This is a genomic window from Bradyrhizobium sp. AZCC 1721 (genome assembly GCF_036924715.1).
In the GTDB taxonomy this organism is placed as follows: Bacteria; Pseudomonadota; Alphaproteobacteria; order Rhizobiales; family Xanthobacteraceae; genus Bradyrhizobium.
The window spans coordinates 906,830-962,621 of sequence record NZ_JAZHSB010000001.1; the positions used below are offsets into that span (position 1 = coordinate 906,830).

Consider the following 55,792-nt stretch of genomic DNA (forward strand, 5'->3'; position numbering starts at 1 on the left):
CACGCGCGAGGCGGTCGCTGGCGTAGGTTCTCGCGTCGCCGCGGAACATGTTGCGGGGAAACTGGTCGAGCACGATGACGAGCGCCAGCGCGCCGTCATCGCTCGTTTCCCACGACGATAGCTCGCCGGCCGCCGCTCTCTGCCAAAGGCTGAGAAAGCGCCGGCACACCTCCGCATCGAAAGCGTCGTCGCGCGTGTACCAGCGATCAGGGCCGGCGTCGCGCCAGAAGGCCAGAATGTCGGCTGGCGCGACGTTAGTCTCCGTCATGTCGAGAGGTCCGCCTGCGCCTTACGCCGCGGCCTTCTTCTCGTCGCGCAGTTCGCGGCGCAGGATCTTGCCGACATTGGTCTTGGGCAAATCGGTCCTGAACTCGATCTGCTTGGGGACCTTGTAGGCGGTGAGCTGCGTGGCGCAGTACTTGATGACGTCATCGGCCGTGAGGTTTGGGTCTTTCTTGACGATGAAGGCCTTGACCGCCTCGCCCGACTTCGAATCCGCCACACCGATCACGGCGCATTCGAGCACGCCTGGATGCCCCGCGATCACTTCCTCGATCTCGTTCGGATAGACGTTGAAGCCCGAGACCAGGATCATGTCCTTCTTGCGGTCGACAATCTTGGTGTAGCCGCGTTCGTCCATGACGCCGATGTCGCCGGTGCGGAAGAAGCCGTCCGCGGTCATCACGTTCGCGGTCTCTTCCGGCCGATTCCAGTAGCCGGCCATCACCTGCGGTCCCTTGGCGCAGATCTCGCCGGGCTCGCCGAGCGGCACTTCCTTGCCGTCGTCGTCGCGGATCGAGATGTAGGTCGAGGGCACGGGAATGCCGATCGAGCCGGAGAACTGATCGGCGTCGGCGGGGTTGCAGGTCAGCGTCGGCGAGGTCTCGGACAGGCCATAGCCTTCCGACAGCGCGCAGCCGGTGACCTTGAGCCATTTCTCGGCGACTGCCTTTTGCGTCGCCATGCCGCCGCCGAACGAGGTCTTCAGCTTGGAGAAGTCGACCTTGTCGAACCCGGGCGCGTTGAGCAGGGCGTTGTAGAGCGTGTTGACCGCCGGGAAGCTGTTGACCTGGTACTTCATCAATTCCTTGATGAAGCCCGGTATATCGCGCGGATTCGGAATCAACAGGTTGACGCCGCCGGCCCGCACCGCCAGCAGGAAGCACGCGGTCAGCGCGAAGATATGATAGAGCGGCAGCGCGCAGACGACGAAGAGCTGGTCGACATGCGGCGACTTCTTCAGCGCCGGCTGCAACCAGGCGTCGTTCTGCAGCACGTTGGCGAGGATGTTCTTGTGCTGCAGCGTCGCGCCCTTGGAGACGCCGGTGGTGCCGCCGGTATATTGCAGGAAAGCGACGTCATCACGCGTCAGTTGTGGCTTGCTGAGCTTCATGCTGCGGCCGGCAGAGAGCGCATCGTTGAACGAGACGGAGCCTGGAAGCGACCACGCCGGCACCATCTTCTTCACCTTGCGCACGACGAGATTGACGATCACGCCCTTGAAGCCGAGCAGGTCGCCCATGCTGCCGACGATCACGTGCTTCACGGATGTCTTCGCGATCACCTGCTGCACCGTGGTGGCGAAATTCTCCAGCACGATGATCGCTTCGGCGCCGGAATCCTTGAGCTGATGCTCGAGCTCGCGCGGCGTGTAGAGCGGATTGACATTGACCACGGCATATCCCGCGCGCAGCACGGCGGCGGTCGAAACCGGATATTGCAGCACGTTCGGCATCATCAGCGCGACGCGGGCGCCCTTTTGCAGGCCCTTGCTCTGCAGATAGGCGCCGAGCGCCTGGGACATCTCGTCGAGGTCGCGGTAGCTGATCGACTTGTCCATGCAGATGAACGCCTTGCGATCGGCGAACTTCTTGAAGCTTTCTTCCAACAGCTCGACCAGCGATGAGTACTGGGTGACGTCGATATCGGCTGGCACGCCGGCCGGATATTGCTTGAGCCAGATCCGCTCCATGGTATCTCCCCTCTGCTTGTTTCCCTGTTTCTCGGCCGGGCATGCCTTGTTTTTGGCAGTATTGTGAATGCCGCCGCCGATGGCAAGCGGCTGCGCGCTATCGACGCATTTCGGCGATCTGGAATCGTTCGGCCGAACGGCAGGAAAGCTGCCTAATTACGTGGCTCCGCGGCCCGTTAACCAGCCGGCTTGTTTTCGCCTTTGGGTTTAGCGGCGGCGTTTGGCTTGGCCGGCTTCGGCGCGGGCTTGTCTCCGACGGCTGCGGGCTTGGCGGCTGCGGGTTGGACGGCTGGCTTTCTTTCAGCCGAAGCAGCCGGCTTTTTCTCAGCCGAGGCGGCCGGCTTGGCGGCAGCATCCGGTTTGGCGTTTGCGTGCCTGACGGCAGCAGGCTTGGCTGCCGGCTTTGCGTTGGCTTCAGCCTTGGGCGCTGCCGCGCCGTCGGGCTTCTTCGCGGCAATCTTCGACTTCTTGCCGCGCTTTGCGGACGCCTGCTTTTCAGCCTCCGCCGCAACGGCGGCGATCAATGCGGGGCCGGTCTTGGTTGGACCGGTATAGACCGGAACAGGCTCGGACGGCTCCGCCGCAGCCGCCAGCAGATCCGCAGGTTTGACCGGGTGGTTCTGCAGCCCCGCCGTGAAGAAGTTCACCGCGGTCTCGCCAGTCGAAGTGTTGCCGTTGCTGGCGACGATGTCCGGGTCCTCATCGGTAGCCGGCCGCTTGCGCTTGCCGTTGCACATCTCGTCGCGCAGGTTCGGCGGCGTCGCATCGACCGGAACCAGTTTGTCGACGGTGCCAAGCGCGGGCGTCAGCCAGCTCAGTCCGTTGCCGAAGCCGCGCTCCAGCAATTGCGCCGCGCGCACTGCGCGCGCCTGGCCTGAGGATGCGCCGAGCACGACAGCAATCAGCCGCTTGCCGTTGCGCGTCGCAGACGCAACCAGATTGTAGCCGGAAGCGCAGATGAAGCCGGTCTTGAAACCGTCGGCGCCGGGATAGCGCCCGATCAGCTTGTTGAAATTCTGCGTCACCCTGCGGCCGTAGCGGATCGAGGGGATCTGCATGAAGTATTCGTACTCGGGCAGGTCGCGAATGACGGCGCGTGCCAGCATCGCGAGATCGCGCGCCGACGTGATCTGTCCGTCCGCGGGCAGGCCGTTGGGATTGACATAGCTCGTCTGCGTCATGCCGAGCCGCAAGGCGGTCTGGTTCATCATCGCCGAGAAACCGTCGACCGAGCCGCCGACGCCTTCGGCGAGCACCACGGCCATGTCGTTGGCCGACTTCACCATCATCATCTTGAGCGCGTTATCGACGGTGACCTGGGTGCCCGGAGGAAAGCCCATCTTGGACGGCGACTGCGAGGCGGCGACCGGCGACACCGTCAAGAGCGTGTCGAGCGACAGTCGTCCTTCCTTGACCGCCTTCAGCGTGACGTAAGCCGTCATGATCTTGGTCACCGAGGCGGGATACCAGGGCATGGTGGCATTGTCGGCCTGCAGCACCTTGCCGGTATCGGCTTCGACCACCAACAGCGCTTCGGCGTGCACGGCGCGCGGCGTTATGACGGCAAGCGCCGTCGCCAGCAAAATCAGGTTCAATGAGGAAGCGCGAAGCAACGGGCGAAGAAGATGCACTTTTCCGTTCCGGTCCTTTGAGACCCGCCTTCGAAAAGGAGAGGTCCTTAAATCAAATGTTCGGGTTTCAAGCGTGTCCGGCGCCGTCGCATTGCGGCAGGTCGCAAACCTATACCGGCTTGGCGATTCAGAACAGAGGCCCGGCGACTTAATCGTGGAGGAAGTTGGCGCAATTTCGGCGATAGTTGAACCGTAACAGATGCTTGCCGGCCTATTTAACCTCGATGCCGGCCCGGGCATTCTCCTGCACCATGAACTGGGCCTTGGCGAGTTCCGCGAAGCGACCGCCCATGGCCACCAGTTCATCGAAAGTTCCACTTTCGATCACCCGCCCGTTGTCGAACATCAGAATGCGGGTCGCGTTGCGAATGGTCGAAAGCCGGTGCGCGATCACAAAGGTGGTGCGGCCCTTCATCACCTCGTCGAGCGCCGCGTTGACCTTGGCCTCGGTGACGGCGTCGAGCGCGCTGGTCGCCTCGTCGAGGATCAGGATCGGCGGGTCTTTCAGCAGCGCACGGGCGATCGACAGGCGCTGCCGCTCGCCGCCGGATAGCATCCGGCCGCGCTCGCCGGCATGGGTCTCGAATTTCTTCTCGCTGCGCTCGATGAATTCCAGCGCCTGGGCGCGGCTTGCGGCGACGCGCATTTCCTCATCGGTCGCGTCCGGCTTGCCGACGCGCAGATTGTCCGCGATCGAGCGGTTGAACAGCAGCGCCTCCTGGAACACCACGCCGATGTTCCGCCGCAGCGCCGTCAGCCTCAACGCGCGAATGTCCATGCCGTCGATCTTGATGATGCCGGACTGCGGATCGAAGGCGCGGTGCAACAGCGCAATCGCCGTCGACTTGCCGGCGCCGGTCGGGCCGACCAGGGCGATGGTCTGCCCGGGCAGAGCGGTAAACGAAACGTCTTCGACCGCGGGCCGTTTGCCGTCATAGGAAAACGATACGTCGTGGAATTCGACGAGCCCGGAAAGCCGGCCGGTATCGACCGCTCCGGGCCGGTCGCGCACCGCGGGTACGGCGTCCAGTACGTCGAAGAATTCCTGCAGCCTTGGGGCCTCCATGAACACGCTGTTGATAAAGCTCACCACCTGTTCCAGCTTCTGGATCAGCATGGTCGCGAAGCTCACGAACATCACGATCTCGCCGACCGTCGTCTGCCCCTGCGCGTGCAGGTAGATGCCGACGGTAAAGATCGCGAGCACGGTGATGGTGGTGGAAGCGCGGGTGATGACGGTGACCAGCGCCCACCAGCCGAGCACCGGCATCTGCGCGGCGAGCAGCTTGTCGGCGACGAAACGCAGGCCCTGAACTTCGGCATCGATCCGTACGAAGCTCTGCACCAGCGCGACGTTGCCAAGTGCATCAGACGCGCGCGCCGAGAGATCGCTGTACTGCGCCTCGACGTCGCTCTGCATGCCGTAGGTCTTGCGGACGACAAACGTGGTCAGCGCCGTGAACACCACGCACAGGACGAACAACAGGATCGCCAGCCGCCAGTTGATGTAAAGCGCGAGCGGCAGCAGCACGACCAGCGAGAGAATCGCCGCAAAATGCTCGCGGAAGAAGGCAAGCCAGAGCCGCCACAGCGCGTCGGTGCCGTTCAGCATCACCTTCATCAGCCGCCCGGAATGGGTGCCGGTGTGGAAGGTGAGCGGCAACTGCATGATGTGCTCGAAGTAATCGGTCAGCACCACCTGGCGCTGGCGGTGTGCCAGCTTGTCGGCGTGGAGCGCGACGAGCGCGCTGCACGCGATGGTGAACAGGCCGAATACAACCCAGGCGGCCAGCAGCGGCCAGGCCGAGTTCGAGGCCAGCATTCCGCTCTGCGGCTTGCCCGAGAGCACGTCGACGATCTTGCCGAACAGCACCGGCTCGGCGAATTGCGCCCCGGCCAGCAGGAGATTGGCGACGGCGAGAATCCAGCCCAGCCGCGCCTCCTTGCCAAGCAGCTCGAGGACACGGGTGTAAAGGCGCAGCATGGACATCAGGTGAGGACTCGCAAGGCGATTCAATCGCCCATTGTAAACAGGGATCGCTCGGGACGACTAGTGAGGCAGGCGCATTCGTCAGGAGTGAGGTAGGCGACTTCGGCAGGCAGTTGAGCAAGCGGCACCCCTCTCCCTAACCCTCCCCCGCAAGGGGGGAGGGAACCCATCCGCCGGTGCTTCCCTTACGTGTTTGCAACTTCAGCACAGCAACGCGAAGTGAGGTGAGCACGCTGATCAGGCTCCCTCCCCCCTTGCGGGGGAGGGCTGGGGAGAGGGGTAAGCCGCGGGCACTGGCGGAAGAAGAAGCCCCCACTCAATTAATCAGCCGGCTGTTGAGCGGGGGCAGGAACTGGTCGTCGAAAATGTCGGAGGCCTGCGGCCGTTTCTGAAACTTGAAGTCGTCCGCGACCTGATCGATCGAGCGTTCGAAGCGGGCCGGATCGATGGCGCCGATGCCGTTGCGTTTCACTTCGCTGGTCAGGACGTAGTCGCGCAGGATGCTTTGCAGCCGCTCGAGTTCGAGGTCCTTCGAGCCGCCGTCCATGCGATTGGCGACCTCGGTTGCGGCGCGTTCGGGGTCTTTGACCGTGAGATGCAACCCGCCGATGACGGCCCGCACGAATCCTTTCACCGCCTCGGGCTTGGCGGCCGCCAGCGCCGGATTGGCGATAATAGCGAAACCGTAGGCTTCACAGCCATAGTCGGCGAATTTCAGCACCGCCAAATCGTCGGCAGGCACGCCGCGATCCCTGAGATTGATCGCCGACAGATAGGAGAAGCCGGTCACGGCATCGATCTGGCCGGCCGACAGCATCGGCTCGCGCACCGCGGCACTGATGCTGCTCTGCTTCACGCTCTTGATCTTGATGCTGTTCTGGTGCGCTACCGCCGGCCACAGCCGGCCCGACAGGTCGCCTTCGGCGACGCCGAGAGTCCTGCCCTCAATGTCGGTCAGCGCGCGGATGCCGCGGCTCTTGCGGGCGATGATGGCATAGGGCGCCTTGTTGAACAGCACGAACACGGCCTTGATCCGCGGGCCACCTTGCTTGTCCTTGTCGCGAAACCGCATCAATGCGTTGACGTCGACGACGGCAAAATCGCTGGTGCCGGCCGCGACGCGCGCAATCGCGTCCGGCGATCCGCTGGCGATGTTGATCGTGACCGCAAGCGCCTCAGCGCTGAACAGGCCGCCGGCAGCCGCCATCACGAACGGCGCTGCCGCGGCATCGATCGGACGATCCAGCGAAAACTGGATTGCGAGCGGAGGCCGAGGTTCGTCGGCGGCGAGGGCGCTATTCGCTGAGAAGCCCGCAATGGCGCACAGCCCGGCAAGGAAAGCCAAGAGAACGCCCAGGCGAGAGCGGATGGCGTTGGTCCTGATCGCACGCATCGAGATGACATCAGCAAGAGGTGGGACAAGTTGCCGCGCCGGTGATGTCGGTTTCGTGACATCGCCAACGGCAGACTTGGCCTTTAGGCGAGCTATTGTGCAGCATCTAACCTGAATGGTCGATGACTGCCACGATTTTGCCAGGGATCGTTCAGCCGCCGTTCGGATTCGGGAACCTAGTATCCGTTCGGTGGTTAGCTATCGAAGGCCTGTCAGGCCAGCTCCCACGGAGGATGTCGAGATGTTTGCGCAAAAGGGTGTGTTTTCATCGATCGGCCGCGCCGGCGCGGTGGCAACGGTTGTGGCCGTTGCACTGACGGCAGTCGCGCCGACGACCACGGCATTCGCGGGCTCCGCACCGTCGAGCAAGGGCGTGACGGCCTCGACCGGGACCAGCGACGCGACCGATATCAGCGCCCGCCGCAGGTACTATCGCGGTGGCGGTGGCGCGGCGGCAGCGGCGGCCTTTGCCGGCATCGTCGGTACGGGACTTGCGATTGCGGCCACCCAGAACCGCCGCGATTACTACTATGATCGCGGCTATGGCTATTATGGTGGCGGCCCGGTCTATTACGGTAGCCCGTATTATTACCGGCCTCGCGCCTACTATTACGGCGGCGGCCCCTACTATGGCGGCTGGTAAACGCGACCGCTAAAATGTCATCCGTTCAATATGAATCCACCGGCCACCCCGGCCGGTGGATTTTTTTATGGTTGCAGAGGTGGCCGTTAACACGCCGGCCATGGCTTTGCATTAGGCTCGAAGAATGAGTGATTCGCTCGAACGGCTTTATCAGGCTGTCCTCGCGGCCAGGGATCTCGATCCGGCAACGTCGCGCACGGCCCGGCTGTTTCAGCGCGGCCCCTCCAAGATGGCCAAGAAGCTCGCCGAGGAAGCCATCGAAGTCGTGATCGATGCCGTCAGCGGCAAGGCCGACGCGGTGGTCCGCGAGAGTGCCGACCTGCTCTATAACCTGACCGTGCTGTGGGCATCGGCCGGCGTGAAGCCGGAGGACGTCTGGCGCGAAATGGAGCGGCGCGAGGACCTGCTGGGCATTGCCGAAAAGCTGCCAAAGCCCGTCAAGTCGCCGAAAACGGCGCCAACCAAGCCGCTGCCCAAGGCAGCGGCAGGCCCCGCAGTCCGGCGGCGAATTGTCGCGCTGGAAGGCCGTTCTGTACGCAAGCGGTAGTAAATCCCCTCAAAATCCGTCGTTTTCCGGCATGGACAAATCCGCTCCATGATGGTTCATGCGCCCATGCTCAAACGGACCTACGATTGGTGTATCAACGCCGCCGACAAGCCCTATGCGCTTTGGATCATGGCGGCGGTGTCTTTCGCGGAAAGCTCGTTCTTCCCGATCCCGCCCGACATCATGCTGCTGCCGATGTCGCTGGCGCAGCCGAAGAAGGCGTGGTGGTTTGCGACCGTCTGTACCATCGCATCCGTTGCCGGCGGCGTGGTCGGTTACGCCATCGGTGCGTTGCTCTATGACTCGGTCGGGCACTGGCTGATCACGGTCTACGGTCTCAGCGACAAGGTCGAAACCTTCCGCGCCTCCTATGCCGAATGGGGCGCGGTGATCATCCTGCTGAAGGGGCTGACGCCGATCCCCTACAAGCTCGTCACGATCACCTCGGGGTTTGCCGGCTACAACATCTGGCTGTTCATCCTGTGCTCGATCGTGGCGCGCGGCGGACGGTTCTTCGTGGTCGCGGTCCTGCTCAACCGCTATGGCGACGCGATCCGGGCCGAGCTGGAAAAGCGCCTCGGCACCTGGGTGGCCATCGGTGCCATCGTCCTGGTGTTCGGCTTTTACGCCGCGTTCAAGCTGGTCTAGGCTTTGCCGGCATCCCGGCTTCAAGCTACGTTTCGTCCCATGCCCGATCGAATCGGCCGTTTGATCAAGCTATTCGGGATGCAACGCGCGACCGTTGGGCTCGTTGCATCCGTGCTTGCGATCGCTCCCGATGCCGGCTGGTCGCAAGGCGCGCCGCAGCCCTCGCTCGGCCTGCAGTCGCCGGCCCAGCAGCCGGTGCCGGCTCAGCCTGAGCGGCAGCAGAGTGAGCCGCAGCAAGCGCCGCGCCAGGAAAATCCCGGCCTGATCAACGAAATCGGAAAGCTGTTCGAGAAATCCAAATCGCTGCTGCCGCCGCTGAAGAGCCCAAGCGAGACCATCGACGATCTCAACGCCGGCGCCAAGGGTGCCGGCGACAGCCTGTCGAACATCGCCAGGCCATCAGTCATGGTGAGTGGGCGTGCGGCGTGTCTGGTGGCGGCCAACGGTGCGCCGGACTGCAAGGCCGGCGCCGACCGGCTGTGCCAGAGCAAGGGCTACAAGGAAGGCAAGAGCCTCGATACTGACGCGGCCGAAAAATGCTCGCCGAAAGTGTTCCTGCCCGGCTACAAGCGGCAGTCTGGCGACTGCAAGACGGAAAATTACGTGACGAGGGCGCTCTGCCAGTAGAGGTCGTTCCGTCATCTCGCAGCGCCAAAACGCAATACTTGACACTGGAAAGATTGCCTTGTTGGTTGGTATGATGCCTGGCATCTCTAGAGCCAAATCGCTTGCCTGAATAACCAGAGGATCGCTTCGAATGTCCATGCCCGCGCTGTTCAAGGGCCGCCTGTCGATACCCGTGATCGGGTCGCCGCTGTTCATCATTTCCGTGCCCGATCTCGTGATCGCCCAGTGCAAGGCCGGCGTGGTCGGATCGTTTCCGGCGCTGAATGCGCGGCCGGCTTCGCTGCTCGACGAATGGCTGGCGCGGATCACCGAAGAGCTCGCAGCCTACGACAAGGCGCATCCGGAGCGGCCGTCGGCGCCGTTTGCGGTGAACCAGATCGTTCACAAATCCAACAACCGGCTCGATCACGATCTTGCGGCCTGCGAGAAGTACAAGGTGCCGATGCTGATCACCTCGCTCGGCGCGCGCGAGGATCTCAACCAGGCGGCGCACAATTGGGGCGGCATCGTCTTCCACGACGTGATCAACCAGAAATTCGCGCACAAGGCGATCGAGAAGGGCGCCGACGGCCTGATCCTGGTGGCGGCCGGCGCCGGCGGCCATGCCGGCACGATCTCGCCGCTCGCCTTCGTCGAGGAAACGCGCGCCTGGTTCGACGGACCGATCGCGCTGTCGGGCGCGATCGCCAACGGCCGCGCCATCCGTGCGGCGCGCATCCTCGGTGCCGACTTCGCCTATATCGGCTCCGCCTTCATCGCGACCCAGGAAGCCAACGCGGTCGAAGCCTACAAGGAGATGATCACGTCGTCGTCGGCGGAAGACATCGTCTATTCGAACCTGTTCACCGGCGTGCACGGCAATTACCTCAAGCCGTCGATCGTCAAGGCCGGGCTCAATCCCGACGACCTGCCGACCTCCGATCCCTCGAAGATGAGTTTTGGCACCGACGCCTCCGGCGAGCGCGCCAAGCCGAAGGCATGGAAGGAGATCTGGGGCAGCGGCCAAGGTATTGGCGGCATCGGCAAGGTGGTGCCGGCCGCCGAGTTGATCGCGCGGTTCAAGAAGGAATATGACGAGGCGGTCGACCCCGCATTGTAAGGCGTCTTGCGGAGCGCGCCCCGTGATGGATGCGACGGAGGATCGGTGATGGCCGGACAGGATCTGAGCGCCCATGTTGCGCTGGTAACGGGCGCGTCCCGCGGCATTGGCGCGGCGATTGCGCGAATGCTTGCGGAAGCTGGCGCCGCGGTTGCGGTCAATTACCGCGAGCGCGCCGCCGACGCCGACGCGGTTGTCGCTGACATCAAGGCTGCCGGCGGCCGCGCCATCGCGGTCGCCGCCGACGTCTCGCAGGCCGCATCCGTTGCCGGCCTGGTCGAACAGGTCGCCGCCGCACTCGGCCCGATCGACATTCTCGTCAACAATGCCGGCTTAGCTATCGTGCGCGGCGTCGACGATCTCACCGAGGACGATTTCGACCGGACCATTACCGTAAACCTGAAATCGGCGTTCCTGTGCACGCAGGCCGTGCTGCCGGCGATGCGGGCGCGCAAATGGGGCCGCATCGTCAACATCTCGTCGGGCGCGGCGCGCGGCGCCGGCGCGATCGGCGTGCACTACAACGCCTCCAAGGCCGGCATGGAAGGACTGACGCGCGGTTACGCGGCGCGGCTCGTCAAGGAAGGCATCACCGTCAACGCGGTGGCGCCGTCGCTGATCGAGACCGACATGATGGGCGGCCGGACGGATCTGGCGCGCAACATCCCGCTCGGCCGCATGGGCCGGGCCGAGGAAGTCGCGCAAGCCGTCGCGATGGTGCTCGGCAACAGCTACATGACCGGGCAGACCATCGTCCTCAATGGCGGCATGGCGTTCATTTGATGCGCCGCCTTGCTCGCCGTCTCCCGCGAATGGCGCGCGGTGCTCTGCCTGCCGCCGGCTCGACTCGCTCTGCCGAAGCAGGCAAGAAGCTCGTCCCTTGATCGACAGGACTTCTCATTCAATGGACGGCATTTTTCGCGTTCACGGCAACGACGTCGTCACCAGCCCCCTCGCGGCAGGCCCATGGGACCCGAGCATGCAGCACGGTTCGCCGCCGGCGGCGCTGGTGGTGTGGGCGGCGGAGCGGATTCCGACGCCGGTCCCGATGCGGGTTGCGCGCGTGACCGTGGACCTGATGCGTCCCGTGCCGGTGGCGCCGCTGACCATCGAGAGCGAAGTCTTGCGCGAGGGGCGCAAGATCCAGCTCTGCGCGGTCAGGCTACTGGCTAACGGCGTCGTCGTGGTCGGCGCGACCGTGCTGAAGATCAAGGTGCAGGCCCAGGAATTGCCGCTAGAGGCCGAGATCCTGCCGGTCGAGCTGCCGGGGCCGGATCGATCGCGCGTCGAGCCCGCGGATTTTTCCTCCAGCCCGTTCGTATCAGGCATGTCGCTGCGCGCCGCGCGCGGCCGCTTCGGCGAGCCCGGTCCCGGTGCGATCTGGTACCGCGTCGACCGGCCGATCGTGGAAGGCGCAGCCGTTTCGCAGGCAATGCGGGCGATGGCCGCGGCGGATTTCTGCAACGGCACCTCGGCCGTGCTGGATTTCCGCGCGTGGACCTTTCTCAATGCCGACCTGACCGTGAATTTTGCCCGTGAGCCGGTCGGCGACTGGATCCTGCTCGATGCCGAGTCCTGGATCGGTCCCGATGGCGCGGGGCTGGCAATGGCGCGGCTCGCCGACGAGCGCGGCTATTTCGGCCGCGCTATCCAGAGCCTTGTCATCGAGAAGCGCTGACTGCGCGGGGTCGGTACGTAAAGGGACCGCAATCACCGAGATTGCGGCCCCTTCAATCATTCGAGATCGATCGGCTGGTAACGCCCGCTTTCGTCGAGTGCCGTGCCCCACACCTTGTTCGAGGCTTGGTGCTCGGAGCGGCCGAAGCTGAGCTGGGTCCCGAGACCGAGGTCGAGATTGCGCATCGTCTCCAAGGTGTCGATCAACTTCTCGGTATCGAGCTGCGGGCCGGTCCGCTTGATGCCCGCGATCAGCACGTTGGCGGCGACATAGCCCTCGAACGAAACGTAGTCGGGCGCTTCGCCTGGGAAATACTTGGCGAGCGCATTCTTGTATTCGAGCACGGCGGACGAATAGCCCGACACCGCCGGCACCACCTGCGTCACGATCACGCCGTTGGTGTAACGCGGTCCCAAGAGTTTCAGTTCTTCGGCGAGCGCCGTGGAGCCGACGAACGAGACGTTGGAGTAGATCAACCCGGGATAGAGGTCGCGCGTCTTCTCGATGAACCGCGCCGCGGCCCGGTAGGTGGCGACCATGACGACGGCCTTGATCGGCGGTTTCGCGAGCTTCAACTGGTTGATCGCGTCGTCGACGTCGACGGTGTTTCGCGCATAATTGAGCCGGAGGATGGCGCCGTCGTTCACGCCCATGGAGCGAAACGCCTTGGCGACCCCGGCAAATCCGGCGTCGCCGTACGAATCCTGCTGCGCAAACACCGCGATCTGCCGAGGCTGCAGCCGGCGTATCTTGACGAGGTAGCGGACGACTGCGTCGGTTTCCTGAACATAGCTGGCGCGGTAGTTGAACACGTAGCGATCCGGCGGATCGTTGCGCAGGATGTTGGCGCCGGTGAAGGCCCCGAAGAACAGCATCCGGCGCTCGAGCGCATAGGGAATCGCCACCGCCGCGGTTGGCGTGCCGACATTGCCGACGATGCCGAACACCTGGTCCTTTTCATAGAGCTGCTTCATCGCGTCCGCGGTGCGTGAAGGCTCGTAGCCGTCGTCGGCGGCGTGCAGTTTGAGCATCCGCCCGTCGACGCCGCCGGCATCGTTGATCCGGTTGAAGGCGGTCTCGATTCCGAGCTTCATCTGGCGTCCCAGCTCACGCGCGGAGCCGGAGAAGGGCGCGGCGATGCCGAAGCGGATTTCCTTTTCGCCGATGCCGCGTGGCAGCGGCCCGGTCGGGACTGGGGCCGTCGGCGCGGTCGCCGCGTTCGCGGCCGTTGCCGCAGCAGCAGGGGACGGACCGATGACGCTGGAAAGACTAGGGCCCGAGATCGAGCGTTCGAGATCGGCAAGTTGACGATCGGCCCGGATGCAATCGATTTTGCCCGAGCTAACGGCGGCGCGGCCGTCGGCCACGCTGCGATCGAATGTCAGGGTGAGATCAGAACGCTCGGCCTCGTTCGACGAGGCTTCCCGGATCACCTGTGAAAACTTGTCGACGATGGTCTGGATGCGGGGACGCGCAATGTCGCGGCAGGCCTGGGCCGAGCCGATCACGGGGCCGACGCGGCCGGCAAGGTCGCGCACGATCGCAATGTCGCCGGCAGCCTGGGCGCTGCCTGCGATTCCGAAGAGCACGGCCCCAACCAGCAAGGCGATGCGGTGCGAGGTCATGGCAAACTCCTTGAGAGTCGGTTCTCAGGCATTGTCATTCTTCCATCTGGATCATGGGTTGGCGCGTTGCGGCGACGCCGGATCCGGCTTCTCGCGCCACTGCATGAATTGCTTGAGCAACTGCGACTGCTCGGGCGCAGGCGAGGCGCTCGGTGGCGTGGAGGCGAGAACGGCCTGGAATTCGCTGATTGCAGGCTTTGGCGAAGCCTCTCCGGATTGGAACAGGGCAGCCTTGATCGACTGCACGATTCCGGAGGACGCCGACGGCTCACCGTCGCTCTGCCGCGACCCCGGCACGACGACGACGAAGAACAGCGCCACGAGAGCGGAGGCGCCGATGGCGGCACCAAAGCGCGCTGCGACGCTCCACAACGCCTTCTTCGATTCCAGTTGGGGTTCGCGCATGATCTCGGGATCGAGGGGATGGCGCAGCGCATCGGATACGGCGCTCTCGAGCTGGGAGTCGAACGACGCCGGAGAGAACGGTGTCGATGCGGGGCTGGCGTCGCGCATGGAAGCCGACCGCTCACGTAGCGAGCGCGGCGCGTAGTACAGGGGATCGCGGGGATTGATGTGGTCCTGCTCACTCACACTACTCATACGCTTACTCCTCATGTCGCTTGGCGGATTGACCGGCGGACTGCTCGGCGGCGGAACGGTAGGTGACGTACCGATCAGGAGTTCCAGGTCGCGGAAGAGGCGCGCGGGATCGTCGACGTCCGCTTTCTGTCCGCTGTCGAGCTTGCTCGGAAGATTTGAATCAAGATGTGAGGCGCCGTCCCTGCGTCCGGCGACACCTGCCTGCGAGATCGAATCTCGCGACCACACAACGCTCACGGCTTCCACTGCCTCGTCCCCTGCCGGCAAATGTTCCGTCTGTCCGACGGATTGAGCTGCCAGACCGCAGAGATCCGCCAGCACACATAAGTTTGTTGGAGCCGAGCGAGGACTAATTTAGGTCGGAAACGTGACGAAAGTAAGTTGAGCTCGCGTTAACTACAACTCACGTGACCTCTGTTTTCAAAGGGTTTGGCATGCGTTCCGCACGATAAGCAGCATGAATCGGCCACAAATGCGCCGGATTCGCCGCTCGTTGCGCTGTTTTCTGCGCGTAGCGCGGGTTTTCACATTAATTACTCGTTAACCAAGTTCGTCGATTGTTAACCATTCAATAAGAAAGGCGAGTCGAACATCATGGACGTCCGAGCGGATCCCACGCGTCAACTGGTCCGGCTGCGCGGCCGGTCCTATGTCGCGTTCGTATTCAGCCCTGTCGTGCCGATCGTGGAATGGCTCGCCGAGATCGACGCCACGCTGGCGCGCTCGCCCGGATACTTCGTCGGCAAGCCGATCGTGCTCGATCTCTCAGCCGTCGACCTCTCAAGCTCCGCCATCGCCCATCTCGTCGGCAGTCTCAACGAGCGCAACATCCGCGTCCTCGGCATCGAGGGTGTGGAGGAAGATCGTCTCGCGGCGAACATGCCGCCCTTGCTGACCGGCGGCCGTGCCTGCGTGATCACGCGAAACGAGCCGACGCAGAAGTCGGAGCCCGAGCCGAAGAAGCCGACCTCGCTGCTGCTGGAGAACCCGGTACGTTCGGGCCAGTCCATCGTCTTCATGGAAGGCGATGTCACGGTTTTGGGCTCGGTCGGGTCGGGCGCGGAGATCGTCGCCGGCGGATCGATTCACATCTACGGCACGCTGCGCGGCCGTGCGATGGCTGGCGTCAACGGCAATTCGGCCGCACGGATCTATTGCCAGAGAATCGAGGCCGAGCTGCTGGCGATCGATGGCTACTACCAGACCGCAGAAGAAATCGACGTCGCGCTCCGCAACCGCCCGGCGCAAGCCTGGCTGGAGGGCGACACCATGAAAATTACCCCGCTGAATTAACCGGCTAAGGAGATCAAGTATGGCCAAGGTCCTGGTCGTTACCTCGGGCAAGGGAGGCGTTGGAAAAACCACCTCGACGGCCGCGCTCGGTGCGGCGCTTGCGCAAGGCGGGCAAAGCGTCGTGGTGGTCGATTTCGATGTCGGCCTGCGCAACCTCGATCTGGTGATGGGCGCCGAACGCCGCGTGGTGTTCGACCTCATCAACGTGGTGCAGGGTGTCGCCAAGCTGCCGCAGGCCCTGATCCGCGACAAGCGGCTGGAAAATCTCTGGCTGCTGCCGGCCTCACAGACCCGCGACAAGGATGCGCTGACCGACGAGGGCGTCGGCCGCGTTATCGCCGAGCTCAGGAGCCGGTTCGACTGGATTCTGTGCGACAGCCCGGCCGGCATCGAGCGCGGCGCGACGCTCGCCATGCGCTATGCCGACGAAGCCGTCATCGTCACCAATCCCGAAGTGTCCTCGGTGCGCGACTCCGACCGCATCATCGGCATGCTCGATTCGAAGACGGTGAGGGCGGAGCGCGGCGAGCGGGTGGAAAAGCATGTGCTGATCACCCGCTACGATCCGGCGCGTGCGGCGCGCGGCGAGATGCTCAACATTGACGACATCCTGGAAATCCTCGCGACGCCTCTCCTCGGCATCATTCCCGAGAGCCAGGATGTCCTGAAGGCGTCCAACGTCGGCACGCCGGTGACGCTCAACAATGCCGAGAGCGCGCCGGCCCGCGCCTATATCGATGCCGCACGCCGCCTGATGGGCGAGGAAGTCGCCATGACCGTGCCGGCCGAGCGCAAGGGCTTCATGAACCGCTTGCTGGGACGGAGAGCTGCATGAGCATGAATCTGCTGCGGCTGTTTAGCGGCCGCAATGCATCCGCCCCCGTTGCGCGGGAGCGGCTGCAGATCTTGCTAGCGCATGAGCGCGGGCTACTCGGTCAGTCCGACTTGCTGGCCACGCTGCGGGAGGAAATCCTCGCGGTGGTGTCGAAGCACGTGGTGCTCGATCCCGACAAGGTGATGGTTAAGCTGGAGCGCGGCAAGACGGTGTCGACACTCGAAGTCGATATCGAAGTGCCCAATAATTTCGACAAGAAGGCTCCTACCGAAAAGCGCATGGCCGGCTGAAAGGCGCGCTGCCGACCGAGCTAATTAATCGCTACCCCACCATCCGCTCGCGGCCGGTCCAGAAGCCTGCCTTCAGCACCTTCTTGTCGACCTTGCCGACGCCGGTCATCGGCAACTCGCTAACGAACTTGATATGCTTGGGCGCGTGCGCCGAGCCTTTCTTCGCCTTCACGAGGTTGATCAGCTCGTCCGGATTCGGTCGCGCGCCTTCGCGGGCGACGATCACGGCGGTGACGGCCTCGCCCCATTTGTCGTCGGGCACGCCGACCACGGCGACCATGGCGACGTCGGCATGTTGCGACAAGACATCCTCGACCTCGCGCGGAAAGATGTTGAAGCCGCCGGAGACGATCATGTCCTTCTTGCGGTCGAGGATGAACATGTAGCCGCGTTCGTCCGATCGCGCGATGTCGCCGGTGTGCAGCCAGCCGTTCTTCAGCGTCTCCGCAGTCGCGTCGGGCCGTTTCCAGTATTCGGCCATCACATGCGTGCCGCGCACGCAGATCTCGCCGGCCTCGCCGGTTGCGACTTCCTGGTCGTCATTGTCGAGGATCTTCACTTGGCAAGCGGCAATCGGGAATCCGCAGGACAGGAACAGCTCCGGCGTCCTGGGATCGTGGTCGGCCTTGCGCAGCACGGATACCGGATAACATTCGGTCTGGCCGTAGAGCTGCGAGAACACCGGCCCGATTCGCTCGATGCCCTCGACCAGCCGGCTCGGCGACATCGCAGATGCGCCGTACAGCAAGAGTTCGAGCGAGGAGAGGTCGGTCTTGTCGAGGGAGGGATGATCCAGCATGACGTAGATCATCGTCGGCACGAACAGGGTGAAATTGATCTTCTCGCGCTCGATGGTCTTGAACACGGCTTCGGGATCAAAGCCTTTCAGCATATGCACGGTGCCGCCGCGCATCAGCGTCGGCAGCACTTTTGTCCCCGCGACATGGCTGATCGGCGCAACCGTCAGGTAGCGCGGGGTATCAGGAATTTCAAAGTCAGCGAGGATCGCGCTGGCAAACCCGCCATATTCGCGGTGATAGCGGAGCGCGCCCTTGGATTTGCCCGTGGTGCCGCCGGTGTAATTGAGCGTGGCGATGTCGTCGGGTCCGGCAAAGCTGCGCGCCGTGGCGCTGCCGGCGGCTTCAATCGCCTGCAGGAGATCGTCGCCGTAACTGGCGGGACCGAGCGTGAGCACAGTCTTCAGACCGGTCGCTTTGGCCGCGAGTTCGCCGCCGCGGTCGCGGAAGGTAACCGCGTCGACCACCAGCATCTGCGCCTCGGAATCCTCGAGCTGAAACAGTTGGTCGTCCAGCGAACCCAGTGGATGCAGCCAGGTAATCGCCAACCGCGAGAGCTGCGCGGCGACACCGGCGCACCAGGTGTCGGCGCGGTTGGCGGTGAGAAACGCGACGCGGCTGCCGGGTTGGAAGCCGAACTGCATGAAGACGCTCTGCATGCGCCCGATCATGTCGGTCGCGCCGCGATAGGTGAGCGATCCGCCCGGCCAGGCGAACGCCGTGCGCTCCGGGTAGCGCGCCAGCGCCAGCAACGTCTGCTCGCATGCCGCCGGAAACGCGTAGAGCGGATTGCCCATCTTCTTCCTCCCGCTGTTTTGTAATTGGCCTTCGTCCGTGCCAATGTCGGGTAACGCTAGCACAACAAGAAGCCTGCTCAAGCCGGGAAGAACGCCTTGCCACCTGTCGACTTGCTCTCGCGCTTTCGCGACCGCCTCAGCCTGCCGCTGATTGCGGCGCCGATGTTTCTCGTCTCCGGCGTCGAGTTGGTGGTAGCCGCCTGCCGCAACGGCGTGATCGGTTCGTTTCCGACCGTAAATTGCCGCAGCCCCGAACAACTCGATCAATGGCTGACGGACATCGATGACCGGCTGAAGGAGCACTCGGATGCAAGCGGCAAGCCCGCAGCGCCTGTATGCGCCAATCTGATCGTGCATCGCTCCAATGCGCGGCTGGAGCAGGATCTGCAGGTGCTGCTGCATCATCGGCCGGAAATGGTTATCACCTCCGTCGGCTCGCCGGCGCCGGTATTGAAGCCGTTGCGCGATGCCGGCGCGCTGGTGTTTGCCGACGTCGCATCCATCCGCCATGCCGAGCGCGCGGCGGCTGCCGGTGCCGATGGGCTGGTGCTGCTAACGGCAGGCGCGGGCGGTCAGACCGGCTGGCTCAATCCCTTCGTGTTCGTGCGCGCGGTGCGCGCCTTCTTCGACGGACCCCTGGTGCTGGCGGGCGGCATCGCGGATGGTCACGCCCTGCGCGCGGCCGAGGCGCTCGGCTGCAATCTCGCCTATATGGGCACCAAATTCATCGCCACGCGGGAGAGCATGGCGGACGCGCGCTACAAGGAGATGCTGGTCGCCAGCAGCGCCGACGACATCCTGCTGACCAAGGCATTCACGGGCCTCCAGACCAACATGCTGCGCCCCTCGATCGAGGCCGCCGGTCTCGATCCGGACGATCTTCCCGAGCGGGGCGCGATCGATATCGCCAAGGATATCGACATCGGCGCGCGCGAGAACCGCCCGAAACGCTGGAAGGATATTTGGAGTGCGGGACATGCCGTTTCGGGCGTGACGGAGGTTCTTTCGGTCGACGAGATGGTTGCGCGCACAGCGGCGGAATATCGGGACGCTGCCACGCGCCTGCGACTTAGCTAGGCTAGAGCACAAAGGGTTCCCGGCGATCCAGCCACTGCATTTTTGTGATGCAGCAATGCCAGGCGCGCCCAACGGCAAATGCCAAGAGAAAGCCGCCGCGCTGGCAAACTTCCGACACAGGATGACGGCGAAAACAGGCAATCCGACATGACGCACGCGCGAAGGCGAGACCGATTCCAGGTTTCGCCGCCGGGCGCATTTTATTCAGCGAGGCCTTCGTGTCGCACAAGCTCTTCCCCGCGATCCTGCTCATCTGCGCGCTGTTTAACTTCCCGGTTTTCGCGCAGCCCGGTGCTGCGCCTGCCGCCCCTACCGATAAAGCTGACGTCCTGACGCCCGATCAGGCGAAGCGGGCGCTCGAGACGCTTTCCGATGACAAGAAGCGCGCGCAAGTCATCGAGACGCTACGTGCGATCGCCAGTGCCTCGCCGCCACCGCAAGGCGCGGCTCCCGCGCCCGAACAGCAATCCGCGATGCCGCTCACCGCCGACAGCCTCGGCGCACAGCTCCTGCTGACGGTATCCGAGCGGGTCGGCGAGATCTCGCGCGAGGTCGCCGATGTGGCGCGGATGCTGACGGACTTTCGGGCGTTCTATTACTGGTTCGTGCGGACCGCCAACGATCCGTCCGCCTATCACCAGTTGTTCGACATCGCGTGGAAACTGGCGCTGGTGTTTCTTTGCGCCCTCGCTGCCGAGTGGCTGGTTTTCCGCCTGATCAAGCGCCCGGTGGCGCTGTTGGAGGCGCGCCTGCCGCAAGCGGCGCGCGCGCCGGTGGCGACTTTGGCGGTGGCCGATCCGCCATCCTCCGTGGCTGACGTCACGGCCGCGCCCGAGCTGCATCGGCGCCGCCTCAGTCTGGCGCGCACCTGGCAGTCGTTGGTCAGGTTGCCCTTCGTGCTGGGACGGCTCGCGCTCGAATTGCTCCCGGTGCTTGTCTTTATTGGTACCGCCACGACGTTGCTGGGAACCGGGATCGGCGATCTCGCAACCGCCCGGCTCGTGATCCTCGCGGTCGTGAACGCCTATGCGCTGACTCGCGGGCTGATCTGCGTGGTACGGGCTCTGGCCGGACCTTTCGGCCTGTTTCGCGTTCGCGCCGAGACCGCAGCCTATATCGAGATATGGGCGCGGCGCATCGTCACCGTCGGTGTCTCGGGCATTGCCTTCGCCAATGTGGCGTTGCTGCTGGGCTTGCATCGCGGTGGCTACATGGCGTTGCTGCGCCTGGTGATGCTGGTCGTCCATCTCTTCATCGTCGTCATTATCCTGCAGTGCCGCCGCCAGGTTGCGGATGCTATTCGCGCGCCGGCCGGCCGCGACGGCACAGCCGCCAGGGTGCGCAACCGCGTCGCCGGCCTGTGGCACTATCTTGCGATCGCGCTCGACCTCGCCTTATGGGCAGTGTGGGCGCTCAACATCCGCAACGGCTACGCGCTGCTCCTGCAATATTTCGTCGGCACCGTCGCGGTTGCGCTGATCGTGCGTCTTTCCACCATGCTGGTGCTGAGCTTGATCGATCGTGGCTTCCGCATCAGCCCAGAACTCCTGCGCCGCTTTCCGGGCTTGGAGAACCGCGCCAACCGCTATCTGCCGCTGTTGCGCAACGTCATCTCGGCCGCGATCGCCTTCATCGGCCTTGTCGCGCTGCTGGAAGTCTGGGGCATCGACGCCATCGTCTGGTTCTACGGCGGCCAGATCGGCAGCCGGCTCGTGTCGGCGGTGGTTACCGTCGGCATTGCAGCACTGGCTGCTGCGGCGATCTGGGAAATCAGCAACGCGTTGCTGGACCGCAAGGTTACCGCACTGTCGCGCGACGGTCACTACGCCCGCGCGGCGCGGCTGCGCACGTTTCAGCCGATGCTGCGAACGGCACTGTTGTGCCTTATCGTCGTCGTCGTTGGCCTCACGGCGCTCAGCGAGATCGGCGTCAATGTCGCGCCGCTGCTCGCCGGCGCCGGTATCGTCGGTATCGCCATCGGCTTCGGCTCGCAGAAACTGGTGCAGGACCTCATTACCGGGCTGTTTCTCCTGATCGAGAACACGGTGCAAGTCGGCGACACCGTCACGCTGTCTGGCCTGTCAGGGGTCGTGGAGAATGTCTCGATCCGCACCCTTCGCCTGCGCGCCGGCGACGGCTCCGTGCACATCGTGCCGTTCAGTGCGGTGACGACGATCACCAATTCAAGCCGCGGCGCCGGCAACGCCGCCGTGAGCGTCAACGTGGCCTACAAGGAAGACACCGACCGCGCCGGCCAGATCCTGAAGGACATCGTCGCCGAAATGCGGCGCGAGCCCGAATTCCAGCACCTGATCCGCGGCGATCTCGAACTGTGGGGGGTCGACAAGGTAGACGGCTCGATGGCTTCGATCGTCGGCCAGATCCGCTGCAGCGATGCCGGCCGCTGGCCGGTGCAGCGGGAATTCAACCGCCGCATGAAGCGGCGATTCCAGGAGTGCGGCGTGGAAATCGCGCCCGCCAGCCAAACCATTCTGATGCAGGTTCCGGCGCCCGCCGGTGCCGCCGCGAATGCGAAGCCCAGGCGGGCGGCGGGCTAGTTCGTCACGCAACGCTATCCGCGTGCCTCAACGCAGGATTCGACCAAGGATGCGCGCCGCCTGATCGATCTCTTTTTCATTCCATGCCGCAAAGCCGAGAAACAGGCCCTGCTCATTGGTCTTGTGATACAGCATGCTCGATAACGGCCGGCTGGCGACGCCGGCGTCGAGCAGGCGCGCCGACAATCGCCGGTCGTTTGCCGGTCCGCTGCACCTTGCCAGCAATTGCATGCCGCCGGCCGGGGCTTCGATCGCGAGACGGTCACCGGCTTCAGCGGCAAGCGCCTGCAGCATGCGGTCGCGCCGGCCCTTGTAGAGGCGCGCCATCCTTCTGATGTGGCCGAGATAGGCGCCGGATGCGATGAACTCGGCCAGCGCGTCCTGCATGGTGATCGACGTCAGCATTCCCATGTGGCGCTGCGCCAGTTCGAAGTGACCGATCAGCGCTTCGGGGACGACGAGGTAACCGAAGCGAATGTCCGCATACGTCGCTTTCGAAAAGGTGCCGAGATAGAACACGCGCGGCGACGTTGCGAGCCCCTGCAGGGCGGCCACCGGGCGGGCCTCGTAGTGAAATTCGCCGTCGTAGTCGTCCTCGATGATGCAGGCGCCCGTGGCTTCCGCGAAACGCAGCAGTTCGAGACGGCGGCCGATCGGCATCAGCCGCCCGGTCGGATATTGATGCGACGGCGTGACGAAGATCAGCCGCGGCGCCTCCTTGCGGGATGAGACGGCCATGCCTTGCGCGTCGAGCGGTATGGTGGAAACGATGGCGCCGGCGGCATGCAATGCGACGTTGGCGCCGCCATAGCCCGGGCTTTCGATCCAGGCGTGATCGCCGCGCTCGAGCAGCGCATCTGCGACCAGCGTCAGGCCGGATTGCGCCGTCGGCACGATTAATATCTGGTCGGCCTTGGCTTTGATTCCGCGATGAACCACGAGATGCCCGAGCAGCGCTTCCTGTAGCGGTCGATGGTTGATGGGCCGGTCACGGCGTAGCGGTGCGTTTCGCGCCGCGCGCCGCAGGTAGCGGCTCCACACATCGTGCGGAAACTCGCGCTCGTCCGCCAGCCCGGGCTGAAACGGCCGCGGCCGTCCCTCATGAACAGGCGGCCAGTCCGCCCGCTGCAGGCCGCGCGCCCAGGACGACAGGCCTATCCGCTCGCTTCCGGCCCGGCTGCTTCGCGGCGACATTTTGCGACGATCGAGCGATAGGCCTTCGGCGACCACCGGACGGCGTCCGGCGGAGAGCGAGAGATAGCCTTCCGCGGCCAATTGCTCGATCGCAAACGAGACGGTGTTGCGTGAGAGGGCGAGCGATTCCGCCAGTTGCCGGCTCGAGGGCAGGCGCTGGCCGGGCGCGAGGCGTCCTTCCGTGATGAGGTGCCGCAACTGGTCGGTGAGCTGGCGCGTCAAGGTCGCGCCGCTGTCGCGCGCCAGATGCAGCATTCCGGGAATCAGGTCGTCCACAACTGGCTCCAGTAAATCGTAAAAACTGGTTCTTTCGTTAGAGCCAGTTAAAGGGCTAGGCAATGCCGAGCGGCTCGTGACGGGGCGTGTTCGAGATGGCCAGTGGACTTTCAACCCGCAGCGCGGCGGCGCTGCTTGCCGGTGTCGTGTTCGCGTGGGGGACCAACTGGCCGGTGACGAAGATGATCGTGCACGACGTGTCCCCGCTATGGGCGACGGCGCTGCGCTGCATGATCGCCGCCGGGACGCTGGCGCCGATGTTGTGGGCGCAGGGGACGTTCATCGTGCCGAAGCGCGGCGACCTGCCGGTCGTGTTCTGCACCTCGATCCTGCACCTGGTGGCGTTTTCCGCGCTGGTGGCGGCCGGGCTGCAATTCGTGCCGGCCGGCAGGGCGATCGTGCTTGGCTATACGACGCCGCTATGGGTCGCGATCGGAGCAGCCATGTTTCTGTCGGAGCATATCACGCGCCGGCGCGCGATCGGTATCGGCTGCGGCCTGGCCGGCCTCGCGGTCATCTTCAATCCGCAGACGCTGAACTGGGCTGACCGCAACGCGCTGTTCGGCAGCGGCCTGATTCTGATTGCCGCGTTCTGCTGGGCCGGCAACATCGTCTATGTCAGGGCCCACAAATGGATCTCGACACCCTTTCAACTCGTGTTCTGGCAGGTGCTGCTGGCGGCGGCGCTGCTGTCGCTCATCGCGTGGCTCGTGGAAGGCCCGCCGCATATCGCGTGGACATGGCGTCTTTCCGCGTTGATGCTCCATAGCGGAATTGTCTGCACGGCATTCGCCAACTGGGCGATGACCATGGTGAACCGCAGCCTGCCGGCGGTCACCACATCGCTGTGTCTGCTGGCGACGCCGCTGCTCGGCATCGTCAGCGCGACCGTGATGCTAAACGAGCCGCTGGAGCCGTCGCTGTTTCTTGCGATGGTGCTGATCATCGGCGGCATCGCGCTTGGCACCATCGCCGGCGGGTCACTCCGGGCGAATGCGACCTAATTCGCCACGAAATACCAATTCTCGTCGTAGCGCTCGAGCCGGCTCGGCGGCTTGTCGGCGAATTCGAAGAAGTTTTTGGGATCGCCGCCCGGCGGCACGTGCAGGAAGCCGGTGAAATGGTGCTTCAGGCCGCGTGAGGTCAAAAACAGCACATAGGTGCCTTCTTCCGTCTCGTCGACGACGATGTCGTTGCCGACGGAAACATTTGGCTCGCGGTCGCCGAGCGCCACTAGGTTCTTGTTGTAGGAGACGTTGGGGTTCAGCTCGCCGGCTTCGACCCGCGCCACGATCCGTTCGCGGTCGGCCCGGTGCCAGCGGAAATTCTGCTGGAGGGCGACCTGGTGCAGCGGGGCGTAGGCGAGAATGGCAAGCGTGAGCGCGGAGATCAGGAAGGGAAGGGCGAACTTCGCGCCACCGGTTCGGATCCTGGGGAGCAGCGAAGCCGACCACACGAGGCAGCCGAAGAACACCAGCGCGACCAGCGGCACGACGGCCAGCAGGACGAAGCCGGAGGGCCAGTCCGCCATCGACAGTTCGAACGTCGCGATCGACAGCGTGAAGGCTGAAATCGCGATCGCCGCCACCAGCGCGGCGCGAACCGATGGCCCGGTAGCGACCGACGTCATCTGGGATGTCGCTTCAGCCATGCCGGGCTGTTCCGCTGCGCCGTTTACTCGGCTCCCGGCGGTTGCCATTCCGAAGGCTTAACGCGCCGTTAACCATATCGGCCCCAACAATAGCCCCAGACGATGGTCCGCCGCCACGGTCGGACGGCAAATCGAAAGGGGTATGGAATGGATTTCGATCGGTATTTCGCCAAAACCCCGGCAACGCTCGAGGAGATCCGGCGCCGGGTGATGTTTGCGCTCGATCGGCATCCGCTGTGCCGCGGTATCGAATTCGACGTCGTCAGCATGCCGCGCAACCGCAAGAGCAACTGGACCGTCACCCTGCAACAGGTCGCCCCCGACGCCCTGTGGGAAGCTTCCGATATCGTTGCCGATATCCAGGAGGCCTATGAACTGGCCGCAGCGGCCTGATTCCGGGCCTTTTTGGGACTTTTTCCCCATCTTTTCGACCGCGTCAGCGCGGCGATTGGCATCGTATAGCCTCAATTATCATCCAGTTTTCGGCAAAAGGGCCAAACGTCGGCGGGAATGGAGACCTTTTTGACCAAGACTATGACGATTGTCGCGCTGATCTGTTTTCTCGTGGCCGGCGCCGCCGTCACCGCCATTGTCGGCCGCGACAGCCTACCTGCCGCCCGGTTCGAACTGGCGTCGGCTTCCTCCGTCCAGGCGCCGGTCTCGAACAAGGAAGGCAAAAAGGATCGCCTGGCGGTCCTGAGCTACGCCACCGCCGCGGTTGAGCCCCAGCCCAGGGATCCCGCGCTGAACGAATCGCTGCGCCGGGCCTATGCCTCGACTTCGCCTGTCGATATGGCCATGCCGAAGGAAATCGCGGCGCCCGCCGCCCCGCCCACGACGTCCACCGCTGAGCCGAGCACGGCACCGGTGCCGGCGCCTGCGCCCGTCAAGCCCAAGGCCGCAGCAAAGCCCCAGCCGCAGAAGAGCTACACACTGTTGAGCGATGGCCAGATCGCCGGCATCAAGGACCGCCTGAAACTGACGGCGTCGCAGGAGTACTACTGGCCGCCGGTGGAGACTGCGCTGCGTGCCGTCGCCCGCAAGATTCATGCGGGCCGCCAGGCCAACCCGAATGCGACGGGCGTGCCGATCGATCCAGAGTCCGCGGAAGTCCAGCAATTGAAATCGGCGGCGATGCCGCTGCTGTTCCAGTTGCGTGAGGACCAGAAGAGCGAAGTGCGCTCGCTTGCCCGCATCATCGGGCTGGAAAAAGTCGCCGCGATGATCTGAGCGGCGATCTGCGCCGCTGGTTCCGACCCTTACACAGAACTCCTACACATAACGCCGCACCGGAACATCACCCTACCCCACGCGTTGCCCGCGTGGATGAGGGAGTTTGCCGATGCGCACATCAACCGCCTTTTTTGCGGGGGCAGGAACCGTGATTGTCGCGGTCGCCGCCGGTGTTGGCGGTGGATATCTGGCTGCCAACATCGTCAGTCCGCCGACACATGTGATCTCGAAACTGGAACGCCGGATGTCAGCGGAGCCGATATCCGTCTCGACGGAGCCATCGGAGCCGGTGCCCCATGTCGCGGCGACGGCGGCCGCGGCCAATACCGCGCCCGCCCAGGAGCAGCCGCAAACGCAGCCCCAACAGACGCAGCCACAGCCCCAAGCGCAACCACAGCCGCAAACGGCGGCGGCAGCGCCGGCTGCTAATAATGCTTCCACCGAAGAGAAGACGGCCAATAACGCAGCGGCCGCTCAACCTGTACCGCCACCGCCGAAACCCTCGAAGCCCGCCGAACAGGCCAGCGAAAAGACCGCTGCGGAGAAGGCTGCTGCGCCCCAGGAGGCGTTTGCCAAGGCGCGTGATGCCGATCTCAAACGGGCTGCCGCCGAACAGCGGCGCGCCGAGCGGCGCCAGCGCTGGGCCGACAAGCGCCGCTTCCAGCAGCCCCGCGAGCAGGACCTCGAGGCGGTCGAGACGCAGGTCCGGGAAGCAACCGAGCCGCGGCGCATCATCATCCGCGAAGAAGCGTTCGCTGGCGAGCCCGCACGAATCGAAATGCCCCGGATCAGGTTGTTCGATCAGGATTGATCGATCCGGAAGAGTCGCGGCGCATCCTTCTTGAATCGCTGTCGTGTCCCGGGCGCGGTGCAGCGCGGAGCGCTGCACCGCAGAGCCGGGACCCAATGCCGCGACATATGACCCCGGATCAGCAGCGCACCACGCCGCTAGCGGCGCGCTGCGCAGCATCCGGGGAACGCTGGACCGATCGCGCCGTTTCAATGAAATGAAACATTACGTCTCAGCTAGCCGCCACACGTCTTAGCCGCCGCGCGATTCCACCACCTTGCGGCAGCCATCCGACAGCTTCGTCTTGTTCGCTTTCAGGCAGGCATTCATCTGCGGCGGCTTGCCGATATGCTCGGCGCAGAATTTTCCGGCATCCGAGCGGCAGGCCATCTGCTCCTGGGGAGTGGGGCCGGATTGCGCCTGAGCCAGCGAGCCGGCGCCGAGCGACAGGATCAGCGCAGTGGCCGCGGCCACGACATGAATGGATTTCATCATGGATCACCTTTTGACGAGAATGGAAGATTGAAAGCGCGCGAAAACTCGTCGAGGTTGCGCCCGCGGTCCATGCCATGTTCATGGCGTCGGCAGCGGGCCGCAAAATCACCCCGCGCGCGCCCACACCATTTTCATGGGATGTTGCCGGGCATCTCGATGGACCATGTACATCTCGCGTCGGCTGCGGTGACCGATCGGCACATCGCAAAGAGCTGCACGCCCAATTCGGGAGAGATGACACATGTTGAAGAAGACAGGTTGGCTGAGCGCAGGTCTGACGCTCGCGGCGTTTTCGGCCGTGGCTTCCTTTGCAGTCGGCGGCGTAGGCTCTGCCCAGGCGGCAGTGGTTTATTGCAAGACGGTTGGCGTGCCGAAGGGCTGCGTCGCGCGCCCGACGCCGGTCGCGGCGGCTGCGGTCGTGACGCCGGTCGTGGGCGTCGGCGCTGTCGGCGTCGGAGCTCGGGGCGTCGGCGTTCGGGCCGGTACGCCGATGAACCGCGGTGGCCCGGTCAACCGCGTCGGCCGCCGCTGAGGCAAAGGGTTTTCAAGCGAAGCATGTCCTCGGACTTGATCCGGGATGAACACCGGTTCGCGTAAAGAAAACGCGTAAGCAAAAGTGTGCATGCTAACCGGCAGCGCCGTCGCTGTCGGGGAAGCGGTGGGGCAAGGTGAGCCTCACGCGCGTGCCTTTGTGGGTCCCTTGGGCGCAGGAGCTCAGTTCCAGCTCGGCGCCGCAGCGCGCGGCGCGGCTTCGCATGTTGCGCAGGCCGCGCGCCGTTTTCGCAGCTCCTGCGGCTCCGCCGTCAGGCGCGATCTCAAACCCCCTGCCGTCATCCTCGACGGTGATGCAGCCGCGCTCGAGGCCGTCGGCGCCGGCCAGCGTCTCGATCCTCACCGTAATGCGCCGCGCCTCGGCGTGCTTGACCGCATTGGTCACCGCTTCATCCAACAGCCGCACGATCTGGATGACGTGCCATGGCCGCAGCTCGGGATGAACCGGCAGGCCCTGCGCGGTGACCGCGCGCCAGTCCAGCGCGATGTCATGCGGACGAAGCTGCGCCATGGCGCGTTCGCGCCATGAGCCGAGCGCCAGCATCAGATCGCCGCCGATGTCGTCCATGGAGTCGATGACGAGGCGCAAATCCTTCAGCGCGGCGCGCGCCGCATCACCGATCCCCGCGCTGCCATTGCCGCGTTCGCTGAGCGCCACGATGCTGACGAGCTGGCCGCCGAGCCCGTCATGCAGGTCGCGCATCAGGCGCGTGCGTTCCCGCGCCAGCGCCGCGGCGCGGGCGCGCTCCTCCTCGCGGGCGAAACTGGCCTTCAGCTTCTCCTCCGCCTCGCGCACCTGGGTGACGAGACGGCCGGCAAAGCCGTCGACCTGGTTCAGCGCCCGGGCGAACCGCCAGGTGAGCCCCGCGCCGATCGCGACCAGCATCGCCGAATAGGACAGCCGCGCGGTGAAGATGCGGTTGGGCATCATCTGAAATACCGAGAGCAGGTCGACGATCCAGCAGGTCAGCATGATCGTAACCGCGCATCCGAGCAGGAAGCTCGCGACGTTCTGCCGCTGCAGCGCCGATCGCGCGGTAACGACGGCCATGATGAGAAGGGAGATGCCGACCATCGGTACGGCGAGAATCAGGAAGAGGGCGCGCACCAGCGCCTGATTTCCGAACAGGCCGGCCAGCGCCAATGCGATGCCCGGAATGAAGATGACCCAGGCGTAGCGCTGCCACTTCCAGCCCGAGAGCAGCAGCGCAAAGACCAGCACCAGTGCGCTTTCGATCGGCGCGGAGGAAATCAGGATCACATTGAACCTGGAAAACGGCGTCTCGCCCATCGGTGTTTGCAGGAACGCCTGGCCGACACCCACGGCCATCGCCGCCGCCAGAACGCCGTAGGCCGGCTCGTGGCGACGCATCACCCACATGATGCCGAGGATCACCGCCAGAATTGCCTGCCAGGATGAGAACACCACCGGCAACGTCACGAACACCAGCGTTCTGAGATTGTAGGTCGGGCGCAACTCTTCGTCCGGGTCGACCCAGATGCGATCGAGGAAGCCGGTGATCGGGCCCCAGATGAACAGCCGGATCGAGATGGCGTTGTCGCCATCGCGCAGCACCGATGCGGGGATCACCGCAATCGCCGGCGTGTTGCGGTCGGGGCGGTTGGCGGCGGGATCGCGCCGGCTGTCGAGGATCACGACATCGTTGACGGTAACCTCGACGCCGTTGGTGAAGCGCGGCAGGAACACCGACCAGGCTCGCGAGGCCTCGCCGGCCGGGCGGACGAAGCGTCCCCTGAAGCGGGGCGGATCGTTCATCGCATTCCGCAACGGTGAGAAGTAAGGCAACGTCACCGCCCGCTCGGCGCCGGCTTCGGTGAGCTGAAAGGCCGTCACCTGATACTGCGCGGGAGGTCCGGGCAGCGATTGCAGAAGCATCGCGACGCCGGCGACGGCGATCACCGCCTGCAGCAGCAGATACTGGATGAGACGGGACGATCGCAGCCGACGCCGCGCGCGGCCGGGCAGCTCCGGTTGCACGTCGTCGCCGTGATCATTCACAACTTGATCAAGCCCTGCTGGACCGCCTCGAACACCGCCTCGCCCCGGGTATGAACTTCGAGCTTGCGATAGATGCTCTTGATATGCCCGGGCACGGTTTGGCGCGACAGGCCGAGATGGCTGGCGATCTCGGCATAGCTAAAGCCCTTGGCGATGCCCCAGAGAATGTCGATTTCGCGCGGCGTCAGTTTGGTGGTGTTGAGTACTGGGCCGGGCGGCGGCTCCGGCGTGCTCTGGGTCCGGCGCACGATGAAACGCGCGATCGAGGCCGAGATCGGCGAGTGGCCGGCGACGAGGTCGCGCACGGTGGCGGCGATGTCGGTCGGGAAGGCGTCCTTGAGCAGATAGCCTGTCGCGCCGACGGTGATCGCCGAAATCACGCTTTCCTCGTCGCCGAGGATCGAGATCACCATGATCTCGGTATCGGGAAAGCGCCGACGGGTCTCGCGGATCAGGTCGACGCCATGGCCATCCGGCAACTGAAGATCGGTCAGCAGCACCTTTGGTGCGCCTTGCGCGAGACAGGCGCGGGCTTCCGCGAGCGTGCCCGCGGCTCTGACCTGGTATCCGGCCTTGGCCAGCGCGTCCTGCAGCCGCCAAAGCGTCGGCGCGTCGTCCTCGACCAGCACGACCGTGATGGCTTCCGCCTTGGGCCCATCGCTCAATGAATTCATCTGAAAACTCCGGCTGCCTGTCCCTGCAGCCCGCGCAAGTGTAACCCCGTGACAGTTTTTTGCGACACCCATGTTCATGGGGCGGGATTTTTACGAGATTCGAGGGAGGCGAAAGGAGCGGAAAAAGCCTATACGATTGCCTCTCAACGAGGCCACCGAAATGCCGAATCCTCCTAAAAATGTACCGCCGACGAAAGTCGCCTCCGAACCCGGCCGCCTTGCCGTCATGCCCGAGGACATCACGGCCGCGGGCGCGTCCATTGCCGGGTCAGTCCTCGTTACCGAATGCGACCAGAGCCGGACGCTGAGCGAGATCTGCGGCTGCAATCTCTGGCTCAAATTCGAGAACCTGCAGTTCACCTCGACCTTCAAGGAGCGCGGCGCGCTCAACCGGCTGCTGGCGCTGTCGCCGGAGGAGCGGCGGCGCGGCGTGATCGCGATGTCGGCCGGCAACCACGCGCAGGGCGTGGCCTATCACGCAAATAGGCTTGGCATTCCCGCAGCCATCGTGATGCCGGTCGGCACCCCGATGGTGAAGATCGAGAACACGCGGCGTCACGGCGCGAACACGATCATCTCCGGCAAGACGCTGGAAGAGGCTGGCGAATTTGCGCGCACGCATGGCGAGGCGCACGGCATGATCATGATCCATCCTTACGACGATCCCTTGATCATCGCGGGGCAGGGCACCATCGCGGTCGAAATGCTGCGGGCCGCGCCGCAGCTCGATACGCTGGTGGTGCCGATCGGCGGTGGTGGGCTGATCTCCGGCATGGCGGTTGCGGCCAAATCGCTGAAGCCGGATCTGCAGATCATAGGCGTGCAGGCGCAGCTCTATCCGTCGATGTACAACGCTATCAAGGGCCAGCGTCTGCCGATGCGCGGCGATACGCTTGCCGAAGGCATTGCGGTGAAGGTGCCGGGCCGGATCACCACCGAGATCATCCGCCATCTCGTCGACGACATCGTTCTCGTCACCGAGGACCAGATCGAGCGGGCGGTGGCGATGCTGATCGCGATCGAAAAGACCGTGGTCGAGGGCGCCGGCGCTGCGGGCCTCGCCGCGGTGCTGGCCGCGCCGGAGCGCTTTGCCGGCCGCAATGTCGGCCTTGTGCTAACCGGCGGCAACATCGATACCCGGCTGATCGCCTCCGTGCTGACCCGCGAACTCGCGCGCGAGGGGCGGCTGACCCAGATCGCGATCGACATCGTCGACCGGCCCGGCCAGCTCGCCGCCGTCTCGGCGCTGCTCGCCGAAGCCGGCGCCAACATCATCGAAGTCTCGCACCAGCGCACCTTCTCCGATCTCCCCGCCAAGGGCACCTTGCTCGAAGTCGTCATCGAAACGCGCGACCGTGTGCATCTGGACGAGGTGATGAAGCGGCTTGGGGAGGCGGGGTTTGTCGCGTGGCTGCCGGGGCGAAGGTAAGCATGGCGTTTTCGAGCAAAGCATGTCGCCCGAGAAGAGAGCCACAAGCAGGAGCCGCAATGACCCGATCAGTACACGTTTCTTCCGAACTCTTTGACAGCCGGCGCTACGGTTTTGCGCAGATAGCAGTCATCCCGACACCTGTCGGCAACGCTATACACGTATCTGGTCAAGTTGCTTGGGATGCAGATCGAAACATCGTCGGTGCTGGCGATGTCGGTCGCCAACTCCAGAAGAGCCTTGAAAACCTTGCTGTCGCACTGGCATCGGCCGGCGCGAGACTTGATCAGGTCGGTGCGTTACGCCTCTACATCAAGCAAAGCCACATGCATGAAAGCGACGCAATCAGTGGCGCTCTCAAGGCGACTTTCGGCGACAATCCACCGTGTGCAACTTGGATTGGGGTGGCGAGCCTCGCCAACGATGAATTTCTCGTCGAGGTAGAACCCTCCGTGGTTTTCCTTGCACGAGAGTAGATGGCAAGACGGCCCTTCCAGGCCAAAAGCAGCGAGGGACTCGTTCGCGCCCCTCAATTCACCAGCCGCACCGCACCGGCCTCGCGGACGTCATAGCCGCCGAGCTCGCCCGCGCGATCGCGGAAGCTCGGCCCGCGCATGAACTCGAACAGCGCCTGCGGCCCCTTCATAAAGTAATCGCGCTGCCGCATCACGAGATCAAAACGCTCCCAGGTGACGGGGAGGAAATCGAGCCCTGCCGATTTCGCCACGCTTCGCGTCGCGATGCCGCAATCGATGCGGCCGGCGCGGATGGCTTGCGCGATATCGGGTCCGGTGGGGAAGGCGGGTTTTGCCAGTTTCAGATCGTCGAGCGTGATGCCCGCGCGCGCCAGCAGCGCGAGCAGCAGCAATTGCGCACCGGCGCCAGCCGGGCGTTGCGCCATCCGCGCGCGCGATGTTGCGATCGAGGCCATGTCGCTCAAGTCCAGCGGATTGCCGGACGCGACCAGAATGCCCTGCTCGCGCCGCGCAAAGCCGAGCAGGACTGCATCATGCAGGCCCGGCGCGTCGGCGACCGCCTCGACATTGGCTCTCTCGTCATCGCCGTCGAGCCGGTGCAGATGGATCGCCGCGACCATCACCTCGCCACGCGTCAGCCGACGCAGGCCTTCCTCGCTGCCTTCGGCCAGGCTGGCGAGGCCGGAATTGCTCTCACGTAAGCCCCATTCCAGCAGCGGATCGTGGCTGCCGCCGACGATCGGCGGCGCCGCCACCTGCGCCAGCGCGGTGGGCGAGATCAGGCCGGCGGACACCCAGCGATCCAGCGCCGTGCGCGGAAACAGCCAGCGGCCGGTCACCTTGCTGCAGGGCACCGCGCGGTTCGCCACCAGCTCGTAGAGCTTGCGCTCGGAGAGCCGCAGATAATCCGCCGCTTCGTCTGTCGTGAGGAGCTCCGGCATCGGCACCAATATGCATTCGAGTGCAAATATTCCAGAAATTGACCATATCGTCGCTATCTGCGCAAGATGCCCAGCGCTAGTGGAATTACAAATGCCAGACGGTCCGTCCGCCCTTCAACTTGTCCTCAGCGGCGATCCTGCGCTGTTCGCGATCGTGCGGCTGTCGCTCTATGTCAGCCTATCAGCGGTGGCGCTGGCCGCGCTGATCGGCATTCCCATGGGGGCCTGGATCGCGCTGACGAGATTTCCCGGCCGCCAGGGCGTCATCGTCCTGCTCAACGCCTTGATGGGCCTGCCGCCGGTCGTTGTCGGCCTCGCGGTGTATCTCGCGCTGTCGCGCTCCGGGCCGCTCGGCGCGTTCGGCCTGTTGTTCACCCCGAGCGCGATGATCGTCGCGCAGACCGTGCTGGTCACGCCGATCATCGCTGCGCTGACGCGCCAGACCATCGAGGATCTCTGGCTCGAATACCGCGACGAACTCACCGCGATGAACCTCGGGCCCCTCGGCCGTGTCATGGCGCTGATCTGGGACGCGCGCTTCAGCCTGGTCACCGCGCTGCTCGCCGGCTTCGGCCGCGCGGCGGCGGAGGTCGGCGCCATCATCATCGTCGGCGGCAACATCGAAGGCTTCACCCGCACGATGACGACGGCGATTGCGCTGGAGACTTCCAAGGGCGACCTGCCGCTCGCGGTCGGCCTCGGCCTCGTGCTGATTTCGATCGTGATCGCGGTCAACGCGCTGGCGTGGAGCGTGCGCCGCGCCGGCGAGCGACTGGCGGGATGACCATGCGCGCGCCTTCGAGCGAACTGCCGATCAAATTTGATGGCGTCACGGTAGCGGCCGGCGGGGTCACGATCCTCGACGACATCGCGCTCACGCTGGCGCCGGGCCTGCCCACGGTATTGATCGGCCCCAACGGCTCGGGCAAATCGACGCTCTTGCGCCTGGCGATGGGGCTGCTGGCACCGTCGCGCGGCCGCATCACCTGGGGCGGGCTCGAACATGTCTCCCCGCTGAAGCGTGCGATCGTGTTTCAGCGCCCGGCGATGCTCCGGCGCAGCGCCGCCGCCAATCTCCGTTTTGCGCTGCGCGCCGCCGGCATTCCGCGCGCGGAACATGCGCGACGCGTCGCCGAGTTGCTCGAACTGGTCGGCTTGCACGCGCTCGCCAACCGCGCGGCGCGAAGGCTCTCCGGCGGCGAGCAGCAGCGCCTGGCGCTGGCGCGGGCGCTGGCGCGCGATCCCGCGGTGTTGTTCCTGGACGAGCCGACCGCGAGCCTCGATCCCATCGCCACCAAGGCGGTGGAAGACATCATCCGCACTGTGAGCGAGCGCAACATCAAGGTCGTGATGGCGACCCACGATCTCGGCGAAGCGCGCAGGCTCGCCGGCGAGGTCGTCATGCTTCACCGCGGCCGAATTGTCGAAACCGGTGCAGCCGCATCGTTCTTCGACGCGCCGCAAACCGCCGAGGCGAGGGCGTTCCTCGCCGGCGAACTGTTGATTTAGCGCATGATCCGGAAAAGTGGTTACAGGTTTTCCGAAAAGATCATGCGCAACTAAAGAAGGGAAAACAAATGAGCATGCTCACGCGCCGTCTGCTGATTGCGGCGACCGCCAGCCTGGTTTTCGCGAGCCACGCCGTCGCGCAGGATAAATCGATCGTGGTGGCCTCGACCACCTCGACGCAGGATTCCGGCCTGTTCGGCTATATCCTGCCGATGTTCAAGGCCAGGACCGGCATCGACGTAAAAGTGGTGGCGCAGGGCACGGGACAAGCGCTCGATACCGGCCGCCGCGGCGATGCCGACGTCGTGTTCGTCCACGCCAAACCTGCGGAAGAAAAATTCGTGTCCGAAGGGTTTGGCGTCAGGCGCCATCCCGTGATGTACAACGACTTCATCCTGATCGGGCCGAAGAGCGACCCGGCCGGCATCAAGGGCTCGAAGGACATCGTTGCGGCGCTCTCCGCGATCAAGGCGAAGGGGGCCGATTTCATCTCGCGCGGCGACAAGTCCGGCACGCATCAGGCGGAGCTCAATCTCTGGAAGATCGCCGGCATCGACATCGCAAAGGACAAGGGTCCCTGGTACAAGGAGATCGGGCAGGGCATGGGCGCTGCGCTCAACACCGCGTCGGCCTCGAACGCCTATGTGCTCGCTGATCGCGGCACCTGGCTGTCGTTCAAGAATCGCGGCGACCTCGTGATTTCAGTCGAAGGCGACAAGCGCCTGTTCAACCAGTACGGCGTCATGCTGGTGAATCCGGAGAAACATCCGAGCGTCAAGAAGGATCTCGGCCAACAATTCATCGATTGGCTGATATCATCAGAGGGCCAGAGGGCGATCGCCGATTACAAGATCAACGGCGAGCAGTTGTTCTATCCCAGCGCCAGCGATTCCGGCGCGTGATACGCGGCTACGATCAGTCATCGAAGGAACCACCACCGTTCATATTCATGAATATTTGTTCAACGATCTGTCGCAGTCTTAATGTCGCAGACGGAACGTGATCGCGGCGCGGTGATTAGACTCGGTAGAGTGGACACAATCACTGGAGTTCGATGATGAAGAAACTAGCCATCGTATTTGCCGTTGGTGCTGCTGCGCTGATCGGCGGTTCCGCCGCCAACGCCGCCGACAATGCGGTAAAGGCGAAACCTGCGACGGATACTGTGCAGTCTTCCACTGACTTCAGCGCCCATCGCCGCCACTGGCGTCATCGGCACTGGGGTTACCACCGGCACTATCGCCCGTACTACGATAGCTACGGCTACTACGCGCCGCGCCGGTACGGGTACTACGGTCCCCGCTATTACGGCGGCGGTCCCGGCGTAACCTTCAGCTTCGGCACCGGTCGCTGGTAAGACAGCCGGCGAGAAAAAAGCCCGCAGCAATGCGGGCTTTTTTTGCGTGCCAACTGGCGGGTCGATCCGAGTCTACAATTCCCGCGATGCTTTCGATGACTTTGTCCGGCTGCCGCTGCCGGCGGCCGACGCAAAGCGGGTGGCGGATTGCTTGCCGGGCTTCCGTGTCGCAGCCTTTGCTGCCAGCCGGGTTACCCGGGCATGTGCATTCCGGAACGCCGTACGTACGACCCTTGCGGTTCGGCTTGCAACAACTCGCCGCTTCTTGAGCGCCGCGTGGCTCTCTTCGGCAATATCAACCTTTCGCACCATTCCGCTGATCGAAGGCGCCAGATCGACCGGAATTTCGGCGATCTGGTCTTCCTTCGACAGGCCACCGACGCCTTCACATGGCGCCTTATCCGGCAGGTCCGTCGGCATGTGAACAGTGTTGTTTGCGTCCGTCCAGGCCTCGGCCTTGTTGCCGGTGATGATCTTGACGTAATTGCGCGTTTCCTTCGGCAACGCACCGCGCCGCGATAGCCACTTCTCGATCCTGCCGCCGCCCGCATTGTAGGCTGCCGCCGCAAGCCCGAGATTTCCGAACTGATTATAAAGCTTGCGAAGAAATCTTGCCGACGCAGGAATCGCCTGCAGCGGATCGAATGGGTCTTTCAAGCCCATTTCGACCGCCGTTCGCGGCATGAATTGCGCAATGCCCTGCGCGCCTGCCGAACTGACCTCCGCCACTTTAAACCTGCTTTCCTGCCAGAGCAGGCGCACGAGAAAGCCGATCGGAATATCGTGTTCCTCAGCGGCACTTCTGACCGCTTCACAAATCGGGTTCGGTGGCTCCTTTATCGAGGCGACCGCATGAGCCGCGGCATCGGCTGTCGTTGCCGACTCGTACGGCGCGGTGACGACGTTTGTTGCGTCCGGTTCTTGCGAATGCTCAACTGACGCGGTCACAGTTCCAGTGTGAGAATTCGATGTCGTGGCAGGTTCCGATTGCGCTTCGGCAATAACGAAAGATAGTTCCGTCCACGCTGACCTGATTTCGGAACTTTCAAAATCCGCCGCGACCACGAACACAGCAATCACGGCGGCGAAAAGATATCGCATCAACTTCCATCCATTTGTGTGAAGGCCGGTCGGATAGAAGTTGGATGTGGAGATTTCGCGGATGAACTACGGCAGAGCAGTGTTCTTCTCGTCCGTAATTCTACCGAATGGAACTTTCAAAAAATGCGCGTTCCCGGGCCGGTCGCCTACGTCGCTCTTTATGCCGCGTTGTACGCGGCGTTCGGCGTGGCATCGCCGTTCTGGCCGAAGTTCTTTGAAACCAGAGCGCTCACGTTCGAGCAGATCGGCTTGATACTTGCGGCTGCGTTGCTGGCGCGTCTTGTCGCCGGTCCACTCGTCGGGATGTTTGCAGACTTCCTGCAATCGTTGCGCCTCGTGCTCGCATTCTGCGCCACCCTGGCAGCAGCAACGGCTGTGGCGTTGCTGTGGGCCGACGGCTTCTGGCTGTTGCTGCTTCTGGCGCTGGTTCAAGCCGTGGCACTGGCGCCTACGACGTCGATGGCCGACGCCTTGTCGGTCAACGTGGCCAGGCCGCAGATCGCGGGGCGGCCGTTCGAATACGGCTGGATCCGCGGTTCGGCATCGGCGGCTTTCGTCTGCGGCACGCTGATCATCGGCCAACTCATCACGTCCACTGATCTGACGCGCGTGGTCTGGCTGAACGCAGCCCTGCTTGTCGCTGCCGCTGGGGCAACCGCGCTGGTACCCAAGGTTTCAGCTCCATCGGCGCCGCATACCGGCGCCTCGCAGCTTGCGGGCGCGGTTCGTGGACTGCTTGGGATCGCGCGATTTCGAATCCTGATTCTCGTCTCGGCTCTGATCTATGGCAGCCACGCCATGCATGACGCCTTTGCGGTGATCCGGTGGAGCAATGCCGGAATAGACACCTCCGTCATAAGCGTCTTGTGGTCGGAGGCCGTCGCCGCAGAAGTGATCGTGTTCTTTCTGATCGGACCGGCCTTGCTCAACCGGCTCGGCGCGCGTGGTGCGGCGGCGTTGGCGGCAGCAGCCGGAATCATCCGCTGGTCGGTTGCGGCGACGACGCCTTCCGTCGTGGCGCTCGCGATGGTGCAGCCGCTGCACGGATTGACGTTCGCGCTGCTGCATCTTTCTTGCATGCGGTTGATGGCAGCTCTTGTCCCCGCCAGAATGGCCGCAACGGCTCAAGCCATCTACGCGTTTGGTGCGGGCGTGGTGACGGCCGCACTGACGCTGCTTTCAGGGCTTTTCTATGCCAGGTATGGCGGAGGGGCGTTCGTTGCGATGGCGGTGCTCTGCGGCCTCGCGTTGCCGTTCGCCTGGTTTGGCTTTACCGATGCTCAGGATATCTCTGCCCGCGCACGCTGAGTTGCGGTAGAATCCGCGTCGCGAAAAGCAGGTCGATCTCTCTGGAAGGTTTGTCAATTGGTCTCGGAAAGCGATCTAGACGCTACTCTCGATGCCGTCAGGGCCGGTGCCGCCGGGCCGGCTGAGGGCATTTTTGGCCCGGCGTCGATGACGTGGCGGATCGACAGGGAAGCCGTGATCTTTCTGGGAGCCGGGCGCGCCTTGCTGCTTCAACTGGCGCATCCCTGGGTCGCAACCGCCGTTGCCGAGCACTCGCGCACCTTTGCCGATCCAGTCGGTCGCTTTCATCGAACCTTTGAGCTGATGTTCACAATGGTGTTCGGTTCGCTCGATGGCGCGACTGCCGCGGCCCGGCGCCTGCATCGACGGCACGCGATGATCTCAGGCGTGTTGCCCGAGGCGAGCGGCCGCTTCGCCCAAGGCTCATCCTACAATGCCAACGACATCGCCGCGTTGCGCTGGGTTCACGCCACCCTTGTCGAAACCGCTGCCATCGCGCACGACCTTATCTTGCCTCCGCTCTCGCCCGAACAGCGCGAGCAATATTGGGCCGAAAGCCGGCTGTTCGGCGCATTGTTCGGGCTGAGACCTGCGGACCTGCCGGCGGATTGGTCATCCTTCACCGACTACAACGCCGCGATGGCTCGATCGGATACTTTGTCCGTGAGCACCGCGGCGCGTGACGTGGCCCACCACATCTTAACCGGCGCACGTCCGTGGTTGCGGCCGCCGCGCTGGTACGTGGCCCTGAGCGCACAGATGTTGCCCGAGCGGCTGCGCACAGGTTTCGGCTTCGATCTCGACGAGCGCGATCAGAGGGCCGCCGATCGCGCGCTCAAGTGGATACGCCGCCTGTATCCGCACCTGCCGACCCGCCTCCGCTACGTCGGCCCCTATCACGAAGCGCAGGCGCGGCTGCAGGGGAAGCCGCGGCTCGAGCTGGCTACCCGGTGGCTCAATCGGGCGTGGACCGGACGACCGCGGCTGGATGATCGTCGGGAGAGGTGAGGCCGATGGGCATCGGCGTGTCATTTGCGGTAAGAGATCTGCCCGCCGAGATTCCTGAAACGAAACCTGCAGAACCGGATTTTGATATTGATGGACGAGGACGACGACCCGATTGACGAGATTTCGCGGATCGAAGCGCGGCTCGAGGAGCTGGCCGAGATCGCCGAGCGGTGCCGCAAGATCACGCTGGTCTCGAAGTCGGTGATCGCGCTCGGTGCCGGATTGATGCTCGTCACGATGCTTGGCCTGCTCGGGTCCAATCAGGTCGCCGCCCTCGGCTCGATTGCCGCGGTGCTGGGCGGCATCGTGTCGCTCGGCTCCAACGCCAGCACCTTGCGGCAGACCATGGCCGCCATCAGCGAGGCCGAGGCGCTTCGTTCCGATCTGATCGGCAGGATCGATCTTCGCGTGGTCGGCGACGAGATCGCAATCAAGCCGCCAGCGTAAACGCCTCGTGCACGGACGACTGGACTGCGCCGCCCGTCACCGCGCCTCCGCCCGCAACGTAGATGGTATCGCCGATCGTGGTGGCGCCGACCGCGTGCCGCGGTGTCAGCATCGGCGCATGAGATTGCCAGGTATTGGTCTTCGGATCGTAACTCTCCATCTGACCGAATACGACGCCTTGCGAGATCTGGCCTCCGTCCTGCACGCCGTATTCGCCGCCCATCGCGAACAAGCGGTCGCGGTAGACGACGAGGCCGTGGCCCGAACGCGCCGTGGGCAGCGGCGCGCGCTCCTTCCAGGTGTCTGATACAGGCAGGTAAAGGTGGTGAAGGTCGGTGTTGTATTCAAAGGTGTTGAAGCGGCCGCCTATGATGTGGATCATGCCGTTATAGGCGACAGCGCCGACATGGTCGCGCGCGGCGGGGAGCGCTTTCCGAATTTCCCACTTGTCGGTTTGCGGGTCATAGACCTCATGCCAGCCGACACTGGCGCGCTCGTTGGTGGGCGCGCCGGCGCCACCGATCAGATGTATCTTACCGTCGAGTGCGACTGCCGCGGCAGCGCCACGTGAGCGCGGCAAAGGCGCGATCGTCGTCCACTTGTCGGCGGCCACGTCGTAGAAAAACGCATTCGGGTCGGGATTGCGGTTCTGCTCGATGAAGCCGCCGAGCGCGTAGACGCGCCCCGCATCCGCCACGACGGCAACATGGTTGGCGCCGCGCGGCAAAGGCGCGGCGTTGAACCATCGATCGTCCTTCGGATCGTAAACATGATGATAGGCGCGATCGACACGGCCTTCGCCATAGCCGCCGACAATATGCATGCGCCCCGCCCAGGCGGTGGCCCAGGCCATTTCGCTTCGCGGCAGCGGCAACGCCGCCTTCGGTGCCCAGCGCCCCTGCGGGCCCTGCGGCGCGGGACTATCCACCTTTCGCTGGGCAATCTGCTCGGTGGTGAGGTGATGCGGCGTGCCACCCTGAAGCCGGGCGAACGGATCGGCGGAGGGCGTTGCTTCGGGCAGCGCTGTGCCTGACGGCGTGCCATGGCCCGCATGCTGGGCGAGCGCCGGCGCGCAACCGAGTGTCGCGCCGGCAGCCACCGCAACGAAAGCTCTCCTGTTCAGACGCGGCAGATCGGATGTCGACGACATGAGAGCTCCTCGGCTAAAGTGGCCGTATCATCAATGGTTGTAACAAAGGCGAGCGCGGTCAAGACGACAAAGCCGGGAACTGGCGCGCCGATGCACTCAATTGCAGGTGATGCCAGGACGACCGTTACGGTACCGGGATGGCCCGGATCCTGCTTTGACAGGTTCGCGCTGACCTGATCCATTTCCTTGATCGAGCGTGACGAGGCATTCATCACCAGTGAGGAGTCGGCCCCCCATGAAAGAACGGCAACTTCGAGACCTGATTGCAGACGTGAAGACCGGCCGGCTGTCGCGGCGGGCCTTTGTCCAGCGAATGATCGCCGCAGGCCTGACGGCGCCGATGGCCGGGATGATGCTGAGCCAGTCGGGGGTCGCGATGGCTGCGACCGCGCTTCCCTACAAGCCGACCAAGGCCGGCGGCGGCGGCGTGCTGAAACTGCTGTATTGGCAGGCCATCACCCTGCTCAATCCCCATTTCGCCGTCGGCACCAAGGACCAGGAAGGCTGCCGGATCTTTTACGAGCCGATGGCGGGATGGGATGGCGACGGCAATTTGGTACCGATCCTCGCCGCCGAGATTCCGAGCAAGGAGAATCATGGATTGGCCGAAGACGGCCGCTCTGTGGTCTGGAAGCTGAAACGCGGCGTCAAATGGCATGACGGCATGCCGTTCACGGCCGACGATGTCGTCTTCACCTGGGAATATGCCAAAACGCCGGAGACTGCGGCGGTCTCGATTGCCAACTACAAGGACATCACGGTCGAGAAGATCGACGACTTCACCGTCCGCCTCACTTTTGCCAAGCCGACGCCGTTCTGGGCCGATGCCTTTGTCGGCAATTACGGCATGATCATCCCGAAGCACCTGTTCAAGGATTATGTCGGCGCCAGGTCGCGCGAGGCGCCGCACAATCTGAAGCCGGTCGGCACCGGCCCTTATCTGTTCGTGGATTTCAAACCGGGCGACATGCTCCGCGGCAAGATCAATCCCAACTACCACGTCGCCAACCGGCCGCAGTTCGATGAGGTGGAGGTCAAGGGCGGCGGCGACGCGGTGTCGGCGGCGCGCGCGGTGCTGCAGTCCGGCGAATACGACTATGCCTGGAACATGCTGGTCGAAGAGGACATCCTGCTGAAGCTGGAAGCCGCTGGAAAGGGCAGGGTGAACATCACCCCGTCGGGCAATGTCGAATTCATGCAGCTCAACTCGACCGATCCCGCGATCGAGGTCGACGGCGAGCGCGCCAGCATAAAGACCAAACATCCGCTGTTCAGCGATCCGGCCGTGCGCCAGGCCGTCAATCTCCTGATCGATCGCGCGTCGATCGAGAAATTCATCTATGGCCGCACGGCGCGGGCCACCGCGAACTTCCTCAACAACCCGGAACGCTTCCGGTCGAAAAACACCAAATTCGAATTCAACATCGAGAAGGCCAACCAGATCCTCGAGGTCGCCGGCTGGAAAAAGGGCGGCGACGGTATTCGCGCCAAGGACGGCAAGCCGCTGAAGTTCGTGTTCCAGACCTCGATCAATGCGCCCAGGCAGAAGACCCAGGCCATCGTCAAGCAGGCGTGCCAGAAAGCGGGCATCGACGTCGAGCTGAAGTCAGTGGTGGGATCGGTGTTCTTCTCCTCCGACGCCGCCAATCCCGACACCTACACGCATTTCTATTGCGACGCGCAGATGTACAACACCACCATGCCGCAAGCCGATCCGCAGTTCTTCATGAACCAGTATGTGTCGTGGCAGGTGGCGAACAAGGAAAACAAGTGGCAGGGGCGCAATGTCTCGCGCTGGCAAAGCAAGGAATACGACGAGATCTACAAGCAGGCCGAACGGGAGCTCGACGCGGTGAAGCGCGCGGCGCTGTTCATCAAGCTCAACGACCTCGTCGTGACAGACAATTACATCCAGCCCATCGCCTCCCGGACCCGGGTCGCGGCGCTCGGCAACAAGCTGACCGCGCATATCTCGGGCTGGGACAACGATTTGTGGCAGCTAGCGAGCTGGTATCGGGAGGGGTGAGAGCGGGCTTACTGGTGTGCCGGGCGATCACGCTTCTGCGCTAACTCCGTCAGCTTGCGTGGTCATGCGACCGAGCAGCCGCTCGATCATCCCGGCGTGACCAAAGCTCAAGCCGATCGAGGATGCTTAGGAGCTCGGTGCCCTTGAGCGAGAGCGAGTAGGTCACGCGCCGTGGGAACGCGACGGTTGGGGAGCGCAGCACCAAGCCTCGATCTTCAAGCCCATCCAAACGCTCAGAAAGCACCTTCGGAGATACGCCGGGTAGAAGCTCCGCCAGCTCGCCGTGCCGTTTCGGGCCGTCCTTCAGGTGCCAGAGCACAAGCGCGTTCCACCGGTGGCCCAGGAAGGCCAGCCAATCCTCGACCGGGCAATCAGCGGGGCGACGCGGTTGCGGATTGTCGAGTTCTAATCGTAGCGCAGCAGATGACAATGCGGCTTCCTTCCCGTTTGGTTAGCACTGAACGGACGTGCTTCCTTTCTTCTCCCCAACGAGGAGATGAGACATGACCGTGACTGAGCCAGCCCAGATGAATGAGGCATTCGCTCAAGCCTTCAACAGCCGTAACATAGACAATCTGCTCGCGCTTTACGAGGTGGATGCCGTCCTGCGCGTGGATGGAAGCGAGCGAAGTCTGATAGGGCTCGACGCGATCGCTAGTGAGTTGCAGGGCCTCCTGCAAGCATCCGGCACAATGACGTCGCGCAATAACTTTTGCGTCCAGCACAGTGACGTCGCTCTGCTGCGCGCAGATTGGGAACTGCGCGCCCAGGACGGCTCCATCGTGGCGTCCGGCAGCTCGGTCGAGTTGGTCCGCCGCCAGTCCGATGGCACCTGGCGCTACGTCATCGACCACGCAGCGGGCGCCGCCCTGCCACGCATCATCTAAGTGGAAGGCTATCATGCGAACTACGGTGCCTAATCGCAGGTGATGCCAGCGAAGGCGTGACGCGCCAATTGAGTGCACTGCCACCGTAATGCCATGGCCCGCATCTGGGCCGGCGCCGGCGCGCAATCGACTGTCGCGCCGGCAGCCGCGGCAATGAACGCTATCCCGTTCAGGCGCGGCAGGTGGGATGTCGAATTGCAGGTGACCTGCATCGCAACTGTTAGCTAGCTCACACGTGAAGGCTGCAAAACGATGTAAGCTCTTCACGGTTCGCCGTGAGCTGTCATGCTCCGGCTGCGCAAGCGAATATCGATAGTGCGGACAACGCGTCCGGCCGGTTGTCACTGGCCGGGCGATCGGATCATCGTGCCGAAAGGGCAGATCTGGGCCGGCCAATGAGCAGCAAACCGAGGCCGAGGACGCAGCGATCGGCGAAGAGGAAACTGGCAGCAGGCAAACAAACGGGGGAGCGCGCAATGGGTCAAATCGGCAGGTCTACCGACCCCTCGACGGCTGACAATCGCGACGACGTTGCAGGCAGCGAGGTCGCTTCGTTCCGCTACAACAATCCCGGCGCTCAATATCCCAGTGCGCGGGCCGCGCGCTTCGGCCAGACCGGCTATGGGATCATCGGTGGCGGCCACAAGATCGCACGCTTTCCCTCGCCGGTGAACGGCGCCGCCTCGAACTTCGACCTGTTGTCGCGCAGCTATGTCGGCATGCGGATCGGCGAAGCTGGAACGAAGTGGACCGGCGCGCACGGCTTCGGCGTGCCGGGCTATGATCCGAACGCCATCCTGACCAAGGAGATGGTCGACGATCCCGTGCAGGCGATCGCCTTGCTGAAAGCCATTGCCGGCCGCGAGTCGGGCAAAGGCAATAACCTGACCGAGGAGCAGTGGCGTCAGGCCCATCGCATGTACAAGGCCGGCAGCGCCGACGCCTTCTTCGACGGTCTGCCAGCCGTAGCCATTGCCCAGCTGCCCGCGAGCGGTGTGCCCTCGGGTGCGGGCCTGGTGCAGCGCGCCCGCGCGCATATCGGCGAGCAATATGTCAACACGCAGGTGCCGAAAGACGATCCGCATTGGCATGGCCCGTGGGATTGCGCCGAGTTCGTCTCATGGCTGGTCTATCAGGAAGCCGGCACGCTTTACGGCTGCGTCGACCACACGGCACAGCCGGCCAAGGCCGATGCCTATACCGGCGCCTGGAAGGCCGACCTCGAGCGACTCGGCAAGCGCGTTTCGGTGGAGGAGGCGGCGGCGACCGTCGGCGGCATCGTGCTCCGCTATCCGCCTGGTCCGGGCAAGATGGGCCACATCGCCGTATGCGACGGCAATGGCGGCACCATCGAGGCAAAGGGACGGCGTTACGGCGTGGTAGCGGACACGGTGCATGGCCGCGGCTGGCATACCGGCATCCTGATTCCCGGCATCTCCTATGACAGTACCGCGCCGATCAAGGTCAACCCGCCAGCCGTCATCTACGAGGTCGGTGCGCCGAACATGGATATGGCCGTGGTTGCGCGCATCCAGGCGGCGCTGGCCGCTAAAGGCTTCGATCCCGGCCTGATCGACGGCGAGTTCGGACTGAACACGCAAGCCGCCGTGCTGCGTTTCCAGGAAGCCGAGGGCATGGTCGTCGATGGCGCGGTCGGGCCGGAAACGGCGGCAGCGCTCGGCATCTCGCTCGAGGCGGAAACCGTTAAGCCCGGCGTCGCGGTGGCGGAGACGGGTCCCGCCGCTGGCGCTCCTGCGCTCGACCTGCAGCAACTGCTCCCGCTCATTCTCATGTTGCTATCGAAGGAGAAACCGATGGCCGCCGATCCTGCCAAGCCGGGCCAAGGCCTCGAACTGCTGCTGCCGCTGATTCTGCAGTCGGCGCTCACCGGCAAGCAGCTCGACATCACGCAGCTTCTTACCGTGCTTGCGACCGGCAAGCCGGCGCCGGCGGTCACGCCGATTGCCAACACGCCGGTGCTCGCGCAACCGGTCAACACTGTCCCGGCGCCGGTCGTCGCGCAGCCGGCAACGCCGCAACAGCCTGGCGCCGCTGCGCCGGTCGATCTCATCACCGTGCTGATGCCGCTGCTGTACGAGCGGCTGACCGGCAAGCCATTCCCGGGTACCGAAAAACCGGACAAGCCCGCCGAGCCGCTCGCGCCGGCGATGACGCGGCCGAGCGTGCAGCTTTCTGCCGGCATGCTCGGTATCGTCACCCTGCTGCAGTCGGCGGGCATTCTCAATTTGCCCTTCAATTTGGGAGCGATCGCCGGTCAGGCGCCAACCACAACCGCGCCGGTTTCAGGCTCGACGATGGCGACCTTGATTCCGATCATCACCGGCGTAATCGGCGCCACCGGCGGCTTCGGCGCGCTGGGTGGGATTGCATCGAAGCTGTTGGGCGGACTGCTCGGAGCGTTCGGGAAGAAGTGAGCGGATACGATACCTGGTCCTGTGCGCAGATTGCTGTCTAGCGTTGCTTGGGCGCTGAGCTCGCCGCTAGTGTCATCACACCTGCGGAGCATTGAACATTTCGGTCCGCGCCAAGACACATCCTCGCCTACAACAATGTTTGCCGCAGGGCGCGTCTTTTCATGGAAGATCCTGCAGTTTTTCTCAGCCGTATTGCCAAGTTCGTCCTGATACCGGTTGGCCTGCTGCTATTGCTCGGAGCGGGCTTCAGCGTCTGGTCAACAAAAACATGGATTGCACGCGCTATTGAAACGTCCGGGTCGGTGATCGAGATGGTGCGCCTGCGCGACAGCGAGGATAAGGGCTACCTGTTTGCGCCAGTCGTGCGCTTCCAGACGAGGGACGGTCGCACCATTGAATTTCAGTCTGGGCTGCGCAGCAATCCGCCGGCTTACCGCACCGGACAAACTGTCTCGGTTCTCTACGATCCCGATGTACCCGAATCGGCGGCCATCCGAGGCGTGTTTTCTCTTTGGCTGATGCCGATCATCGTGGCTTTCATCGGAGCGGTCTTCCTGATCGTTGCAACGGCCATGATCGTGCTGATCAAGAGGGTGTCGCGGGCTTTCGACGCACCATTGCACGTCATTGATGTAGCCAGCCCGCCAAGACACGGCGCTGGGCTGAAGAGATCACGTTAGGCTGGTAACGTCAAAGGCCCGCGGCAAAGGCGGCACCTTGTCGGTTGTCCGAATACGTTCGTGCGCAAGCGTTGATCGGCTTGCCCGGTCGAAGCCGCGCTGCAGTGAAGGCAAGTGCCGCTCTTCGGAATTGAACCACCACTCCCAAGACTGGATTTTGAGTCGAGCGCGTCCATCAAACTCGGTCGGCAGGTCAGGCGTTGGCCTGCCTTGGGCAGTGTCATCCCCGCGTCATGCACAGTTGATAGTCAGGAAGCGAACAACAGCTACAATTGTTCGGAAATAACGAACAGTCTCGGGATTCGACATGCTATCGCTTCGGAGCGTGACCGTTACCTACGCCAACGGCGTCGAGGCGCTGCGGCCGACCACCGCTGTGTTCGAGCGGGGGAAGTTCATCGTTCTTCTCGGCACGTCAGGCGCGGGCAAATCGACGTTGCTGCGCAGCCTCAACGGGCTGGTGCGGCCGACTTCGGGTGAGGTTTGTGTTGAAGGTCGCGGATCGATCTTCGGCAGCCGCGCCCAGTTGCGGGCGCATCGGCGGCGGACCGGCATGGTGTTCCAGCAACATCATTTGATCGGCCGGCTGTCGGCGCTCGACAACGTGCTGACTGGACGGCTCGCCGCGCACAGCGTCTTGCGATCGATTTTTCCGCTGCCACGCGCTGACCGCCTGCTCGCGCTGGAAGCGCTCGATCGGGTCGGCCTCGCCGACAGAGCGCTGGACCGGGCCGACCAGCTTTCCGGAGGACAACAGCAGCGCGTCGGCATTGCGCGCGCCATGGCTCAGAAGCCGGAGATCGTGCTCGCTGATGAACCGGTCGCGAGCCTCGATCCCGCCACCTCCGTCCGCGTGCTTGAGGATCTTCATCGAATTTGCCGCGAGGACGGCATCACCGCGATCGTCAGCCTGCATCAGGTCGATCTGGCACGCCGGTTCGCCGATCACATCATCGGGCTGGCGCAGGGACGCGTCGTTTTCGAAGGCGCGCCGGATCAGCTCGGACCGGTCACGCTCGATCATATCTACGCGACGCAACGCAAGGGCTTGGCCACGGCGGCCTAGTCGAGCCGTCAATCTGGATGGAGAAATCAGATGATGCAACGCCGCAATTTCCTTGTCGGGTCGGCCGCGGCCGGCCTCTGCGCGCTCGCCGCTCCGGTGTTTGCCGCCGACAAGACCAATCCGGACAAGCTGCGGGTCGCCCTGCTGCCTGACGAGAATGCATCGACGATCATTCAGAATGCACAGCCGCTCAAGAAGTATCTCGAGGACTTGCTGAAGAAGCCCGTCGAGATCATCGTCACCACCGACTATTCGTCGATGATTGAGGCGATGCGGTTCGGTCGCATCGAGGTCGGATATTTCGGCCCGTTCTCCTACGTGCTTGCCAAGTCGAAAGCACCTGAAATCGAGCCCTTCGGTGTCGGCGTGGACAAGGGCAAGCCCAATTACCAGTCGATCCTCATCGCCAACGCGGATGGTCCGGTGAAGGAGCTGGCCGACATCAAGGGCAAGCCATTCGCGTTCGGTGACCGGGCTTCCACGTCGAGCCATCTTGCGCCGCGCGCCCATCTCGCCAAACAGGGGCTGATCGGCGACGCGGACTACAAGGTCGTGCATCTCGGCCAGCACGATGCTGTCGCGCGTGCCGTCGCTGCCGGGCAGGTGCCAGCCGGCGCTCTCTCGGAGCAGATTTATCGCGTCTTAGTCGAGACCAAGAAGATTGATCCGACCAGGATCCGGCAGCTCGCATTGTCCGAACCCATTCCGAACTATCCGCTAACGGTGCAAGGTTTTCTGAAACCCGAGCTCAAGGAGGCTATCAAGCGGGCATTCCTTGATCTGAAGGATCCCGCCATTCTCAAGCTGTTCCGCGTTGAAGGCATCGCGACCGCAACCGACAAGGATTACGACGTGTTGCGCGACATGGCGAAAGTGCTCCAGCTCGACGTAGCCAAGCTGTAAAAAGATGAAATCGGTTTCCCATACGTTCGACGCCATTCTTGAGGAGCAACGCCGCTCCGCCTTGCGCGGGGCGGGCCTCGTCGGCTTGATCGTCGCTGCGTGCGTCGCAGCCCTGGCGGCCACCGGCTTCTTCGACGCGCAACGGTTTCTGGAAAGCGGGCCGGCGATTGGTACGCTGGCCTCCGAAATGGTGCCGCCGGATTTCAGCCGTTGGCAGTCATGGCTGCGGCCGCTTCTGGATACGCTTGCGATGTCGATCGCCGGCACCGCGCTCGCAGTGGCCTTCTCCCTGCCGCTCGCCCTTCTGGCTGCGCCCAATACAAGTCCGCACCCAATTGTTTATCTGGCCGTGCGGACATTCCTCGCTTTCCTGCGCTCGGTGCCGGAGATCATCCTTGGCGTTCTGTTTGTCGCGGCGGTCGGTTTCGGCGCGCTGCCCGGCGTCCTTGCGCTGGCGCTGCATTCGGTCGGCATGGTTGGCAAGTTCTATGCCGAGGCCATCGAACATGTCGATCCCAAGCCGCTGGAAGCGGCTCGCGCCGCGGGCGCGACGCCGTTACAGGTCATCCAGCACGCTGTTCTGCCGCAAGTCCTGCCGCAACTCACCGATGTTACGATCTACCGGTGGGAATATCACTTCCGGGCTTCCGCCGTGCTCGGCATCGTCGGTGCAGGGGGAATCGGCTTCGAACTAATCTCGGCGCTGCGGCTACTGAATTACAGCCAAGTGTCGGCCATCCTGCTTTCGATCCTCGCCTGCGTCGTCATTGTCGACAGCGTCGGCGCGTACTTGCGAAAATCGCTCAAGTAATAGTCTCCCGATGACAGAATTGCCGCTTATTGTGCTGACAAACCGGGTCTTCCCCGAGACGCGCGTCGCGTTCGAAGGCGTTGCTCGCGTCGTTGCCAACGATGGGCCCGAGCCATGGAGCTATGACCAGGTAATCGAACGCTGCAGGGAAGCGGCCGGGCTCATGGCATTCATGACCGATTGCGTCGATCGCGCCTTTCTCGCGCGATGCCCGAACCTGAAGGTTATCGGCGCCGCTTTGAAGGGCTATGACAATATCGATGTGGATGCGGCAAGCGAACGCGGCGTCCAGGTGACAATCGTGCCGGATCTTCTCACCGAGCCGACGGCTGAACTGGCCATCGGACTGATGATCGCGCTTGGACGGCATATTCCGGCCGGCGATGCCGGAATTCGCACAGTGGGATTCGCTGGCTGGCGGCCCCAGCTTTACGGCACGGGCATCGACAACTCGACGGTGGGAATCGTCGGGTTCGGCCGCGTCGGCCAGGCCATCGCGCGCCGGCTCTCGGGATTCGGCTGTCGCATCATTGCGTATGACGCCGAGCCGTTCGAGAGCCCCGGTGTCGAGGGAATGGCGTTGGAGAACGTGCTGGGGCTCGCCGACTTCGTGGTGCTGGGCCTGCCGCTGACCGAATCCACCACCGGCCTGATCGACGCCGAAGCGATCGGCCGGATGCGGCGCGGGGCGCTGCTCGTCAACCCCGCGCGCGGTTCGCTGGTCGATGAAGCGGCCGTAGCCGATGCGCTCGAGAGTGGTCAGCTCAGCGGATATGCCGCCGACGTTTTCGAATGCGAGGATTGGGCGCGGCAGGAACGGCCCGCAACGATCGACGCAAGGCTGATTCGGCCGGGCGCCCGGACCGTGTTGACACCACATATCGGATCGGCCGTGATGTCGGTGCGTCGCGAGATCGAGTTATCCGCTGCGACCAGCATCATCGAGGCGCTCGCCGGCAAGGTGCCTGGCGGGCTCATCAACAGGCCGGTGCGCCTAGGAAATCCTGCATTGACCGCGTGAAATGCTGAACCTGACCCATGCTCGCTCGTTCGTCACGGTGATCGCCGCCCGCGGCGTTCGTGCGGCCGCGCGCCAGCTCGATCTGGCGCCTTCCACCATCGTGGATCACATCCGCCAGCTTGAAGAAGTCTTGGCTGCGCCGCTGGTGGTACGGCAGCGTGGCGGCGCCATGCCGACCGATCAAGGAGCGCGCTTCCTTCCACTGGCACGCTCGCTGGTCGAGACGGCCTCCCGCGTGCGCAGCCTAATTCATCTCCCGGTGCTGCGCCTGGCGGCATCGAGCAACGTCGGCACCTATCTGCTGCAGCCCCACATTGCAGTCTTTCGGCAGCGTGCCGGCGTTCCCGTCGAACAATGGATTGGATCGAACGCAGATGTCGCCGCCCGTCTGGAGCGGGGCGAGGCTGATGTTGCAGCGATGGAATGGTGGGACGGCAGGCCCGGCTTTACCGCGCGCACCTGGACGAGGGAGCCACTCGTCGTCATCGTCGGACCTGATCACCGCTGGGCTAGGCTTGGCTCCGTATCCGTGGCCGAACTGCAAGGCGAGCCGCTGCTGGGCGGTGAATCCGGGACCGGCACGGGGTATCTGCTGCGTCAGCAACTCGGTCCACTCGCGAAATCTTTGACCATCATTGACGGTTTCGGCAATACGGAGGCTGTCAAGCGCGCAGTCCGCGCCGGCCACGGTGCGTCGATTGTCATGGAAGCGTCAGTTGCTGACGAAGTCGCTACAGAGCAGCTCGCCGCGCTTCGAATTGAAGGGGCCCAACTCGCCAAGGAGATCAAGCTGATCGTTCCCGAGTCCTTGCCGCCTACGGCTCCGGCGATGGCGATGTTCGAGGCGTCGCTAAGCTGGGAGCGCGGCCTTACCATTTAGCCGTCGCTGTCGGCCGCCTGCCTAGCCGAAGCTGCAAAGCAGCGAAGCGTGGTGCCCCTGGCCGGAATCGAACCAGCACTCCTTGCGGAACTCGATTTTGAGTCGAGCGCGTCTACCAGTTCCGCCACAGGGGCCTTCGGACGCGAGGCCCGGAGGCCGGTGCGGCGAAGCCGGCGGAATATAGCGGGCGGCGCTTCCGGGTCAACCCGCGTGGAAGTGATTGTGGTGTGTCTCGACACCTGGGCGGTGGCGGGATAGGAGGCTGATGCCTATTTTGAGCATGAACCCATGCTCCGGAGCACATCCGTGACGTCAGATGCCCTCCATTCGTCGCACGCGCGCCATCCCGCCGATCCGGTCGTCGTTGCCGCACTGGCGATCGCGGTCGTCGCCGCGGCGACGCTGGCTGGCGCCTGGTTCTTCCAGCTCGTGCTGGATATCCGCCCCTGTCCGCTCTGCCTCGAACAGCGCTACGCCTATTATCTGGCGGTCCCGCTCGGCCTCGTGATCGCCTTTGCCGCGTCGCGCGGGGCGCCGCGGCAGGTAGCGCTGGCCGGGTTTGCGGTGCTGCTGTTGGCGGCGCTCGCCAATGCCTGGCTCGGCGGCTATCACGCCGGCGTCGAATGGCAATTCTGGCAGGGCCCGACCGATTGCTCCGGCCCGCTGGCCGACCTCGGCACCGCCGGCACGCTGCTGCAGCGTCTCGACACGGTGAAGGTGATCCGCTGCGACGAGGTGCAGTGGCGCTTCCTCGGGCTCTCGCTTGCCGGCTACAACGTGCTGATCTCGCTGGCGATGGCGGCGATCGCCATGTGGGGCATCGTGTCGGCGAAGCGGGCGTAGCTCGGTCGCAGTAGTCGTCGTCCCTGCGAAAAACAGGACCCAATCACCAGCCTACATTGTCGAAGGGCAGCCGTCGCCCCTTGTGCCCTTTGCGCGGGCCGCGGTGTATGGGCCCCTGCGTTCGCAGGGGCGACATGTTGAGAGGTCCTCGCCTCGATCCCGTCGTCCCTGCGAACGCAGGGACCCATAACCACGACTGTTTGTTGTGAGAAGAAGCCGTCTCGCGTAGCGCCATTTCCGCAAGCGGTGGCTATGGGGCCCTGCGTTCGCCGGGACGACGAGCGGATCGGCCGCAAAAAATCGACCTCATCTAATCGTCCACGTCCTCCTGCGGGCGGCCGAACAGGTGCACGATGCCGGGCGTGGTGATCGAGACGAACACGAAGCGCGACAGATGATGGGCGCCGACGAAAATCGGATCGATGTGCAGCGTCAGCGCCAGCGCCAGCATGGCGTCCATCGCGCCCGGCGCAAAGGCGACCACGACGTCGGCGAAGCGCACAGAAGTGCTCAGCACGATCACCGTGACGAAAATGGAGGAGATGAGAATCGCGACCGCAAACGAGCCGAGCCCGGCATTGATGTGGCTGAGCAGCGTCGACTTGCTGATCCGCGCAAAGCGCGTGCCGATCACGGCGCCGATGCCGACCAGCGCCACGCCGCGCATCCAGGGCGGCAGGCCGCCCTCGATCAGGCCGGTGCCGTGCAGCGCGGCGGAGGCGATCATCGCGCCGAACATCCAGCTCGCCGGAAACTTTGCCAGCCGAAGCAGCAGCGCGACGGCGAGGGCAGCGGCGGCCAGCACGACGAGCTCGAGCGGCGAGGCGACGACGAGGCTGATCAGCTCCATGGGCGCGCTCTGCGCGACGCCGGTGAAGGCGAGCAGCAGCGGCAGGGCGGCGGTCAGGATGATCACGCGCATGGTCTGCACCACGGCGATTGCCGCGACATCGGCGCCTTTCTCGGCGGCAAGCATGGTGATCTGCGACAGCGCACCGGGACTTCCCGCCAGCAGCGCCGAGGTCTGGTCCCAGCCGTGCACGCGCTGCAGATAGAAGCTCGAGCCGAAGGTCGAGCAGAACGTCGCCAGCGCCAACAGGCCGATGGTCAGGGGATAGGCGCTCATGTGCTGGATCAATTGCCGCGACACCAGCGAGCCCAGCGTGATGCCGAGCAGCACCAAAACGCTCTGCGTCAGGATCGCCGGCATGGTGACCGGCCGCCCCGCCAGCGCGGCGACGCCCACCGCAGCCATCGCGCCGGAAATCAACCCACCCGGCAGGTTGAGCCACAGAAACAAGAGGCCGCCGGCGGCGCCGACGACAAGCGTCTCGAGCGTGCCGAGAATCTTGGCGCGATCGGCCATAGCGGAGGATATCGAGGCGGGGATCAGGCTCACGCCGCCTTATGGCAAATCCGCTTGCACCGGACAAATGCGTCACGCGATTGCAGCAATGCGTGGCTAGCGTCTGCACAATGCCTGCACAAACGTCCCGTAGCGTTGGCTGAACACGGGCTGAATGCCACGACGAATCGCGCCTCTTCGCCGTCAGAAAATTTTTACCGCAGGGTTCGTCCGATGCGTTGTCGCAAGCTGTGGTTGCGCTAGGATGGGCACCGCAGATGACTACTGCCCTAAGGAGACCAGGGATGACTATTCAGGCAAAAATACTGGGCGCGTGTGCGCTGTCGGCATTGGCTGCGTTTGCGATGACCTCGCAGGCGAATGCCCTGACGGCGCAGGAATGCAGCGCCAAATACCAGGCTGCGAAGGCCGCCGGCACGCTCGGCGGCCAGAAGTGGAACGACTTCCGGAAAGCCCAGTGCGGCGCCGACGCCGCGCCCGCTGCCGCCGCTGCGGCTCCGGCCGCCGCGCCGAAGGAAGAGAAGACGGCTGCCAAGAAGGAAGCCGCACCGGCGGCGCCGTCCGGCCCCGCAACTTTTCCGAGCGCGGTCGACGCAAAATATTCGAAGGAGACGGCGACGAAGCAGCGCTTCCACACCTGCCTCGATCAATACAACGCCAACAAGGCCAGCAACGCCAATGGTGGGATGAAGTGGATCCAGAAGGGCGGCGGCTATTACAGCGAATGCAACAAGAAGCTGAAGGGCTCGGTCTAGCCAGCAATCGACGTGGGCGCGGCCGGAGGTTTCGGCCGCGCCTATATTTCGCGGAGCAATGTTTCGGCCGACTTCGCCACCAGTTGCGCGCGCTTGCGCTGGCCGCGTTCGAGAAACAGCAGGCTCTGCCCGAACACGAAGCAGTAGAACAGGAACGCCTGCGCGTCGGCCTCCTCGGCCGCCAGTCCCGTCGCGCGATAGAGATGCCCGACATTCTTCAGCCGCGCAGCGTCCACGCTCGCCACCGCATTGGCTGCCAGCTCGTCGGAGCGGGCCCATTGCCGGATCGCCAGTTCGACCGCCATGGCCTCGGTGTTCATGCGCTCGGAATAGAGCGCGATCAGCGCCTTCAGCCGCTCGCGCGCGGTCGCGCCGTCGAGGCTGGTCTGTTTCTCGATCGCGGCGATG

Annotated in this window: 57 protein-coding genes and 1 tRNA gene (2 of these 58 cut by a window edge); 37 read left to right on the top strand and 21 right to left on the bottom strand. The window is 64.1% G+C overall.

Annotation, left to right across the window (positions count from 1 at the left end; translation table 11 throughout):
• From V1273_RS04375 to V1273_RS04395, 5 genes are all read right to left on the bottom strand, one after another.
• Nucleotides 1–268, bottom strand: partial view of a DUF924 family protein gene (locus tag V1273_RS04375; RefSeq protein WP_334383836.1) — the beginning only. The gene continues 284 nt to the left of window position 1, outside the view; only the first 268 of its 552 coding nucleotides appear in the window; it begins with the start codon at nt 266–268; its stop codon lies off the left edge, out of view.
• 21 nt (nt 269–289) lie between these two features.
• A complete protein-coding gene (locus tag V1273_RS04380; RefSeq protein WP_334366439.1) occupies nt 290–1,972 on the bottom strand; it encodes a long-chain fatty acid--CoA ligase in 1,683 nt (560 codons plus the stop codon).
• 176 nt (nt 1,973–2,148) lie between these two features.
• A complete protein-coding gene (locus V1273_RS04385) occupies nt 2,149–3,603 on the bottom strand; it encodes a D-alanyl-D-alanine carboxypeptidase family protein (RefSeq protein WP_334408832.1) in 1,455 nt (484 codons plus the stop codon).
• Nucleotides 3,604–3,814: 211 nt separating this feature from the next.
• Entirely contained in the window at nt 3,815–5,593 is a 1,779-nt protein-coding gene (locus V1273_RS04390; protein ID WP_334408833.1) for a glucan ABC transporter ATP-binding protein/ permease, read from the bottom strand.
• A 316-nt stretch (nt 5,594–5,909) separates the two neighbouring features.
• Nucleotides 5,910–6,986 (bottom strand): ABC transporter substrate-binding protein, encoded by a 1,077-nt coding sequence (locus tag V1273_RS04395; RefSeq protein WP_334408834.1) that lies wholly within the window; start codon nt 6,984–6,986, stop codon nt 5,910–5,912.
• A gap of 241 nt (nt 6,987–7,227) precedes the next feature.
• Between V1273_RS04395 and V1273_RS04400 the strand changes: the two genes are divergently transcribed.
• The 7 genes from V1273_RS04400 to V1273_RS04430 all read left to right on the top strand — a co-directional run bounded on the left by V1273_RS04400 (nt 7,228) and on the right by V1273_RS04430 (nt 12,228).
• The gene (locus tag V1273_RS04400; RefSeq protein ID WP_334383833.1) at nt 7,228–7,629 is read left to right on the top strand and encodes a hypothetical protein; all 402 of its coding nucleotides are present in this window, start codon (nt 7,228–7,230) and stop codon (nt 7,627–7,629) included.
• A 124-nt stretch (nt 7,630–7,753) separates the two neighbouring features.
• Complete coding sequence (gene hisE, locus V1273_RS04405) at nt 7,754–8,176, top strand: phosphoribosyl-ATP diphosphatase (protein ID WP_334366444.1); 423 nt, start codon at nt 7,754–7,756, stop codon at nt 8,174–8,176.
• A gap of 66 nt (nt 8,177–8,242) precedes the next feature.
• On the top strand, nt 8,243–8,824 hold the full coding sequence (locus V1273_RS04410; RefSeq protein WP_334366445.1) for a YqaA family protein: 582 nt from the start codon (nt 8,243–8,245) through the stop codon (nt 8,822–8,824).
• A gap of 78 nt (nt 8,825–8,902) precedes the next feature.
• Complete coding sequence (locus V1273_RS04415; protein WP_334383832.1) at nt 8,903–9,451, top strand: hypothetical protein; 549 nt, start codon at nt 8,903–8,905, stop codon at nt 9,449–9,451.
• A gap of 130 nt (nt 9,452–9,581) precedes the next feature.
• Nucleotides 9,582–10,550: an NAD(P)H-dependent flavin oxidoreductase gene (locus tag V1273_RS04420; protein WP_247508814.1), complete on the top strand. Its 969-nt coding sequence runs from the start codon at nt 9,582–9,584 to the stop codon at nt 10,548–10,550.
• 48 nt (nt 10,551–10,598) lie between these two features.
• A complete protein-coding gene (locus V1273_RS04425) occupies nt 10,599–11,333 on the top strand; it encodes an SDR family NAD(P)-dependent oxidoreductase (protein ID WP_334366447.1) in 735 nt (244 codons plus the stop codon).
• A 121-nt stretch (nt 11,334–11,454) separates the two neighbouring features.
• On the top strand, nt 11,455–12,228 hold the full coding sequence (locus tag V1273_RS04430) for a thioesterase family protein (protein WP_334383830.1): 774 nt from the start codon (nt 11,455–11,457) through the stop codon (nt 12,226–12,228).
• A gap of 56 nt (nt 12,229–12,284) precedes the next feature.
• Here the strand turns inward: V1273_RS04430 and V1273_RS04435 are convergent, their stop codons facing one another.
• Nucleotides 12,285–13,853: an ABC transporter substrate-binding protein gene (locus V1273_RS04435; protein ID WP_334408835.1), complete on the bottom strand. Its 1,569-nt coding sequence runs from the start codon at nt 13,851–13,853 to the stop codon at nt 12,285–12,287.
• A gap of 51 nt (nt 13,854–13,904) precedes the next feature.
• A complete protein-coding gene (locus V1273_RS04440; RefSeq protein WP_334408837.1) occupies nt 13,905–14,453 on the bottom strand; it encodes a hypothetical protein in 549 nt (182 codons plus the stop codon).
• Nucleotides 14,454–15,047: 594 nt separating this feature from the next.
• Between V1273_RS04440 and minC the strand changes: the two genes are divergently transcribed.
• The 3 genes from minC to minE are packed head-to-tail and all read left to right on the top strand — an operon-like array spanning nt 15,048 to nt 16,871.
• The gene (gene minC / locus V1273_RS04445) at nt 15,048–15,746 is read left to right on the top strand and encodes a septum site-determining protein MinC (protein WP_334366451.1); all 699 of its coding nucleotides are present in this window, start codon (nt 15,048–15,050) and stop codon (nt 15,744–15,746) included.
• 19 nt (nt 15,747–15,765) lie between these two features.
• Nucleotides 15,766–16,581: a septum site-determining protein MinD gene (minD, locus tag V1273_RS04450; protein WP_171711705.1), complete on the top strand. Its 816-nt coding sequence runs from the start codon at nt 15,766–15,768 to the stop codon at nt 16,579–16,581.
• Entirely contained in the window at nt 16,578–16,871 is a 294-nt protein-coding gene (minE, locus tag V1273_RS04455; protein ID WP_156433752.1) for a cell division topological specificity factor MinE, read from the top strand. The genes minD and minE overlap by 4 nt, the downstream gene beginning before the upstream one ends.
• A gap of 31 nt (nt 16,872–16,902) precedes the next feature.
• On the opposite strand, the gene V1273_RS04460 is transcribed toward minE, so the two are convergent.
• The gene (locus V1273_RS04460; protein ID WP_334383826.1) at nt 16,903–18,465 is read right to left on the bottom strand and encodes an AMP-binding protein; all 1,563 of its coding nucleotides are present in this window, start codon (nt 18,463–18,465) and stop codon (nt 16,903–16,905) included.
• Between the two features lie 96 nt (nt 18,466–18,561).
• Between V1273_RS04460 and V1273_RS04465 the strand changes: the two genes are divergently transcribed.
• Complete coding sequence (locus V1273_RS04465) at nt 18,562–19,542, top strand: NAD(P)H-dependent flavin oxidoreductase (protein ID WP_334383825.1); 981 nt, start codon at nt 18,562–18,564, stop codon at nt 19,540–19,542.
• 218 nt (nt 19,543–19,760) lie between these two features.
• Nucleotides 19,761–22,100 (top strand): mechanosensitive ion channel domain-containing protein, encoded by a 2,340-nt coding sequence (locus tag V1273_RS04470; protein ID WP_334383824.1) that lies wholly within the window; start codon nt 19,761–19,763, stop codon nt 22,098–22,100.
• A gap of 27 nt (nt 22,101–22,127) precedes the next feature.
• On the opposite strand, the gene pdxR is transcribed toward V1273_RS04470, so the two are convergent.
• The gene (gene pdxR, locus V1273_RS04475; protein ID WP_334408838.1) at nt 22,128–23,570 is read right to left on the bottom strand and encodes a MocR-like pyridoxine biosynthesis transcription factor PdxR; all 1,443 of its coding nucleotides are present in this window, start codon (nt 23,568–23,570) and stop codon (nt 22,128–22,130) included.
• A gap of 95 nt (nt 23,571–23,665) precedes the next feature.
• On the opposite strand from pdxR, the gene V1273_RS04480 reads away from it, so the two are divergent.
• Entirely contained in the window at nt 23,666–24,574 is a 909-nt protein-coding gene (locus V1273_RS04480) for a DMT family transporter (RefSeq protein WP_334408839.1), read from the top strand.
• On the opposite strand, the gene V1273_RS04485 is transcribed toward V1273_RS04480, so the two are convergent.
• Nucleotides 24,571–25,221 (bottom strand): hypothetical protein, encoded by a 651-nt coding sequence (locus tag V1273_RS04485; protein ID WP_334408840.1) that lies wholly within the window; start codon nt 25,219–25,221, stop codon nt 24,571–24,573. The two genes, V1273_RS04480 and V1273_RS04485, sit on opposite strands and share 4 nt — an antisense overlap.
• A 147-nt stretch (nt 25,222–25,368) precedes the next feature.
• On the opposite strand from V1273_RS04485, the gene V1273_RS04490 reads away from it, so the two are divergent.
• The 3 genes from V1273_RS04490 to V1273_RS04500 all read left to right on the top strand — a co-directional run bounded on the left by V1273_RS04490 (nt 25,369) and on the right by V1273_RS04500 (nt 27,265).
• On the top strand, nt 25,369–25,614 hold the full coding sequence (locus V1273_RS04490; RefSeq protein ID WP_334366458.1) for a hypothetical protein: 246 nt from the start codon (nt 25,369–25,371) through the stop codon (nt 25,612–25,614).
• Between the two features lie 129 nt (nt 25,615–25,743).
• Nucleotides 25,744–26,451 (top strand): hypothetical protein, encoded by a 708-nt coding sequence (locus V1273_RS04495; protein WP_334408841.1) that lies wholly within the window; start codon nt 25,744–25,746, stop codon nt 26,449–26,451.
• A gap of 112 nt (nt 26,452–26,563) precedes the next feature.
• The gene (locus V1273_RS04500; protein WP_334408843.1) at nt 26,564–27,265 is read left to right on the top strand and encodes a hypothetical protein; all 702 of its coding nucleotides are present in this window, start codon (nt 26,564–26,566) and stop codon (nt 27,263–27,265) included.
• A 231-nt stretch (nt 27,266–27,496) separates the two neighbouring features.
• On the opposite strand, the gene V1273_RS04505 is transcribed toward V1273_RS04500, so the two are convergent.
• The gene (locus V1273_RS04505; protein ID WP_334408844.1) at nt 27,497–27,736 is read right to left on the bottom strand and encodes a cysteine rich repeat-containing protein; all 240 of its coding nucleotides are present in this window, start codon (nt 27,734–27,736) and stop codon (nt 27,497–27,499) included.
• A 244-nt stretch (nt 27,737–27,980) separates the two neighbouring features.
• On the opposite strand from V1273_RS04505, the gene V1273_RS04510 reads away from it, so the two are divergent.
• Nucleotides 27,981–28,271, top strand: coding sequence for a hypothetical protein (locus V1273_RS04510; RefSeq protein ID WP_334366462.1), 291 nt, complete (start codon nt 27,981–27,983; stop codon nt 28,269–28,271).
• Between the two features lie 93 nt (nt 28,272–28,364).
• Here the strand turns inward: V1273_RS04510 and V1273_RS04515 are convergent, their stop codons facing one another.
• Nucleotides 28,365–30,311: a sensor histidine kinase gene (locus V1273_RS04515; RefSeq protein ID WP_334408845.1), complete on the bottom strand. Its 1,947-nt coding sequence runs from the start codon at nt 30,309–30,311 to the stop codon at nt 28,365–28,367.
• Nucleotides 30,308–30,985, bottom strand: a complete 678-nt coding sequence (locus tag V1273_RS04520; RefSeq protein WP_213285676.1) for a response regulator — start codon at nt 30,983–30,985, stop codon at nt 30,308–30,310. The genes V1273_RS04515 and V1273_RS04520 overlap by 4 nt, the downstream gene beginning before the upstream one ends.
• A 226-nt stretch (nt 30,986–31,211) precedes the next feature.
• On the opposite strand from V1273_RS04520, the gene V1273_RS04525 reads away from it, so the two are divergent.
• Together V1273_RS04525 and V1273_RS04530 are read left to right on the top strand one after the other, a co-directional pair.
• Nucleotides 31,212–32,414 carry a threonine ammonia-lyase gene (locus V1273_RS04525; RefSeq protein WP_334412167.1) on the top strand — a complete coding sequence of 401 codons (1,203 nt, stop codon included), beginning with the start codon at nt 31,212–31,214 and terminating at the stop codon, nt 32,412–32,414.
• A 59-nt stretch (nt 32,415–32,473) separates the two neighbouring features.
• Nucleotides 32,474–32,890, top strand: coding sequence for a RidA family protein (locus tag V1273_RS04530; RefSeq protein WP_334408847.1), 417 nt, complete (start codon nt 32,474–32,476; stop codon nt 32,888–32,890).
• 53 nt (nt 32,891–32,943) lie between these two features.
• Here V1273_RS04530 and V1273_RS04535 read toward each other — a convergent pair whose 3' ends face one another.
• The gene (locus V1273_RS04535) at nt 32,944–33,831 is read right to left on the bottom strand and encodes a helix-turn-helix transcriptional regulator (RefSeq protein ID WP_334408849.1); all 888 of its coding nucleotides are present in this window, start codon (nt 33,829–33,831) and stop codon (nt 32,944–32,946) included.
• A gap of 91 nt (nt 33,832–33,922) precedes the next feature.
• On the opposite strand from V1273_RS04535, the gene V1273_RS04540 reads away from it, so the two are divergent.
• The 4 genes from V1273_RS04540 to V1273_RS04555 all read left to right on the top strand — a co-directional run bounded on the left by V1273_RS04540 (nt 33,923) and on the right by V1273_RS04555 (nt 36,697).
• A complete protein-coding gene (locus V1273_RS04540; protein WP_334366466.1) occupies nt 33,923–34,615 on the top strand; it encodes an ABC transporter permease in 693 nt (230 codons plus the stop codon).
• 2 nt (nt 34,616–34,617) lie between these two features.
• On the top strand, nt 34,618–35,340 hold the full coding sequence (locus V1273_RS04545) for an energy-coupling factor ABC transporter ATP-binding protein (protein WP_334408850.1): 723 nt from the start codon (nt 34,618–34,620) through the stop codon (nt 35,338–35,340).
• A 74-nt stretch (nt 35,341–35,414) separates the two neighbouring features.
• Complete coding sequence (locus V1273_RS04550; protein WP_334412168.1) at nt 35,415–36,242, top strand: extracellular solute-binding protein; 828 nt, start codon at nt 35,415–35,417, stop codon at nt 36,240–36,242.
• Between the two features lie 155 nt (nt 36,243–36,397).
• Nucleotides 36,398–36,697 carry a hypothetical protein gene (locus V1273_RS04555; RefSeq protein WP_334366468.1) on the top strand — a complete coding sequence of 100 codons (300 nt, stop codon included), beginning with the start codon at nt 36,398–36,400 and terminating at the stop codon, nt 36,695–36,697.
• 72 nt (nt 36,698–36,769) lie between these two features.
• Here V1273_RS04555 and V1273_RS04560 read toward each other — a convergent pair whose 3' ends face one another.
• On the bottom strand, nt 36,770–37,798 hold the full coding sequence (locus V1273_RS04560) for a lytic transglycosylase domain-containing protein (protein ID WP_334408852.1): 1,029 nt from the start codon (nt 37,796–37,798) through the stop codon (nt 36,770–36,772).
• 123 nt (nt 37,799–37,921) lie between these two features.
• On the opposite strand from V1273_RS04560, the gene V1273_RS04565 reads away from it, so the two are divergent.
• The 3 genes from V1273_RS04565 (at nt 37,922) to V1273_RS04575 (ending at nt 40,561) form a co-directional block, all read left to right on the top strand.
• Nucleotides 37,922–39,106, top strand: a complete 1,185-nt coding sequence (locus tag V1273_RS04565; RefSeq protein WP_334408854.1) for an MFS transporter — start codon at nt 37,922–37,924, stop codon at nt 39,104–39,106.
• 57 nt (nt 39,107–39,163) lie between these two features.
• On the top strand, nt 39,164–40,114 hold the full coding sequence (locus V1273_RS04570; protein WP_334408855.1) for an oxygenase MpaB family protein: 951 nt from the start codon (nt 39,164–39,166) through the stop codon (nt 40,112–40,114).
• A 90-nt stretch (nt 40,115–40,204) separates the two neighbouring features.
• Complete coding sequence (locus tag V1273_RS04575; protein ID WP_334408856.1) at nt 40,205–40,561, top strand: hypothetical protein; 357 nt, start codon at nt 40,205–40,207, stop codon at nt 40,559–40,561.
• Here the strand turns inward: V1273_RS04575 and V1273_RS04580 are convergent.
• Nucleotides 40,545–41,711: a Kelch repeat-containing protein gene (locus V1273_RS04580; RefSeq protein ID WP_334408857.1), complete on the bottom strand. Its 1,167-nt coding sequence runs from the start codon at nt 41,709–41,711 to the stop codon at nt 40,545–40,547. The genes V1273_RS04575 and V1273_RS04580 overlap by 17 nt on opposite strands.
• Entirely contained in the window at nt 41,681–41,893 is a 213-nt protein-coding gene (locus tag V1273_RS04585) for a hypothetical protein (RefSeq protein ID WP_334366474.1), read from the bottom strand. The genes V1273_RS04580 and V1273_RS04585 overlap by 31 nt, the downstream gene beginning before the upstream one ends.
• 53 nt (nt 41,894–41,946) lie before the next feature.
• Here V1273_RS04585 and V1273_RS04590 point away from each other — a divergent pair, with 53 nt between their 5' ends.
• Complete coding sequence (locus V1273_RS04590; protein WP_334408858.1) at nt 41,947–43,737, top strand: peptide ABC transporter substrate-binding protein; 1,791 nt, start codon at nt 41,947–41,949, stop codon at nt 43,735–43,737.
• A gap of 49 nt (nt 43,738–43,786) precedes the next feature.
• Here V1273_RS04590 and V1273_RS04595 read toward each other — a convergent pair whose 3' ends face one another.
• A complete protein-coding gene (locus V1273_RS04595; protein ID WP_334383806.1) occupies nt 43,787–44,167 on the bottom strand; it encodes a winged helix-turn-helix transcriptional regulator in 381 nt (126 codons plus the stop codon).
• A 73-nt stretch (nt 44,168–44,240) separates the two neighbouring features.
• Here V1273_RS04595 and V1273_RS04600 point away from each other — a divergent pair, with 73 nt between their 5' ends.
• The 8 genes from V1273_RS04600 (at nt 44,241) to V1273_RS04635 (ending at nt 52,420) form a co-directional block, all read left to right on the top strand.
• Nucleotides 44,241–44,624, top strand: coding sequence for a YybH family protein (locus tag V1273_RS04600; RefSeq protein ID WP_334408860.1), 384 nt, complete (start codon nt 44,241–44,243; stop codon nt 44,622–44,624).
• 476 nt (nt 44,625–45,100) lie between these two features.
• Nucleotides 45,101–47,059, top strand: a complete 1,959-nt coding sequence (locus V1273_RS04605) for a peptidoglycan-binding protein (protein WP_334408862.1) — start codon at nt 45,101–45,103, stop codon at nt 47,057–47,059.
• Nucleotides 47,060–47,220: 161 nt separating this feature from the next.
• A complete protein-coding gene (locus tag V1273_RS04610; protein ID WP_334408863.1) occupies nt 47,221–47,739 on the top strand; it encodes a DUF3592 domain-containing protein in 519 nt (172 codons plus the stop codon).
• A gap of 307 nt (nt 47,740–48,046) precedes the next feature.
• A complete protein-coding gene (phnC, locus tag V1273_RS04615; protein ID WP_334408865.1) occupies nt 48,047–48,805 on the top strand; it encodes a phosphonate ABC transporter ATP-binding protein in 759 nt (252 codons plus the stop codon).
• Nucleotides 48,806–48,835: 30 nt separating this feature from the next.
• Nucleotides 48,836–49,708 (top strand): phosphate/phosphite/phosphonate ABC transporter substrate-binding protein, encoded by an 873-nt coding sequence (gene phnD / locus V1273_RS04620; protein ID WP_442894062.1) that lies wholly within the window; start codon nt 48,836–48,838, stop codon nt 49,706–49,708.
• A 4-nt stretch (nt 49,709–49,712) separates the two neighbouring features.
• Nucleotides 49,713–50,519, top strand: coding sequence for a phosphonate ABC transporter, permease protein PhnE (gene phnE, locus V1273_RS04625; protein WP_334383801.1), 807 nt, complete (start codon nt 49,713–49,715; stop codon nt 50,517–50,519).
• A 10-nt stretch (nt 50,520–50,529) separates the two neighbouring features.
• Nucleotides 50,530–51,540: a phosphonate dehydrogenase gene (locus tag V1273_RS04630; RefSeq protein ID WP_334408868.1), complete on the top strand. Its 1,011-nt coding sequence runs from the start codon at nt 50,530–50,532 to the stop codon at nt 51,538–51,540.
• Between the two features lies 1 nt (nt 51,541).
• On the top strand, nt 51,542–52,420 hold the full coding sequence (locus tag V1273_RS04635; RefSeq protein ID WP_334383798.1) for a LysR family transcriptional regulator: 879 nt from the start codon (nt 51,542–51,544) through the stop codon (nt 52,418–52,420).
• A 49-nt stretch (nt 52,421–52,469) separates the two neighbouring features.
• Here the strand turns inward: V1273_RS04635 and V1273_RS04640 are convergent.
• Nucleotides 52,470–52,554: transfer RNA gene (locus V1273_RS04640), tRNA-Leu, on the bottom strand.
• Nucleotides 52,555–52,726: 172 nt separating this feature from the next.
• On the opposite strand from V1273_RS04640, the gene V1273_RS04645 reads away from it, so the two are divergent.
• Nucleotides 52,727–53,263 carry a disulfide bond formation protein B gene (locus tag V1273_RS04645; protein WP_334383797.1) on the top strand — a complete coding sequence of 179 codons (537 nt, stop codon included), beginning with the start codon at nt 52,727–52,729 and terminating at the stop codon, nt 53,261–53,263.
• Between the two features lie 310 nt (nt 53,264–53,573).
• Here V1273_RS04645 and V1273_RS04650 read toward each other — a convergent pair whose 3' ends face one another.
• Nucleotides 53,574–54,662 carry an AbrB family transcriptional regulator gene (locus V1273_RS04650; RefSeq protein ID WP_442893706.1) on the bottom strand — a complete coding sequence of 363 codons (1,089 nt, stop codon included), beginning with the start codon at nt 54,660–54,662 and terminating at the stop codon, nt 53,574–53,576.
• 251 nt (nt 54,663–54,913) lie between these two features.
• Between V1273_RS04650 and V1273_RS04655 the strand changes: the two genes are divergently transcribed.
• Nucleotides 54,914–55,384: a hypothetical protein gene (locus tag V1273_RS04655; RefSeq protein ID WP_334408869.1), complete on the top strand. Its 471-nt coding sequence runs from the start codon at nt 54,914–54,916 to the stop codon at nt 55,382–55,384.
• A 41-nt stretch (nt 55,385–55,425) separates the two neighbouring features.
• On the opposite strand, the gene V1273_RS04660 is transcribed toward V1273_RS04655, so the two are convergent.
• Nucleotides 55,426–55,792: the 3' portion of a TetR/AcrR family transcriptional regulator gene (locus tag V1273_RS04660; protein WP_334366486.1), read on the bottom strand. The gene runs 230 nt beyond the window's last position; the window shows 367 of its 597 coding nt (coding positions 231–597); its start codon lies off the right edge, out of view; it ends in the stop codon at nt 55,426–55,428.

Coding starts and splice junctions, on each gene's coding strand:
- V1273_RS04380 (WP_334366439.1), bottom strand. CDS start 1,972: ATGGAGCGGATCTGGCTCAAGCAATATCCGGCCGGCGTGCCAGCCGAT.
- V1273_RS04390 (WP_334408833.1), bottom strand. CDS start 5,593: ATGTCCATGCTGCGCCTTTACACCCGTGTCCTCGAGCTGCTTGGCAAG.
- V1273_RS04395 (WP_334408834.1), bottom strand. CDS start 6,986: ATGCGTGCGATCAGGACCAACGCCATCCGCTCTCGCCTGGGCGTTCTC.
- V1273_RS04400 (WP_334383833.1), top strand. CDS start 7,228: ATGTTTGCGCAAAAGGGTGTGTTTTCATCGATCGGCCGCGCCGGCGCG.
- hisE (WP_334366444.1), top strand. CDS start 7,754: ATGAGTGATTCGCTCGAACGGCTTTATCAGGCTGTCCTCGCGGCCAGG.
- V1273_RS04410 (WP_334366445.1), top strand. CDS start 8,243: ATGCTCAAACGGACCTACGATTGGTGTATCAACGCCGCCGACAAGCCC.
- V1273_RS04415 (WP_334383832.1), top strand. CDS start 8,903: ATGCAACGCGCGACCGTTGGGCTCGTTGCATCCGTGCTTGCGATCGCT.
- V1273_RS04420 (WP_247508814.1), top strand. CDS start 9,582: ATGTCCATGCCCGCGCTGTTCAAGGGCCGCCTGTCGATACCCGTGATC.
- V1273_RS04425 (WP_334366447.1), top strand. CDS start 10,599: ATGGCCGGACAGGATCTGAGCGCCCATGTTGCGCTGGTAACGGGCGCG.
- V1273_RS04430 (WP_334383830.1), top strand. CDS start 11,455: ATGGACGGCATTTTTCGCGTTCACGGCAACGACGTCGTCACCAGCCCC.
- V1273_RS04435 (WP_334408835.1), bottom strand. CDS start 13,853: ATGACCTCGCACCGCATCGCCTTGCTGGTTGGGGCCGTGCTCTTCGGA.
- V1273_RS04440 (WP_334408837.1), bottom strand. CDS start 14,453: ATGAGTAGTGTGAGTGAGCAGGACCACATCAATCCCCGCGATCCCCTG.
- minC (WP_334366451.1), top strand. CDS start 15,048: ATGGACGTCCGAGCGGATCCCACGCGTCAACTGGTCCGGCTGCGCGGC.
- minD (WP_171711705.1), top strand. CDS start 15,766: ATGGCCAAGGTCCTGGTCGTTACCTCGGGCAAGGGAGGCGTTGGAAAA.
- minE (WP_156433752.1), top strand. CDS start 16,578: ATGAGCATGAATCTGCTGCGGCTGTTTAGCGGCCGCAATGCATCCGCC.
- V1273_RS04460 (WP_334383826.1), bottom strand. CDS start 18,465: ATGGGCAATCCGCTCTACGCGTTTCCGGCGGCATGCGAGCAGACGTTG.
- V1273_RS04480 (WP_334408839.1), top strand. CDS start 23,666: ATGGCCAGTGGACTTTCAACCCGCAGCGCGGCGGCGCTGCTTGCCGGT.
- V1273_RS04485 (WP_334408840.1), bottom strand. CDS start 25,221: ATGGCTGAAGCGACATCCCAGATGACGTCGGTCGCTACCGGGCCATCG.
- V1273_RS04490 (WP_334366458.1), top strand. CDS start 25,369: ATGGATTTCGATCGGTATTTCGCCAAAACCCCGGCAACGCTCGAGGAG.
- V1273_RS04500 (WP_334408843.1), top strand. CDS start 26,564: ATGCGCACATCAACCGCCTTTTTTGCGGGGGCAGGAACCGTGATTGTC.
- V1273_RS04505 (WP_334408844.1), bottom strand. CDS start 27,736: ATGAAATCCATTCATGTCGTGGCCGCGGCCACTGCGCTGATCCTGTCG.
- V1273_RS04510 (WP_334366462.1), top strand. CDS start 27,981: ATGTTGAAGAAGACAGGTTGGCTGAGCGCAGGTCTGACGCTCGCGGCG.
- V1273_RS04520 (WP_213285676.1), bottom strand. CDS start 30,985: ATGAATTCATTGAGCGATGGGCCCAAGGCGGAAGCCATCACGGTCGTG.
- V1273_RS04525 (WP_334412167.1), top strand. CDS start 31,212: ATGCCCGAGGACATCACGGCCGCGGGCGCGTCCATTGCCGGGTCAGTC.
- V1273_RS04530 (WP_334408847.1), top strand. CDS start 32,474: ATGACCCGATCAGTACACGTTTCTTCCGAACTCTTTGACAGCCGGCGC.
- V1273_RS04535 (WP_334408849.1), bottom strand. CDS start 33,831: ATGCCGGAGCTCCTCACGACAGACGAAGCGGCGGATTATCTGCGGCTC.
- V1273_RS04540 (WP_334366466.1), top strand. CDS start 33,923: ATGCCAGACGGTCCGTCCGCCCTTCAACTTGTCCTCAGCGGCGATCCT.
- V1273_RS04545 (WP_334408850.1), top strand. CDS start 34,618: ATGCGCGCGCCTTCGAGCGAACTGCCGATCAAATTTGATGGCGTCACG.
- V1273_RS04550 (WP_334412168.1), top strand. CDS start 35,415: ATGCTCACGCGCCGTCTGCTGATTGCGGCGACCGCCAGCCTGGTTTTC.
- V1273_RS04555 (WP_334366468.1), top strand. CDS start 36,398: ATGAAGAAACTAGCCATCGTATTTGCCGTTGGTGCTGCTGCGCTGATC.
- V1273_RS04560 (WP_334408852.1), bottom strand. CDS start 37,798: ATGCGATATCTTTTCGCCGCCGTGATTGCTGTGTTCGTGGTCGCGGCG.
- V1273_RS04565 (WP_334408854.1), top strand. CDS start 37,922: ATGCGCGTTCCCGGGCCGGTCGCCTACGTCGCTCTTTATGCCGCGTTG.
- V1273_RS04575 (WP_334408856.1), top strand. CDS start 40,205: ATGGACGAGGACGACGACCCGATTGACGAGATTTCGCGGATCGAAGCG.
- V1273_RS04580 (WP_334408857.1), bottom strand. CDS start 41,711: ATGTCGTCGACATCCGATCTGCCGCGTCTGAACAGGAGAGCTTTCGTT.
- V1273_RS04585 (WP_334366474.1), bottom strand. CDS start 41,893: ATGGATCAGGTCAGCGCGAACCTGTCAAAGCAGGATCCGGGCCATCCC.
- V1273_RS04590 (WP_334408858.1), top strand. CDS start 41,947: ATGAAAGAACGGCAACTTCGAGACCTGATTGCAGACGTGAAGACCGGC.
- V1273_RS04600 (WP_334408860.1), top strand. CDS start 44,241: ATGACCGTGACTGAGCCAGCCCAGATGAATGAGGCATTCGCTCAAGCC.
- V1273_RS04605 (WP_334408862.1), top strand. CDS start 45,101: ATGGGTCAAATCGGCAGGTCTACCGACCCCTCGACGGCTGACAATCGC.
- V1273_RS04610 (WP_334408863.1), top strand. CDS start 47,221: ATGGAAGATCCTGCAGTTTTTCTCAGCCGTATTGCCAAGTTCGTCCTG.
- phnC (WP_334408865.1), top strand. CDS start 48,047: ATGCTATCGCTTCGGAGCGTGACCGTTACCTACGCCAACGGCGTCGAG.
- phnD (WP_442894062.1), top strand. CDS start 48,836: ATGATGCAACGCCGCAATTTCCTTGTCGGGTCGGCCGCGGCCGGCCTC.
- phnE (WP_334383801.1), top strand. CDS start 49,713: ATGAAATCGGTTTCCCATACGTTCGACGCCATTCTTGAGGAGCAACGC.
- V1273_RS04630 (WP_334408868.1), top strand. CDS start 50,530: ATGACAGAATTGCCGCTTATTGTGCTGACAAACCGGGTCTTCCCCGAG.
- V1273_RS04635 (WP_334383798.1), top strand. CDS start 51,542: ATGCTGAACCTGACCCATGCTCGCTCGTTCGTCACGGTGATCGCCGCC.
- V1273_RS04655 (WP_334408869.1), top strand. CDS start 54,914: ATGACTATTCAGGCAAAAATACTGGGCGCGTGTGCGCTGTCGGCATTG.